Raw genomic sequence first — 56,540 nt, 5'->3', positions numbered from 1 at the left:
GCCACCCGCTTGTGATGGCCTGGAGAGCAGGGAAGACCAGATCATGGCGCTTCTCGGCGCGCTCGGCGTCGAGGAAATCGAATTCTCGCTCAATGGGAGCGGCGATTCCGGCGACACCACGCTTGAGCATGTCCGCTATGCCGATGGCCACGAAGACAACCGTATTCCGGATATCGCCATCGGCTTTCACCCTCGTGGCGAGGCCTACACGCTGGAAAATTACCTCGAAAACCTCGCATCCGATCTGCCGGAAGGCGACTGGGTCAACAATGAGGGAGGTTACGGCGAGGTCTTCATCAGGCCGACAGCCGATGAGGACGAACGGTTTGAATGTAACATGACCTTCCGCGATGAGTACGAGGACGAAGACGAGTTCGACGAAGATCTCGAAGACGCCGAAGCTGAGGAGGACGCCCGATGAACGCCGACTTGTCCGCCTCAACCTGGGAGGATCTTCACGCCCGTTCCGCCAGGGACTTGTACGCCAGCGTGCCGGCATTCGCTAAATGCGGCTCGGATCCCGCCATCGCGGCCCTGACGGTGCTGATGACCTTCGCGCAAACGGCAATCACAGCCAGGCGGCAGGAAAACAGCGTCGCCGCCCATGTCGTCATCGGCCCGAAGCCCGATGCCGATCCCGCCATCCTCGGTCTTGCCAGACACATGGAAGCGGCGATCACCGGGAGTGCATGCCGTGCCCGCAACACCACGCCCTTCGATCCTGGCGCCTGGCTCGAGCAAGCCGGATACATCGGTCTGCTTACCAGGGCGGTCAAGGCCGGGGCGAACGAGTCCGACCTCAAGGACATGGCCGGCATGATCTCCGAGGCGATTGAAAAGCTGTCATCGCGGATCAGCCACCTCACGGCCGTGCATCTCGATCGTCTCTTGCAGCGAGACCTGCCGCAGCTCGACGGACGCCCCTCTGGTACGTCCGCGACGCTGGAATGGCTGCTGGCGGTCGATCGCTCCGGCGACGCGGAACGGCCTGTCGTTCTGTTGCGTCGCTGGCAGGCCCTCGGAATCTACGCCGCGCTCTCGACTGTCCTGCGCGAAAAGCCGATAACGCGCGCCATCGACGAGGGCCAGCCGCTCAAGCCGATCCTGATGGACCGGCTCGGAGTCTCCGCGGCCGAGCTGAAAGCCCTTCGCGGCGCCCGTTCTCTTCCAGCCGCGCTCAAGTCCGCCATAGATCTGGAACACGCCGTGGTCGAACTCAAGGCCCATGGCGTGCCGCTCGCCGAATGGCCGGGTCGTGGCGAGCCGAACCAGCCCGCCGCATGGCTGCAATCGCCCTGGGCCGGTATTCATCGCAACACGATCGTCAGGATGGACTATGTCGGCAACCAACATGCACGCGATGCGATCGGAGCGCTCGCCGAGGACATTTTGCGGCCGCTTGCCGTCCATCGTGCGACAATCGCAAAGCGCGGAGACCTTGCTTACAGTTTCCTTCACTCGTTCGAATTCCCGGCCGGGTTGAGGAACAGTCGGGATCGGCGGGTATTCCTTGCCGTCCTCAACCGCGCAATCATCGGTTCACGCGGCATCAAGGCCTTTCATGAGGCGGTCGAGCTCTGGCATCGCCGCGTCGCGACAATCTCGGCGGTTCGCCACGAGCGTCGGACCGACCGGCCCGGCTGGCCGGCGATCTGCCCGCCATGGCGCTGCGAGAGAGGCATCCACGAGATCGTCCCCCTCACCTCGGCGGCCGGTCTGGTCGAGGAAGGTAACCGCCTCGACCATTGCGTAGGCGGCTACTACCAGCAATGCCGCTCCGGCGCCGTACAGATTCTGTCGCTGAGGCGCGAGGGAACGCACGCCGCGACCATCGAACTGACGCTCTCCGGTACGACAGCCGACACGCTGTCTTTCCAGGTCGGACAGTTCAAGGCGCGTCGCAACAGGCGGCCGGACGATGAGTTGCATGACGTCCTGCGGGCCTTCCTCACTGCTTTGAACAGCGGAGCCCACCCGATTTTCCGGACACAGCTTACTGCCCATCGCAAACGCATGGAGCAGGAGGGCGATTATCTCTGGAGTGCTGGTGCGCTCCCGATCGCCCATGCCCGCGAAGTGTTCCCGCTCTATCTGCCGCTGTTGCCGCGCGGCACGCCCGCCGACCTCGATGGCTGGTGCAAGCAGACCGGCCTCACTGCCGCCCTCGATCGCGCTGCGGCGCTCCTTTTACGCTCGGCCTGATCCGGCCATTCCAACCTGATCCCGACAAGGAGGACCGTACGATGCATCCGTACGACCACGCGCGCTCGTCCGCAAAAATCCATGGCGGCGTCTGGAGCGATTATTATGCCGTGCATGCCTGGTTCGACGCCACCAAGGCCGTCCAATGCCGGTTTACGCACCGGGCCCTGCGCCATCATATCGAGGGTGTGGCAGTGGCCGTCTCGATATTCGGGCCCTCCATCGCTAATCGTGACGGCGTGAAGGTCGCTACCGAGCAGCTCGGCATGCAGCACCTTGAGGAAGACTGCACATACCCGCCTGAAGCGACGGTCTGGCTTATCGATTTCGATGCGCCGGAATGGTTGCCGACCTGGTCGTCGACTTCGGGGCCGGACAGCGCCGAGCTTGCCAATGCCAGCGCCGCCCGCTTCGGAGGCGACTCGAGCGCCTATCTCGAATTGCACGCCTGGTTCATGGAGACACGGAACTGGTCCGACGGTCCGGAACACCTTCTATTCAGGCACCATGCCTTCGGCATCTTCGAAGCCGAAGCGCGGTTCGGCCCGGTAATCGCCTTGGATAATGGCAAGGCCGTGCCGACGCGCGTGGTGGCCGAGCGCCACGTACAGACAGTTCTCGGCCGCGTTCCGTCCGCTACCGATTTCCTCAGGCGCATCAAGGGCGAGCGCTGGATGCTGCAGGCGACCTCGCCGCGCAAGCTCGGGCTCGACTGATCGCCTGATCCATCGCGGCCGGCCATTTCGGTCGGCTTCCACATCATCCCCATGCAGTTGCGACGACGCGGTTCCGCCGCGCGGCGTCGTTCTGCGCTCAGGAGAAGCTACATGACCACGCATGCACCCTTCAGGAAGGTCTTCGACGGCGTCGCCACGCGCGAAGAAATGTTCCGGCTGTTCAATCACCACCGCGATCCCGATGTCGATCCCCTCTCCGGCAAACCATATGCCGGCGAATGGTTTGAGATCGAGCCGGCCCAATACCATTTCATGCTCGGGCTGCTGCCGCCGCTTTTCCAGAGATCCGGCATGTTCGGCCTGTCCGAATACAAGGCCGGCAACGTCACCAGCGTTTTTTTCGCTATCAGGATTCGTAGCCGCGAACGGTTTTTCCATGGCTTCTGCGACCTTGGCGACAAACAATCGCCTGACAAGATGCGCGCCGCCATCATCGCGCACGAAACCGGCGCAACCGACAGCATGACCCGCGAGGAAAAGCTCGAGGCGATCTGGAGTGCGACGCATCCCGACTTCAAGGGGATCGCCAGCAAATCCGATCCCGGCGACTGGCCCGCGGAGCACCATGGCAAACGCTTTGTCCTTGTCCGCGGCGGACCAGACAGGGTTCTGAAGCTGCTCGAAGAGCTGTCTGACGAAGAGATCGACATCCGCATGGCGGCGATCAGGGCGCATCGCACCAGGAGGGGAGGGCCCACCGATGCGGACCCATCGTAAGCAGACGTCGTCGACAGCCACGCAGACCTGCGAAGCGCATTCGACCTATGCGGCGGCCCTTGGTGCTCCCGATCGTTGCCGATATCGGCGCACACCGCCCGGAGCGCCAACAGTCGCCGATCTGGTAAAGCCCGGCGACACGATTTCCACCTCCTACGGCACCGGTGGTGTGGTGATCGAGGTGAAAGAATACTTTTACGCCGCACCGACGGGCGAGACGCTATCGCACTTCACCATCGTCTACGTACCACCGGACCGCGCCTCAAAATACCGCAATACCGACCGGTGCTGGATCAACGAATGCGTTGCTGTCGGCGACCGAATTTTCAAGTTGTTCGAGGCCAATGCGGACGAGGTCCTTATCGTCGACCGCGCTCGAACGGCCGAGCTTCGCCGCTCCAGGACCATCGTGATCACGTAGAACCGGTTTTCCGCAACCCGGCATCGCCGGGCTTTCGCATTCCCAGAGCCGCCCGAGCGGCCCTTCAACCAGGGAGGAACACTATGTCACGCCTGAACGATCCCGAGAACTTCCGCGGTCGCGTCAACTATGCAGCCAAGGTCATTGCCTACGGCCGCCGCCCGACGCGGGCTTTCGACAACTGCTTCGAGAACTATGACGGTGACGAAGTCGCGACCGCGATCCTGCGGCGCTCGAAAAAGAACGCCCGGCTCGCTGCCAATCTCCAGCGCTATCTCAGCCTCTCCTCCATCGAGGCCGCTGCAGAACGGCTCGCCGATATTCCCACCCGAAAGCTGCCGGAGATCGCACGGCAGACCCGCGCGCGCCGGAAGGCCGAATTCGACGCGTGGTTCGAGCAGCAAGCGGATCGATGGTCCGGATAGCGCACGCCCCACATGCCCGCACATTCTCGTCCAGCCGCCAACGGCATCATCCTCACCCGGAGCCCCGGCCTAGCGCCGGGCTCTTTGCGTTCCAGAAAGGCAAATCCATGACTTGTCTCCAGACCAAGATCACCACCTATCCCGCACTTCCGATCGTCGATATTTCGCCGCTCGAAAAGCTGATCCTGTCCAAGGTGCTCGATTGTGCGGAAATCGATGAAGGCTTGGAACTCTACACCGACACGGGGCCGATGAACCCGATCGTCGTCTCGCGGCGCGAGCTGATGGAGGCGATGGACACGCCGGATCAGGCGAACGAGAGCCTGCTGAAGAGGTTCGTCAGGGAGCGCGTTCTCTCCATTCTCCCCATGGAAAGTCCCGACCCCGAAAGCGTTGTCTTCATCGATCTCAGCGAGTTCCCCTGGCAATTTGTCGTACAGGACATCATCACTCGATCGCCGACGGCGCGGGAGCTTGTCATCATCCAGTGGATCAGCGATCCCAGCCAACGACCGGATACCTTCGGCGCCAGCGTGTCGCTAATCACCGAAAACGGCATTTTCCACGCCACGAGCGAGGATCTGCTGGCGGATTTCCGCAAGCGCGACCAGGCGCTCGCGTCTGGAACGCCGAATGGCGATGGCGCTCCCCGGCCAGATATCGACAGTGTTGTTGTTCCTCCAGACAATCCCAACGACACCGTCGATGCGCTCATGATGGCGGAACGCTTCGTCGCCGGCTTCGAAGATGACGAGGCACAGGATGGGATTCCCGACATCCTTGCCGGTCTTCGCGCAGCGATCCGTCGCGAGCGGCTTCGGCCTGTTCTGCTCGATGTCCTGAAGGAACTGCGCTCGGCCGTGATCGGTTTCAGCGACGACGCCTCCAGGCGCGCACCGCATCTGCGAGTCGGCAACGAGGCGCTGAACATGCTGAGCGCATTTCTCCTCAATGCCGAGCAGATCATTGCAAAGGTGGAGGGTCGGAACAATGGCTGATCTTTCCGGAGACCTGGTAGCGGGCCACTATGCCGCGACCGGCACAATCTATTCAGGACGCCGCAACCTGTTCTCGCTGGAGCCAGGGAACGAGCACCATATCGGTACGCTGGTCAGCGGATCACGGACCAAGCTCCAGCGTTTCGACGAAGACTGCGACAAGATCGTTCGCGTTCTCGCCATGCTCGACGCCGATGACGAAATGCTGACGGCGCTAAAAGCCCTCGAAGCCTTGCCCGTCAACAAATCCTGGTCTCTTGCCGAACTCGCGGCGCGCGACCTGGCGCGTACCGTCATCGCCAAGGTCGAACGACGCATCTTAAGGTAGGTTCCGCAATCCAGCGGCCGACGACCCTGCCACCATTCCCATAATTTCCCCGCCGCCGCTGCCTTTCGGGAGCCACGGCAGAGCTTTGCCTGATGGAGCCCGCATATGCAGAAACAGGAATCCTCCAGATCGCGCACTGCAAGCGCGCCGGGCATCCCGGGTGGCGTTCTCACCCGTCAACAGCGCCGGCTGCTCCGCACTGCATTGGGTGGCCGTCTGCTGGCCGTCTGCTATGGAGCCGGTATTGATTCCACCGCGTTGCTTCTCGCCTTGAAGCTCGCGGATTTGACGCCAGGCATCATTACCTTCGCCGATCTCGTCGCCGAGAAGCCCGAGACGATGGCGCATCTCGACCGGATGCAATCCATTCTCGCACGATGGGGCTGGCCGCCAATTACCATATGCCGAAAACGCACGCTTCCCGAAACCGGCTACGACGATCTCTACGGCAACTGCATCGCCAATGAAACGCTGCCCTCGATTGCCTTTGGAATGCGCAGCTGTTCGGTCAAGTGGAAACAAACGGTACAGGACCAAGCGATCAAGGGTTGCAAAACCGGTCCCAACGCGAGCGCATCCCATCCGATCTGGATCGAAGCGCAGCAACGCGGCGAACGTATCGTCAAATTGATCGGATATGATTGCGGCCCGGCCGACATGCGCCGATCGCGTAACCTTCCGACCATCGATAGCGATTTCGACTTCCTCTATCCGCTCCAGATGCTGGGATGGACGCGGCAGGATTGCGTCGACATCATCACCGCCGTGCTCGGCGCCGACTGCGTCCCGATCAAGTCGGCGTGTTTTTTCTGTCCCGCGAGTAAAACGTGGGAGCTGTTCTGGCTCGCCGCCCATCATCCCGATCTGCTCGAACGCGCGCTTTTCCTCGAACGCAACGCGCTGACAGGTCGGCATAGCCGCTTCGATGAAATCCAGTTCGGCGCGACATGGGAAGAACTGGTGCGCAACGCCGACCGGTTTCCGAGCACAAACACGACAGTCGGCCTGGGTCGATCGTTCTCATGGAACCAGTGGGCAAGGGCGAACGGCGTTGTCGATGAGACATTTCGCGTTCGCCGTGGCGACCCCGATCGCGCCCGTTTCCTTGCGCGCGCCGCGGAACTGCGTCAGTCGCGAAACGCCAATCTGGGGATCGGCAACCGGGCCAACAATCGTCACGATCCAGCCGGCCTGTGCCCTTGCTCCGGCGTTCCAACCTAACCGCAGAAGATTCATGCCGATCTATCGGCTTGGATCAGGCCCGTTTGACCGCGACCCGATGCTGATCGATTGGGCGACCAAGACCTTCGCCTACGCGCGCGCCGCGCCGTTATCCTGCGTGGCGCGGCAGCCCAGATTGCCCAAAAGAGGCGGCCGGTAGCTACCATCCAAAAGTTCTTTGCCGGTTCGCTTCGTCCACGTCGCTGGAGGGAGAGCGGGGCCGGGAGGAGTGCGGCCTTGCCGGGCGCAGAGCGCGCGCCGGCTGGGCGGACACTCTTGCTCGAAGGACATCTCCATGAACATCGTCACGACCCCGTCAGCCGTCGCCCGGACGGTCGCTCCCCTTGCCGCGTCGCCATCCCGCACCATCGACACCGCTCAGGCGATTTATCAGGCGGCGACCCAGATTCTTCCCTTCCTTGAACAGGGCAAGCCGATCACCACTACGGCACTGCGCACAGCCATGGCCGTCAGCTTCGGCGGCACGGACGCGCAGGGCTTCTGGGTCTGGAAGGACGCATACGAGGCGCTCGAAGCCGCGCAAATCCTATTTCTCCGCCGCTTCGGGCCCGCCATCCTCTCCCGATCGGCCTCGCCGCAGGCGGCGCTGGCGATGATGAAACGCATTGCCGACCTCGTTCCCACCCACACACGGCGCTCCGACGAGAGCCAAGCCATGCAGCAGCTATCGACACCGCTGCCGCTCGCCTTTGTCACCGCGTACGCCGCCGCGATCTCCTCTCCAGATCTGGTTCTCGAACCTTCGGCCGGCACCGGTCTGCTCGCCGTGCATGCCGAAATCGCCCGGGCGTCGCTCGTGCTCAACGAGATTGCCGCGACCCGCGCCGATCTGCTCGGCTTGCTGTTCCCGCGCAATCCCGTTTCCCGGCATGACGCAGCCCATATCGACGATCACCTCGATGCCGCCATCAAGCCGTCCGTCGCGGTGATGAACCCGCCCTTTTCGGTCGGCGCCCATGTCGAGGGTCGTGTGACCGACGCTGCATGGCGCCATCTCTCTTCCGCCTTTGCCCGCCTGCGCCCCGGAGGGCGCCTAGTCGCCATCACTGGCGCCGGCCTTTCTCCTGAAAACCCCAAATGGCGGCCCGCCTTCGAGCGGCTGCAGCAGCAGGGCAGGGTGGTCTTTACCGCGGCGATCGACGGCCGTGTCTATGCCCGTCACGGCACGACGGCCGAAACCCGCCTCACCATCATCGACAAGATCCCGGCCTCCGATCCAGCTGGATTCGTCGCGTCGCCGGGGAAGGCCCCGGATGTCGAGACACTGCTGTCCTGGATCTCGGATCTGCCGCCCCGCACGCCGGGCGGTTTTCCGGATTCGATCGGCGCCCTGTCAAACGGGATCCTGCGCAATGGCGCCATGCGGATGGCCACTTCTCGATCGGCAGCGAGATCTGCACCTGCCGCCACGTCGGCGGCCGACCCGAAAACCGTGCGCCCGGCCCGTCGGGTTGCCCGGGCAAAGCCCACCCGTCCGACCGCCGCTGCCAGCACGCCAGCCGTCCCGCTCGCCTATGAGCCGCGAGACTGGATGTTGGAAGAGGGCGGCCGGCTCACCGACACGATCTACGAGCCCTATGCGCTCCAGTCGATTCATATTCCGCACGCAAAACCGCATCCGACGCCGCTGGTCCAGTCGGCCGCCATGGCGGCGGTTGCGCCGCCGAAACCATGCTACCGTCCGCTGCTGCCCGAGGCGATCATCGACGAAGGTTTGCTGTCCGACGCCCAGATCGAAAGCGTCATCTATGCCGGCGAGGCGCATTCGGGCCATCTCGCCGGCGCCTGGACTGTCGACGAGACCTTCGATGTCGTCTCGGCCGCGCCGGAAGGTGCTGAAAACGCCGTCCGCTTCCGCCGTGGTTGGTTTTTGGGCGACGGCACCGGATGCGGAAAAGGACGACAAGTCGCCGGCATTATTCTGGACAACTGGTTGCAAGGCCGCCGCCGCGCGATCTGGATTTCCAAGTCCGACAAGCTGCTGGAAGACGCCCAGCGGGACTGGTCAGCACTCGGCCAGGAACGTCTTCTTGTCCAGCCGCTCTCGCGCTATCGGCAGGGCACGCCGATCCGCCTTGCCGAAGGCATTCTGTTCACCACCTACGCCACGCTGCGCTCGCAGGAACGCGACGGCAAGAAATCCCGCATCGCGCAGATCATGGACTGGGTAGGGAAGGATTATGACGGGGTCGTGGTGTTTGACGAAGCTCATGCCATGGCCAATGCGGCTGGCAGCAAAAGCGAACGCGGCGACGTCGCACCCTCGCACCAGGGCAGGGCGGGCCTCCGGCTTCAGCACGCACTGCCCGATGCCCGTGTCGTCTATGTCTCGGCAACCGGCGCCACTGCCGTCGAGAATCTCGCCTATGCCCAGCGCCTCGGCATCTGGGGCAGCGAGGATTTCCCCTTCGCCAACCGCGCCGAGTTTGTCGCTGCGATCGAGGACGGCGGGGTCGCGGCCATGGAAGTGCTTGCCCGCGATCTGAAGTCGCTCGGCCTCTACACCTCCCGGTCGCTCTCCTATGACGGGGTCGAATACGACCTGCTCGAGCACGCACTGACCGAAGAGCAGATCCGCATCTACAACGCCTATGCGGACGCTTTTCAGGTCATTCACAACAACCTGGCCGCCGCGCTCGAGGCGACCAACATCACCAGCGAGAGCGGCACGCTGAACCGCAACGCCAAGGCTGCGGCCCGCTCCGCTTTCGAGAGCACCAAGCAGCGTTTCTTCAGCCATTTGATTACCTCGATGATGACGCCGACCCTGATCGGCGCGATCGAGCAGGACCGCGCTGACGGCCATGCGTCAGTCGTGCAGATCGTTTCGACCGGCGAAGCGCTGATGGAACGGCGGCTGGCCGACATCCCGACCGAGGAATGGTCGGACCTCCACGTTGATGTCACGCCGAGGGAGTACGTAGGTGGGTACCTTTTATCTTCCTTCCCGACGCAGCTGTTCGAAGAATATTCGGACGCCGACGGCAACATCTATTCTCGTCCCGTTCACGACGAAGACGGCAATCCGGTCCAATGCCGCGAAGCGGCGCGCCGCCGTGACGAGATGATCGAAAAACTCGCCTCGCTGCCGCCGGTCGGCAGCGCGCTCGACCAGATTTTGCACCATTTCGGGACGGATGTCGTTGCAGAAGTGACCGGCCGCTCCCGTCGCATCGTCAAAAAGACCGGCCGCGACGACGTCGACCGGCTCGCGGTCGAGAATCGCCCGGCCTCGGCCAATCTCGCCGAGACTCAGAGCTTCATGGACGATGACAAGGCCGTATTGGTCTTTTCCGACGCCGGCGGCACCGGACGCTCCTACCACGCCGATCTCGGCGCGAAGAACCAGAGGCTGCGCAAGCACTATCTGCTGGAAGCGGGCTGGCGTGCGGACAACGCCATCCAGGGTCTCGGCCGGACGCACCGCACCAACCAGGCGCAGCCGCCCCTGTTCCGGCCGATGGCCGCCAACGTCAAGGCGGGGAAACGCTTCCTGTCGACAATCGCGCGGCGGCTCGACACGCTGGGCGCGATCACGCGCGGCCAGCGCCAGACGGGTGGGGCAGGGCTGTTCCGGTCTGAGGACAATCTCGAAAGCCCCTATGCGCGCGCGGCGCTGCGTCAATTCTACTATCTGCTGCATCAGAGCAAGATTGAAGGCTGTTCGCTTTCCACCTTCGAGGCCGTCACCGGCCTGTCGCTCACGACGGACGAAGGTGGCCTGCGTGATGAGTTGCCGCCGATCACGACCTGGCTCAACCGGCTGCTGGCGCTACGCATCGAAACCCAGAACCTTCTCTTCGAGGTGTTCGAGCAGCTGCTGGCGGCCAAGATCGAAGGCGCCATCGCCGCAGGCACCTATGACATGGGCGTGGAGACGATCACGGCGGAAAGCATCACCGTTACCGATCGGCGCACAATCTACACGCATCCGGTGTCCGGCGCGCAGTCGCATGTGCTCACTGTCGCGCGCAAGGATCGCATCCGCCCGCTCGTTCTGGCCGACGTGCTGGCCATTGCCCGCGTCGAGCCGCAATCGGTCTTTCTGGTCAACACGCGCTCGAACCGCGCGGCGATCCAGCTGCCGACGGCGAGCCTGATGCTCGACGACGGCACCGTCGAGCACCGCGTCCGCCTGCTGCGTCCGACCGACGAGCTGCGCTTCGGCCTCGACGCCCTTGCCGAAACCTTCTGGCAGCCGGCCGACCGGAAGCGGTTCTGCGAGCTGTGGCAGGCGGAAGTCGCCGCGGTGCCGGAGTTCACCACCAGCACCTTCCATATGGTCACTGGGCTATTGCTGCCGATCTGGCGGCGGCTGCCCGATCATGATTGCCAGGTCTACCGGATCCAGAGCGATGCCGGCGAACGCATCATCGGGCGTCACATCGCGCCGACGCAGGTCGCGACCATGCTGCGCAATCTCGGCATCGACAACGTGCCGACGCTCGCGCCGCAGGACGCATGGACCGGGCTGGTCGAGGGACGGATCGGCTTGCAGCTCGCGGACGGGTTGATCCTGCGTCGCGGCAGGGTCATGAACGACTACCGCGTCGAGCTGATCGGCTTCACCGAAGCGATGGTTCCTCGGCTGAAGGCGCTCGGCCTGATTTCGGAAATCATCGCCTGGAAGCTCAGGCTGTTCATACCGACCGGCGAGCAGGGCCACGCCATCCTCGCCTCGCTTATCGGGCGGCATACGCTGGTCGGCGTCACCGACCGCACGGCGGCAGCGTGAGGGGAGGCGGTCATGTCCGGCTCGACCTCCGAGCTTGCGCGCCGTCTCGGCGATCACGCCGAGGCGGTGTGCCGCGAATATCTCTCGAACGGCCGACGCGTCGGCAATTACTGGATCGTCGGCGACGTGCGCAACACAGAGGGCCGTTCCATGCATGTGCGGCTGAAGACCAATGCGAAGGGGTTCGCCGGTAAATGGGTCGACGAGGCGACGACCGAATATGGCGATCTGCTCGACGTCATCCGCGAGAGCTGCGGCCTTCTCGAGTTCCGTGATGTCGCCGATGAAGCGCGTCGCTTCCTCGCCATGCCGCGATCGCACCCGCAAAACCCCGGCGCGGAGCGCCAGCCTGCCGCGGCACGCGGCACACCCAAGACGGCGCGCCGCCTGTTCGCCATGTCGCAGACGATCGCCGGCACGCTTGCTGAGCGTTACCTTGCTGGTCGCGGCATCCTTCTTGCCGTGCGTGAGCGCGCCGTGCGTTTCCACCCCGGCTGCTACTATCGCGATCTCGTGACCGGCGAGACGCGGGCCCTGCCTGCGCTGATCGCGGCCGTGACCGACCTTGACGGGCGCATCACCGGTCTGCAACGCACCTGGTTGGATCCCGGCGGCAACGGCAAGGCGCATGTCAACGATCCGCGCCGCTCGCTCGGTCATCTGCTCGGCAACGGTATTTGGCTCGGCCTCAACCCCGGTGCTCCTGTCCCGGTCTTGGCCGCCGGCGAAGGCTTCGAGACGATGGCCTCGCTGCGCACCGTGATGCCGGCGCTGCCGGTGGCAGCCGCCACTTCGGCCAATCACCTCGCGGGCCTGATCTTCCCGCCCGGTTGTCGGCGTCTCTATATCGCCGCCGATGCGGACGCCGCCGGCCGGCACGGCATCGAGCGTCTCAGCCAGCGAGCCGGCGAGGCCGGGATCGCAACCCTCGTGCTTCGCCCGCAGCTCGGCGACTTCAACGACGATCTGCGCCATCTCGGCCCGATCCGTCTCGCGGCATCGCTCGGCGATCAGCTCGTTCCGGAAGATGCCCGTCACTTCCTTCCATCGGGATGAATGCCGCTTGCCGGCAGGCGGGCGAGCGCGGCGTCATGGGAAATCCCGCCGGCATGGCGGCAGTCCCGACGGAGAGGCCGCGCCCGCGGCCTGCCTGAGAGGCGATCCCTGCCACCCCCGGTCGCGGCCGCAACGGCTGCGCCGTCCTCCGCTTTGCTGCGGCCTTCGGTGCGGCCGCGCCGCGGGCGCGGCCGGGCGTCGCTGTCAGGCCGCGATGGGTGCGGCCACAACCGGCGGAGACAGCCATGACCTACGATCTACCTTTCGACGACGCCTACGAGCCCTACCACGCCTCCTCGCCGACCGACCGCGTCATCCTGGAACTCCAGATGTACGGCCATCGTCCACATCAGGACGAGCCCGATCCCCGGCCGTTGCCCGACGACGCGGTGATCCGGGCCGGCCTCGCCGGCATTGTCGAGACTTTCGCCGGGATGCTCGGCGACACGAGGCTTGAACCCGATCTCGACGACCTGCTCTGGTCCTTCACCAACGTCTTCCACCGCGCCGCCGAACGCGTCGCCCGCAACCTCGACCGCAACGAGGAAGCGCAGCGGTCGAGCCAGAACGAGCAGGACGGCTCGGAGGTGAAGTCCGTCGAGCTGGAACGACTGACGGCCGAGGGCATCACCTATATCGAGCGCCGCAACGTGCTGGAAATCATGCGAGACGAGGCCGCCGACCTCTACGAGGCGCAGACCGGCTCGGCCTGGCGGCCGCGGACCGGCTCCAAGGTATCCCATCAATCGATGACCGCCGCCGTGATCGACTCCCGCGACTTCCTCGCCGCACGCCGCCGCGCCGACACCGAGGTGCTGGTGCCGGCCGGCACCAAGATCGCCTTCTCCGGCGGGCTCGACTGCGACGAGCACGACAGGATCTGGGAGGCGCTCGACAAGGCCCGCGAGAAGCATCCCGACATGGTCCTGCTCCATGGCGGCAGCCCACGCGGCGCCGAGCGTATCGCCGCCTGCTGGGCCGAGAACCGAAAAGTCACGCAGATCGCCTTCAAGCCGGACTGGAATCGGCACGCCAAGGCCGCTCCGTTCCGCCGCAACGACCAGCTGCTGTCGGTCATGCCCTACGGGCTGATCGTCTTCCCCGGTTCAGGCATCACCGAGAACCTCGCCGACAAGGCCCGCCGCCTCGGCATTCCGGTATGGCGGTTTACGGAGGGTGGCGCGTGAGCGCCACTTTCCTCACCCTTGTTCCGAAACGTGCTTTCGTCGCCACATCATCGACGAACCCGACCCTTCGCGGTCGGGTTCGTCCCGCACTCGCATCCTGACAACCCACCAATTGCCGACACCACGAGGATGAGGCGTTTTCTTGCAAATCTGGAAAATCAGGATATTATGGAAGCCTACACGGAGACTTGGCCATGCGACAGTTCACGACAGGCGACCTCAACAAACAGGTTGGCGATGTCACCGACGCCGCCAGCCGCGAACCGATCGTGCTTACCAAACACCGCAAGCCCCGCTTCGTCCTCATGAGCTACGAGCACTACGAGCGGATGCGTACAGGCAAGAATCCGCGTCGCGCATACCGTGTCGCCGACATGCCGGAGGAGCACAAGGACCTCTTCGCCGCGGAAATCGACCGGTTGACGCGCGGCGAGGGCTATGACGATGAGCCGTGAGTTCCTGCCCGGCCAGGTCATCGCCTATCCGTACCTCTGGGCATGGCAGCAGGAACGCGGCGAAACAGAAGGCCGCAAGCGCCGGCCGACCTGCGTCGTGGTGGCCGTCAAAGGTGCCAATGACGGTCTGACCCATCTTGTGCTTCTGGCCATCACCACGCAGCCGCCGCAACGCGGTCGCGTTGCGCTCGACATCCCGGATATCGAGCGCCGGCGGGCCGGTCTGAGTGAGCTCAAGCGTTGCTGGATCGTCGTCGACGAATACAATTACGATGTCGCCGAGCGCTCCTGGTACATCGAACCGGGACACGACATTCTCGGCCGCTTCAGCAAGGCCTTCGTGATGAAGATCGCAACCGCCTTTGCCAAAGCGCGGCTATCGGGCCGGCGCGTCGACCGTCTGGATTGACGCTAAACCTTTCTGCTTCTCTTTGACCACCCAGTGGGCGCCCCGGCTCGTGGCCGGCCGGGCCTTGGTCGCGGCGTGCCGCCGGCTCCCGGGCCGGCCTCGCCGCCTTGGCCTGCGGTGACGATCACGCGCGCAGGAGAGGGAGGGGAGAGCTGGGCCGGGGCGGGGGGCTTTGAGAGAAAGGAAGAGCGACCATGGCGATGATATTCTTAGGCGGCTCTCGCGACATTTTCGAACTGCCCGCCCCTGTGATCGAACGGATCGGCGCGATCGTCGCGGCCGAACATGGTGTGCTGATCGGCGATGCGCCCGGAGCCGATGCCGAGATGCAAAGCCTGCTCGCCGGTTACAATTACGAGCATGTCGGCGTCTTCCATGCGGAGGCCGAACCGCGCAACAATCTCGGTGACTGGGCCGCCTATCCCGTCCCGCCGCCAGAGGGTGCACGGGGCCTTGCCGTCCACGCCGAGAAAGACCGGGAGATGGCCCGGCGCGCCGACTTCGGCCTGATGGTCTGGGACGGCGCATCGCCGGGCACCTGCCTCAACGTGCTGCGCCTTGCCGCCACCGGCAGCCCCTGTGTCGTCTACGACACCATGCGCGGCACGGTGGCGACCGTCCACAACGCTGCGGACTGGCGCGCCATGCTGCACCATGCCGGCTCTGACGTGCGCCGCAAGGTCGAAGGTCGCCTGTCAGCGGATGAGCGCCTTGCGCTGGAAGCCTGATCGCGGCGATCCGCTTTGACGAGCCTGCGCCCGGGTGGCGGAAGCCGCCCGCTCTTACCCGGCCGAAGGCCGACCCCTTGCGCCGCCGCCTCTCGCGGCTCGCCGGCAATCCGCGAGGATCCGCTGCCCCTTCGTCGCGCCACGGCCATGTCGGTTGCCGATCAAGCGGCCGATGGGTGGTGGCAGCAGCTTGGGGCGGTTCACCTCGCCCGAACGTTGGGAACCGGCATTGTCTGCCGAGCGACCGCGGAATCCGGGCGGGTGACAGTGGAAGGCGTAGTGAGCATTCTGCGGAACGATCGCGTGCGGACATGACGTTGGAGGGCAGGCCCGAAGGCGGGGTAAACACCTGATCGCGAGCGCCGCCGCGGTGTTGAGGATCTGCGATGGTGGCCGGAGGCGTCGCCTTCGCTCACATCCGGACCAATCCCGTTTCATGTCGCCTTTGTAGTGGACCGCCTGCTTTCGCGGTCAACCCCCGTTGGGGGTACGCTCGGCACGAAATTCCGGAAAATTCGATTTCGGTCTTTTGTTGGCGGGCCAGGCACTTTCCCTCCCGCAAGCGGGGCCCTTGAAAGTGCGGCCCGCCATCTGCGGCAAATAGATTTTTCCGGAATTTCCTGCCGAGTGACCGCAGCAGGACGGCCCCCTCCTGTGGCGCCATCGGGAATGGTCCCGATGCAACCGAAGGAGAAGTACCATGGCCACCACGATCGCAAACCTCACCGCCAAGGCCGACGGCTCGATGGAAGGCGTGTTCGCCACGCTCCGGGTCAACGCCCCGATCACCCTCATCCCGAACAACAACAAGTCCCGCGAGGACGCGCCCGACTACCGCATCGTCAACAAGCGCACGGGCTTCGAGATCGGAGCCGGCTGGAACCGCGTCTCCCAGCGTTCGGGGGAGGAATACCTCTCGGTCAAGCTGGAAGCCCCCGAGATCGGCGTCATCTTCGGCAACCTCGCCCCCGCCCCCGGCGGCGAAGAGAACAAGAAGGTGATCCTGTGGAACAACCCGCAGTGAACCGCCGCGAACCGGCCCCGCAAGGGGCCGGTTCTCTTTCGCTCTTAACAACCAAGAGGCTTCCATGAGCCGCTACACCATCACGGTCACGCGTGATGGCCGCTCCGGTCCGAACGTGGTCATCGGCTAAGATCCGTGGCAGCGTACTCTCTTCCTGCAAGCTTCCCCGACGAGACCGACGACAATCTCGCTTTCGCCCCACAGAGCGAGGCCGACAACCGAGTGGAACCACTGAAGCGTTTGGGACGATGATCGATGTGCCTTTGCTGGAACTGGGCGGGCCGATGAAAAAGCCGCCGACATCGTCGCAGTCGACCGAGGTATTTGCCGCTGCGTAGCTTTGGCCGTGACAGCCGCAATCGGCAGGTGCGCCTATCACGGTATGGCAGGGTCAACGCCTCGACCAGCTTCCCGCCGCGCGGCCGATAAAGGGACCGCCCGTGTGGTGCTCACGCCAGCGACCGCAACGCTGCTACGAGGTCCTCGGGTGTCATGCACTCGGCATCAGCTTCGAGCAGCTCAGCTAAATATATCGCTTTAGCCCGACGGTCGCTGGCAGACAGGACATTCGCCTCCGCAACTGCAGTCAAAGCAAGCTGCTCGTCTTTCGAAAGACGTTCCAGATGCATGACCGCCGAGCTGTCGGGTCTGCGATTTGTGTCGCAGTCGCGGGTGAAATTAACAAGATCGTGCATTTTGCGGCGATGCGCGGAAATGGCCGCACGAACGCCTCCACCCACGTCATCCGCCGAATTGGTGCAAATAGGTTCGAGCCGCATGATTGGCGCCTTTCAGTCACTGCTTCCTACGCCCCCAAAGCCCTGCCTTCTCCTGTCCTTCGCTGCTGCCGGCACACTCCGCCCATGCCAAAAAACGAAAAGTGCCAGCTTGCACTCAAAATTGCCCATGCAGATTTTGACCTTGGTGGCGCGCAACTGAGCCATCCCGCGGATGAGCGGTCTCACGGGCTCGCGAGACAGAAGCATCGCTGAGGCCTGTTTGTAGCCGCCCTAACCGGTCCCGATGATTCGATCCTCTCCTGTGCCGGCCAAAACCGTGGCGATAAAAGCGTTGATTGAGGACGAAGGCACGATAGGATACGAAAACGAGCGAAGCGAAACGAAGTCATCGACTGTAAGCAGCTGATAAAGAACGGAAAATATTTTCTTCCGCCGCCGCGAGATGGGAGCGATTTTAAAGAATTGTTCAGGCGGATGGCGGCAGCAGGTCTGGGACGCCCGCTGGGCGACGATGGTTTTCCTGTGGGTCCGTGGACGCCCGAGCGTCTCGCGGAGACGATTTCACAGATCGATTCCAACCGGATTGGAGTCGACCTGCGAACGGTGCAGCTTTGGTTCCAAGAAAACGACAAGGGGATCAGCACAACCAACATCCGTTGGCTGGCAAGGGTTTTTGGCTGCGATGATCCGGTGGCGACCGGGGAATGGCAGGTGGAGCTTAGCGCGGCCCAATCGCGGTTAACGGCGAAAAGGCGAGAACGGAAGAAAGCCGGAAGCGACGTTGCGCTGGGGCTTCCAGATATAGCTCAGCCCGTGGCCATTACTGGCGGCCCAGAATTCCAAGCAGATCTCATGCCGGATATTGGCGCGACGGAGTCGAGGCGACGCTTCAGCTTGGCGCGAAGATCGGAAGCGCTTTTTTGCCAAGGCTCTCCCTTGAACCTACCGGCTTCGGTGTTCGCGGGTATCTCCGCACTTGGGTTCCTGTCGTTTATCCTTGGCATTCATAACGTCAAATATGCCCGCCCGGACGGGATCATTAAGCAGGTTGGATTCCTCTGGGCCGCGAATTGGATATTCGTGTTCATGGTGTTTCTGCCGCTATTTTTGGCCTTCGTGGCTGAACTCGTCATCTCCTGGAAGTACGAAGAACGGCCGAGGCTTGTAAGAAGCGGCGACCTGGACGAAAGCTGGCATGCTTGGGAGCACGTCATGGACGCCTCATCCCATTCATTTTGGGCGGTTTTTTTGATTTGTTTGCTGTTCGCCGGCATTGTCCAATGGATAGGCGTGTGTCTCGTCCCGCTTATCAAAGGCGGTGGCAACTATGCGATAGATTGGGGCAAGCTGGCGATCGTGCGCCCTGAGATTATTTCGGTGCCGATGGAGGCCGTGTTCACGGGACTCGCTTACCTATATATGTGCCTGTGTTTTTATCTGTTCTTCGCAGGTCTAATTTTGCTTTATGCGATTGTCGATGACCTCTGGAAAATCGGTCAGGCGTCGAAAAATCGGCAGGAGATGGATTTCCAGCGCGATCTAAACGACGTCGGCTTCTGGGTGTTGCGGTCGGTTTTCCGGTGTGCCGTTCTGGGCGTTCTGATCGCCACGGTCATGAAGCTTCAAAGCTCTTACCTGGCATCCAATGGAAAGAATATTGTCATCTGGTTGGTCAGCGATCTGTCCTCTGTCTTGTATCAGCACGCCGATGTGGGCAGCAGATTCAGCTATAGACTGCCGACACACTACAGCAGCCTTCTCGTCGCGATCTCGACCTGCGTCGTTTTTCTATATGGCACCATCCGTTTGGACGTCGGAAGCCGGTTCCATGTCTCCCTGTGGAGGATGTCGGCGATCATGACACTGCTGGTTGCCAGCTACTTGTTGACCGATGCATTTCCAGGTTTCTCGATCCTTCTGGGTGTTGGAGTGCTGCTCGCTATCTATGGCCTGATTGATCCAGGGCTTGGCCGAGGGCGAGCGAGCGACTTTGGAAACCATCAAAATGTATCATAGGTGGCTTGATCGCTGGGATGAGCGACGGGCGCAACGCGGTGAGGAAGGTAAGAAAAAAACCGATTTCGTCCTTGATGCTGATCGCGCGTTTCTGGTCGAGAAGGACGTAAAAACGATCGACGAGTTTTGCGTCCTGGCGGACCAGGCCGTGGCTGACCCAACCTTTTTCGACGAACCGGACGGCAACGATCAGAGTTTTGAAAGACAGGGCGAATGGCTCACGTTTCCGTCGGACATTTCCACGGATGTTGCCGAGAACAATGTTGTCTGGGCAAAAATCACCGAGAGCGGGTCCTTCGATCAGGCCATGGTGATTTTTCACCACTGGAATGCATTGTCCTGGAATCGCCGGATTGCCAGCTTTTTCTCCAAGCGCCGCATCACGGTTGTCGAGATCGCCATGCCCTATCACTTCCAGCGCAGCCGTCCCGGATCCTCGCACGCCGACTACATGCTTAGCGCCAACCTCGGTCGTACGATCCAATCCGTAAGACAGGCAGTGTTGGACGGCCGAAAGCTCATTCGTTGGTTGAAGGGCAACGGGTATTGTGACATTTCGGTTCTCGGTATGAGCCTGGGTTCCTGGGTTGCCGGTTTGGTTGCCGCGCATGACCCGGCGGTGTTGAAAGCCTCGTTGTTTCTGACGGCCGGGAGCTTGGCCGACATGGTTTGGACCGGTCGCGCGACCCGAGCGATACGCGACAGCCTTGAGCCTGAGATCGGTCTTGCCGATCTCAGGCGGGCCTGGGGTCCGCTCAACCTGGAAAATTGCGTAGATCGCCTGGCGCGGCCGGATCTCGCTCTGCAGGTCGTGTTGGCTGAGAGGGACAAGGTGGTTTTGCCGGAGCTGTCGACGCGCTTCATCCAGAAGCTGAACGACGCCGGCGCTCGGCCCAACATCCTTGAAATGAATTGTGGTCACTATTCACTCGCCCTGCCGCCCTACATCTTATTGGCCGGTTTGAGCTTGAAGCGGTTTCTTTCGAGGGCTGATCGCTCGGCCCAGCCAGGATGAGCTTTCGTGAGCGGCTCAGATCGTGCCGCACACATGCGCCTGCAGGCAAAGACCGTGTCCTATTCGGTGCCGGCCGCGCCCGGCCGGAGCTTTTTTCTCCGACGTCGCCGCAGCTTCGCCTCGCCCCATTTATCTTCCAGCAGTTCAGATGCTTCGATTCCGAACTCCTTTGAAATGCGGTTCAGCATCGACAGACGAACGTCGCGGCGGCAATTCAGCACCTGAGACATATAGCTTTCGGTCACATCGATACGTTCTGCCAATTCCCTGCTCGTCAGACCGTACACATCACGAATCCGCATAAGCGCGTTGCTCAGGCGCTTGTGCAGCCGTTGGTCATCATCCCAATCTGGCGCGAGATCTGTCTTGCGCTTTTCATCATTGAGATGCGGCGGCATGTTTTATCCCTTCCCGGCCTGTCGCGTTATGACGCGGACCATCATCCGATGTAAGTCCTTTGGAAGCAAATTCCCAAGGCGCGGCGACCTCACACTGCCGCCGGCTGGTCGCCGGATACGGACGCGCCCTGCGGGCGCGGGATCGCTCTGCTCAGGCCTTTCTATCGTATCATGGGGGAAGGGGTCGCCTCGAGACCGCGCGGCCCCTCCAATTTTTCCGCCGAGCCGCGAAGGGCGGCCCGCCGGAAAAATCGGCTCCTCCGCGCGCGAGCCGCCTGCGGCGGGTCTCGACCCAACCCCTTCTCCCATGATCCGCGGCGTCGTCCTTCACACGAACTCAAGGAGAACGACGATGATGCTCGAACAACACATCGAGGAACTGCGCGCCGAGTTGCGGAATGCGGTCATCCGCAAGGATCGTCGCTGGATCGAGGCCGAACTCAAGAGGGCGCTCGCGGGACTCGACGCTCGGCTCGACGAGGTCGAACGAGAGCTGCGCGAAATCAACCACGAGGACGAGGCGCCTCCTTCATAGGAGGCGCCGCCAGCGCAGTGCTCGGGAGGCCGGCCGGATCGACCGGCCGGCCTGCCGTTGCGCCTGCTCAGTTGCCGACGTCATCCAGGACCATAACCCCGCCTCAGCTTGCTTCGCAGCAGCCTGTCGGCCGCTGCGACCGCCTGATCTTCATCGTCATAGAGGTCGAGACGTCGCCGCGCGGAGCAGCCGATGCGTCCCCAGTCGCGCACGACGGCGGACCATCCGAACAGCGTGGGCTCGACCGCCACCCTGTAATATCGTGCCATATTGCGCGCCGGGTCGACACGACGGAGCAAAGCAGGGACAATGTCTTGTTCGAGCATCCCATCTTATCCCCCGTTCCCATCCGGTACGTCCAACGACACTTATGAATCGGTCGGGCCATCATGATTCATTTCGGTGATGGCTCGTACGGGCGACGGAAGATGGGCGAGCCGCCTGCGGCGACCGGGTGCTATTCGCTTCGCTCACGGAGCCCGCAAGCGGTCTCCGCCTTCGGTGACGCCCCCTCTCGCGGTGCGCGCCGGACCGGATCGACCGGCCCGGCATGCAGGTGAGGGGCGACCCTCACACTCCCGCCGGTTGGCCGCCGAAACCTCACCTCCAGACACCCCCCCCGAGCCGCGCGCAAGGGCTGACTCCCTCCTTCGCTACGCTTCGGCCCTGCGGGTGCGCGCGGCTCGGGGGGTGGCGGCGCGCATCGAGCACGCCGCCACCCCTGGGGGGAGCGGCTAGCCGCCTCTCCCTCCAGACCCCCCACTCCTTTCGGACTGCTTCGCAGCCGGCCTTTCGGCCGGTAGAAGGACGCTGCCGCGACTTCGCCAATGCAGCCGGGCAGTTCGCTCGGCGTCAGCCTGCATGTGCGGCTGGCGCCTTCGCTCCTGCCCTGCCGGCGCGCTCACGCCTCGATGGCGCTGCAGCTTCGCAGCCCGTCGCTGCGCTCCCGGCTGCTCGCCGCGACGCTATCTCGGCGTTCGCTTCGGCCTTACAGTGGAAGACGCGAGGGCCGCTCGCCGTGAGTCGGCGTCCTTCGGACGCCCGCCGCTGACCGTTCGGCGCTGGCGCGCCGCCCGGGGTTCATCGACGACGGCGAGCGGCCCTCGCGTCTTCCACTGTAAATGGCAGGATAGGCTATCTGTATACAGATAGCCGTTGCACCCGCCGGGTGCTTCCTCGCTGCGCTCGCCATGGATGTTAATTTGCTGCTTATCGAGATCGTCTCGAAGAGCGCCGCCGTGCCGGAATCTGCGATTTCGTGATTGTGGCAATCCGCGATTACGCGATTGACACATTGCGCATAGGCGTCATTGCGACCATCCGCGTTTGTGCCGTTCCGCCAATATACGGTTCACGCAATGCGTGATTTTGCGATCGTCGGATTGCGGGGTTGCGCGGTTGCGACGTTTGCGGAATCCGCCCTTGCGCGATGGAGCCTATGCTGGCAAGAGTACGTCATGAATTGCACTATCGTATAAGTTAAGTGCTGGCGACCGCACCGTGTCGTCGTCGCCACGGTCCCAAATATACAGTGGGTTCATTGTCCGATGACCATCACACCGAAGCAGCCGGCCGTCTCCCTCGCTCTCTCCACTTTCAAGGGCGGCGCAGGTAAAACGGCATTGAGCATCAACCTCGGCGCCGAGTTCGGCAGCCAGGGCAGCAAGACCCTCATCATCGATTGCGACCTGCAGCAATCCTCCTACCGCTGGTACATGACATCAAAAGCGCGCAAACTGATCACGGATGCCGACAACCTCGAAGTAATCCCTGTTTCCCCGGAGCAGAACCTTCAAGAGCGCCTGGCGCTCGCCCCACCTGCCGATATTCACATCTACGATGTCAGCGGCTATGCGCACGACCGTGCCGTTGAAGTCTTCAAGCGCGTGCATGCGGTTGTAATCCCCGTCATCCTCGAGCCGACCAGCGCGACCCAGGCCATCAACATTTCCCGCTTGCTGAACGAGATCGCAGCCTCGCGTGGCGCGCCTGTGACGCCACATGCGGCAATTTGGAACCATGTCGATCACATAGCCCTGAGAAGCAACCGCGCCATTCCCGAAGTGACCAGGATTCTCTCAAGCAGCAACGTTCCGCTCTTTGAAACGATCATTCGCAAGACCAACCATTTCAGCGACGTCGTCGCCGGCTTTGGCACGCTCTACACCAAGCTCCGCGCCATCGACGCCAATACCAACATGACCCCATCCGCCAGAAGGCGCGCCCGAGAAAGCGTTCTCGATGCGATCGATCAAATCAAGGGTCTGAACAACGAATTCATCTCGCTTATCGGAGCATAGCCATGGCGGAGACTCCCAAGGAACGCATCGAGGTTGGCGCAAGCATCGTTCAGATCGCCAGGAATAAACCTCCGGTAGAGCCCGACGATCCAGCGGTCGCATTCGTGCCGACACCGGTGTCACTTGCCCAACTGACCTCGGCCTCGCCAGCAAATTCCGGTGCGACTAAAACCAGCCATCCCGCCGATGGGGAGCCTGAACAACAAACCCCGATGCCGACTGCGCGCTCTCGACCGAAGCCGCCTTCAAAACCCGCTGCGCCGTTTGCACGAAACAAATCGAAATCCCCCGACTATGCGCGCGTCAACCTGCAACTCCACAACGATGTGGTCACGCGCCTGTTCGTCATTGGACGATCGCGCGGCAAGCGATACACGACGTTGATCGAGGAATACATCCTCGCCGGCCTCGAGCGCGACAAGGGATGACATGGCCAGCGTTCCGGTCATGTTTCGGCTACCAGCCCAACTGTCGGATCAATTGGCAGCGCTTGCTCAGCGCGTCGAAAGCAGCCCTGGACTGATCGCACGCCTTATCGTCACGCGCGATCTCACCGAAACAGCCGCCATGCTCGAAACGCATGATGAGAAGCTTGAGCACATCTTCCTGATGATCAAGGATATCGCGCAGGTCCACCGGGATCTTATGCGCGATGAGGTCGTCGCGACCGGCCAAGACACGATCCGGGTCCTGGAAAAGCTCGACGAGATTGCGCGCGCAATCGACTCTATCCGCGACGCCGCTTTTGTGCGATCTTATACGATAGTGAAAGATTTGATCGCCGCGCACGATGAGAAAGCCACGCAGGAATCCCTCCCGCTTTAAGCGTCGCCTGCCGTTCTACCACGAGCTGATCGAGGACGATCGGCGCGGCGGCGGAGGAGGAGGCAGTGGTGGCGGTGGACGGTCCCCCCATTCTCGTCGCCCCTATAGCTCGACCAGATCACGACCTGGCCTCCATGCTGCCAGCACCGCGCTGAGCCGAGCCACCGGCCACAATGCCGTCGTCGTCAAAGTGCTGTCCTATGGCGCCGGCGCAGGTTCCGCGCGCAATGTTCTCGAATACCAGGCCAAGGAAGAGCGGGCGATCGATCAGGACGGCCGTGAAGTCATCAGCATCAAGGATGCGCTCGCGCAATGGGAACGCGATTTCACGACGCGCGAGGGTTCGAAGGACATTCTCCTCCTCGCCTATGAACTACCGACCACTGACCGCGAAACCGTCGCTAAGGCTCTGGACGATCTGGCGCGTGACGGCATCTTCCAGGACGGCGACACGCAGCGCACCTACGCCTACAGCATTGGCCCGGGCGTGAAGGATCAGACGCGGCTGAAGCTTGCCGTCGTCCTCGTCCATGAGAAATCGGACCGGGCGGACCGTACGACCGACAACCACGTTCCGGCATCGATCGAAACTGTTCGGGCAATCGATCGTCGTGTCGACACCCGCCTCGCGGAGCAGAGGATCGCGCCAATCTCCCGCTATCCCGCAGAATCTGCATCCGGCCCAAAAGGGCTCAACGCCACCCTGCACGCCATGCAGCGCCAGGACAACGCGGTCACGCTGTCGACCCATGCTCATCTGGTCGAACGCGGCAACAAAACCCCGATCTACAAGCGCACCGGCGAGCGCCGCTCGATCACGACAGCCGATCACAAGGAGCTCACGCGAGAGGGTCGTACCGTCGGCGCCCTTCTGCAAAGCCGGCAACCTCGCGACTTCATGCATTTGCTTCTTTCCGGTCCCGCCAACGTCGATCGGGACAAGTTCATTGAGGCGGCAGGCGATTTTCTCGGTACCCAGTTCCATGGACATCGCTATGCCTATGCGGTCCACAATCGTCACGAGGCGACTAAACACCCGCACGTCCATGCCATCGTCAGCCTGAAGGGCCCCGGCAGGACCCGCCTCAATCCCAACATCCGCGATTTCACGGAATGGCGCGAGCGATTTGCCGACAAGGCGCGCGACCGCGGCCTGGCCATCGATCATCAGAAGCGCCTCGATCGAGCCGGTCCGCCTCCCGTCAAACGCTGGGAGTGGGAGATGTTCCGCCGGATGGGCGCCTACACGCCGCCCAACGTCATGACCAAGGTCATGAACAAGATCCGCGACACACCGACAGCGCCCACGATGCAGGCCGGCATCGATCGCTTCAACACATCGAAGAACGCTCTCGGCCGCGTCATCGACATGCTGGACACGATCGGGAAAGACCGGCAGCAACCGAGCACGGCGCGCGAGCTCTCCAGGGATCTGTCGATCGGACTGCGGCGCGAATATCGCCGCCTCGAAGACGCCGTCTCGCACGGTGAACTGCCTTCGCACGAGAAAGGAGAAACCCACATGCTGCGCAACACACCCATCACCTCCAACCAGGCGAAGACCGCGATGGATGCGATCGCCTCCTCGGCGGCAGCCGTCGCGAAAGCGATCACCAATCCCACCGAACGCGCGATCTTCGAATCCGCAGCCAGGGTGATCGACAAGGTCGTCAAGCTTCAACTCGACTCTCGTGTCGCCAAGGACAAAGACCGCAGCGACGACAGGGCTTCAAACGCGACGGCGACCAAATCGGCCGCCGGGCGCGACGCCGTGCTCGAGAAGGGTGAGATCGACCGGACCTCTACCAATCGCAGCGTCGACGTTTCGCGTATCGCCCAGGCCAATCAGGGCAGGGCGGTGCTCAACGATCGCCAGGAGCGCGGCCGCGACCGGGCGGGGGAACGGGACGAGGAAAAACAGCCGGACCGGCAGATTCCGTCCCGCGTGGTCCTGACCCCTCCGAAGGATCGCGATCGCGGGGATCGCAGCCGGTAGTACGGGCAGGGGGCTTCCGATGATTGCCCGAACAGCCTGGCCCGACCGTCATTCCGTGGTGGATCCGATTGCGGCAATATGAGTACTGCGAGGACAGTGATTTTGAGCGCGTTGCCGGGTCTGATCCTTGGCGGTTTCGCTCTATCCGTTCTCGCCGGCGCCGGCGAAATTCAACCTGCCGCCAATCCGCAGCGACGATCAACTCGTCACCGCTTTGAGCCATACCCGCTTCCTTCGTGGAGCGATGACGATGAGTACCGCCGCCTGTTGAGCACGCTGTGCCCTACAAGATACACACTGTGCTTCCCGACAACGGCATCCAGTTCACCCCCCGGGGGCCGGCGGTTCAGCCGTGCCATTGATCAAGGAGGCGATCGCCAATGGTGAGATCTTCTGCGCCCATGTCTTTGAATACACCTGCGTCAGGAACGACATCGAACACCGCACGACAAAGGCTAGGCGTCCGTGGACCAACGGCCAGGTCGAGCGCATGAACCGGACCATCAAGGAGGCCGCCGTAAAGCACTTCTATTATGAGAGCCACGACCAGCTCCGCAGCCATCTAGCCGACTTCGTCGCAGCTTATAACTTCGCTCGCAGGCTCAAGACCCTGAAAGGCCTCACATATACGAGTTCATCTGCAAGGCGTGGGCGTCACAACCGGAACGCTTCAAACTCAATCCGCTCCAGCAAATGCCGGGACCAAACATCTAACGGTCACGTCGGGCGGCCGTCGTCATGCCGATTGCAAACAAGGCACTTCAGGTCTCATGGTCGATGGTCCATAACCATGCCAAGCCCTCCCGCTTGACAAAATCTGATTCCCGGCTAATTTACCTAAACGATTAGGTTGGCTTCGGAATGAAGCTTGGGAGGATGGTTTGGCTCGCTCGACCATGCGCGATATCAGCCGTGTCACGGGATTTTCCGTGTTCACCGTCTCGCGTGCGTTGAGCGGCGGCGACGGCGTTTCGGAGCAGAGTCGGGAGCAGATCATCAAGGCTGCGCGCGAACTCGGCTACGTCGTGAACAGGGCGGCGCAGGAACTGCGGCGCGCAAAGCGCGATACCGTCGCGATCATCACCGCGAGCACCTCGAACTCCTACTATCTCGACCTGATGGCCGGCATCCAGCGGGCGCTCGATCCTTCCGAATGGACGGTGATCGTCGGCGACGTGGCGGTCAACGGCGCTTACGATGCACGGCTGGAAGCGCGCATGATCCAGCGCCTTATCGAATCCCGCACGGCCGGGGTGATCTCGGCACTGACGCTGCAGCCGGAGCACGCGGAATTGTTGGCGAAATGGGATATCCCGGTTGTCTTCGTCGATTCCTCGCCGCCGCCCGAAGCCGCCCATTTTCCAAGCGTGACGACGAACAACCATAAAGCCAGCATGATGGTCGGGCAGCATCTGGCCGGGCACGGCTACAAGAACTGGCTGTTCCTCGTCTATCCGGCCAAATGGTCTTCCCGTTTCGGCCGCGAGAGCGGACTGCGCGATGCCGCGAGCATCGCCGGCGCCAACCTCGTCGTGCTCGAAACGGCCAACGATTCGGCATCGGCTCGCGAGACGCTGGCGCAGTATCTCGACGATCACGCGAAGCCCCCGCATGTCCTGATCGCCGGCAACAATCCCCTGCTGCTCGGTGCCATGGGCCTGTTGAAGGATCGCGGCATCCAGGTGCCAGGCGACATGGCGGTCGTTGCCTATGACGAGTTTGCCTGGTCGACGCTCACCGATCCGTCGATCACCGTGCTCAACGAAGACAGTGAGGAGATCGGGCGCCGGGCGGCGGTCATGCTGCGCGAGATCATCGACGGGCAGGAAGCCGCCGGGCGCAAGGGCCAATCGCAGAGCCCAGTCTATGTGCCTGAACATCGCCAGCAGGTGTCCGCCCGGTTGATGCTCAGGCGTTCGTGCGGCTGCTTGGAGAGCGGTCGCGAGACCGCGAAAGGGAGTTCTTTCCAGGCGGCATGAAGGAAAACAGGAACGGCTAGAAATCTAACCTCGAACCTAAACGATTAGGTGGAATGGAAGGCAGAAATCGCGGTGATCGTCGCGATCGGATTGTGTGAACGGCCCGTCACATCACGGCGGGTGATCGAAGAAGGAGGAATCCATGCAGTTCAAAACCCATATGCGGCTTGCGATAACGGCATCCGCCCTTGTTCTCGGCTCCATGTTCGCGGTCCAGCCCGCAGCTGCCGAGGACGCGAAGAAGATCGAGAAGATCGGCCTGATGGTGCAGGACATGTCGAACCCGTTCTTCTCGGCGATGACCAAGGGCGCGGAAGATGCCGCCAAGGCGATCGGCGCTACCGTCAACACCCAGGACGCGCAGCTCGACCTCGCCAACCAGAACACGCAGATCGATGCCTTCATCCAGCAGGGCGTGAATCTCATCGTCATCTCCGCCGTGGACGAGGCCGGCATCGAGCCCGCCATCCTGCGCGCCAAGGAAGCCGGCATCATCGTGATCGCGGTAGACACGCCGGCCAAGGGCGCCGACGCGGTGATCATGACCAATGCGGTGCAGGCAGGCGAGCGCTCCTGCGATTATCTCTTCAAGCAGATGGGCGGCAAGGGCGAGGTGCTTCTGGTGGACGGTACGCCGATCCAGACCATCATCGACCGCATCAACGGCTGCAAGAACGTCGCCAAGAACTATCCCGACATCAAGATCGTCGGCCAGCAGGCGTCAAAGAACGACCGTGCGTCGGGCCTCGCCGTCACCACTGACATGCTGACGGCTAATCCGGACGTCACCGGCATCTTCGGCATGAACGACCCCTCCGCACTTGGTGCGGTTTTGGCGGTCGAGCAGGCCGGCAAGGCCGAACAAATCAAGGTGACCGGCGTCGACGGCAGCCCGGAGGCGGTGGAGGAATTGAAGCGCGAGGGCTCGCCCTTCATCGGCACTGCGACCCAGAATCCGGCCGAGATGGTCCGCCAGGCAGTCAAGGTCGCGGAGGCCATGGTTGCCGGTAATCCGCCGGCGGAAAAGACCATCCTGATCGAAAGCGTGCTGGTCGACCGACAGAACGTCGGCGAGTACGCGGGCTGGTAGTCTCTATCTCCAGCCCGGCGGGAAGCGGTCTACTCCCTCCGCTTCCCGCTCCCCATTCGAGGCACGAGAACCATGTCCCAACCCCTTCTGACCCTTGAGGGAATTTCCAAGCGGTTCGGCGCGACGCTGGCGCTGAGCGGCGTGCGCTTCGACCTGCGTGCGGGAGAGGTGCACGCACTCATGGGCGAGAACGGCGCCGGCAAGTCGACGCTGATGAAGATCCTCGCCGGCAACATCGAGCGCGATGCCGGTGTCATCCGCATAGACGGGCAGGAGGTCGACATCCGCTCGCCGCGCGACGCTGCCCGTCACGGCATTGCCATCATCCATCAGGAACTGAACACGGTACCGGATATGACCGTCGCCGAAAACCTCGCCCTCGGCCGCGAGCCGAAGAAACGGTTCGGCATGCTCGACCGGACCGCGATGGAGCAACAGGCGCGCGAGAAACTGGCGCGTATCCATTCCGCGATCGACCCGCGGCGCAAGCTCGGCTCGCTCAGCGTCGGCATGCAGCAGATGGTCGAGATCGCCCGCGCGGTCGGCGAGAATGCGCGCGTGCTGGTGCTCGACGAGCCGACCGCCGCCTTGTCGCGCGCCGAAGCTCTCGAACTCTACAAGCTCATCGAGCAGATGCGGACGGCCGGTGTCGGCATGATCTACATTTCGCACCGTATGGAGGAGGTCTGGCAGCTTGCCGACCGAGTGACCGTGTTCCGCGACGGTACCTATGTCGGCACCGGGCCGCTTTCCGAAATCAGTCCGGCGGATGTGGTGCGCATGATGGTCGGGCGCACGGTCGCCGACCTCTACCATCACGAGCCGCGCGAGCCCGGACGTCCGCTGCTGACGGTTAAGGGCCTCGCCGGTCAGGCCGTGGGACCGGTCGACCTGTCGGTCCGCGCCGGCGAAGTCGTCTGCATGGCGGGACTTATCGGCTCCGGCCGCACCGAGGTCGGGCGGCTGATTTTCGGCGCAGACGTTCGCACCAGTGGCCGTGTCGAGATCGACGGGCGCGCGAGCAGCCCCGCCAATCCGACCGAGGCGATCGCCGACGGCGTCGGCATGGTGCCGGAGAACCGCAAGGAGCAGGGCCTGTTCCTCGACCACAGCGTGGAGGACAACGTCGCCATCAGTTCGCTCGACCGCTTCGTCTCCGCCGGTGTCATCCACCGGAAGCAGCGGCGCTCGGCGGTGCTCGGCGAGATGAAGCGCCTCAGACTCCGGCTCAACGCCGTCGACCTGCCGGTCAAGGCGCTGTCGGGCGGCAACCAGCAGAAGGCGGCGCTGGCGCGCTGGCTGCTGCGCGATTGCGACGTGCTGATCCTCGACGAGCCGACCCGCGGCGTCGACATCGGCGCCAAGCGTGAAATCTACGAACAGATCGACGGCCTCGCCCGTGCGGGCAAGGCGATCCTCGTCATCTCCTCCGACCTGCCGGAGGCGATCGGCATCAGCGACCGCCTGCTCGTCATGCGGCGGGGGCGCATTGTCGCCGAACTGGAGTCGGCGCGAACCTCCGAGGAAGAAGTGATGCTGCACGCGACAGGCACGGCGGTGAACGCGGCCAATACGGGAGCGCAAGCATGAACAGCGATGAAACCAATGCCCTGAAGGAGGCAAAACCGGCCCGCGAACCCTTCGACTTCGCCCGCTGGTGGGACCGTGTCGGCATCCTGATGGTGCTCGTGGTGCTTGTCCTGCTGATGGCCGCGATCGCGCCCAACTTCAACCGCGTGGACAATCTCCTGAACATCGCCCGCGCGATCTCCATCAACGCCATCCTCGCCGCCGGCATGACCGTGGTCATCTTGACGGGCGGGATCGATCTTTCGGTCGGCTCGACGATCGCCGTCTCCGGCGTGGTGGCGGTGATCGCGGCCATCGCCGGCGTGCCGGCGCCCCTGGCGGTGCTGCTCGGCATGGCAGTGGGCGGCCTGTGCGGCCTCGTCAACGGCTGGCTCACCGCTTATCTCGCGCTGGCGCCCTTCATCGTGACGCTCGGCACGATGACGTTCCTGCGCGGCCTCGCCTATACGATCACCGACGGTCAGCCGATCGTCTCTTCGGGGCTTAATTTCCGCGATCTCGGCAACGGCTATATCGGCCCCATTCCGATTCCTGTCATCGTCATGGTCGTCGTCTATGCCGTGGTCTGGTTCGTGCTGGAGCGCACACGCTACGGCCGCCATGTCTATGCGGTCGGTGGCAACGCCGAAGCCGCCCAACTCGCCGGCGTGCAGGTCAAGCGGGTCGTCACTTCCGTCTACGTGCTTGCCGGGGTCTGCGCCGGGCTTGCCGGCGTGATCTTCTCCGCCCGCGTCATCTCGGCCCAGCCGACGGCCGGCACGGGATACGAGCTCGACGCCATCGCCGCCGTCGTCCTGGGCGGCACCAGCCTTGCCGGTGGCCGCGGGCGCATCGTCGGCACGCTCATCGGCTCGATCATTCTTGGCGTGCTGAGCACCGGCCTCATCCTTCTCAACGTACAGTTCTTCACTCAGCTGCTCATCAAGGGCGTGGTCATCATCCTCGCCGTCGCCATCGACAGCCTGAAGCAACGTCCGCTGTTCCTGCGTGCCGGCGGACCCAAGCCGTAAGGCAAATCCCGATCCTCCTCCTTCCTGCCCGTGCCGACGGGCAGGGCCTTCATCGATGCCCTTTCGGAGACATGTCCATGGCCCATTCCATCCTGATCGCCGATCCGCTCGCGGGTGCCCGCGATCACGAACCCGTCGTGTTCTCGATCAAGGCGGAGCTGAGCGAGCCGCTCTGGTGGGCGCGCGACGATGCCGGCAGCCGGGTTCTGTGCCAGCGTCTCGAAGGCGATGCCGTGGCCGGCGAGACGCGCTTCGTTGCCTGCCTTTCCTTCACCGGTTCCTGCCGGTTGACGCTGGAGGAGCCTTGCGACGCGGCAACCGAGAAGCCGGCCGGCATCGCGGTGCTCGGAGGCAGGGAAGCCGATTGCTTCGCGCGCCTCGACACCGGCGCCTTCGATCTCGAATTGTGCTCGGGCACCGCCCAGGGCCTGGGCTCGTCGAAATGGGGAATCCGGCATTTCAAGGCGCTGGCCGACGGCTTCGAGCTGCTGCCGTCCGGCAACAACGCCATCGGCGGTTTCTACGGCCCGTTCTTCACGCCGGAGAACGGTCTCATCAACCCGCCCGAGCACACCACCGTGCGCATCGAGGTGATCGAGCGCGGCCCGGTCCTGCATCACTACCGCATGCACGGCGTCGTCCCCGATGGCCTGCTGGAGGAGCTGAAGGGCAAGCGCTTCGCCATCGACTGGAAATTCACCTATCGCACGCCCTGGTTCCAGCGTCGCTATGAGGTCGATCCGTTCCAGACCGTCATCAACGGCCGCTCCGTGACGGACAAGATCACCGTCGGCGACGAGTTCGAGGGCGGCAAGGGCGAACTGGTGTTCGACCGCTTCGCGGCCTTCGGCGGCACGCGCTACCGAGCCGGAGACCCCTATGCGGGCGAACTCGTTGACATGGTCGCGGACACCGTCGCCAACTCTGCGAACCAGAGCCGGAAGTTCGAGGAATTCCGCGCCCATCTGTCGGACATCGAATCCGCCCACTGGGACCTTTACTGGCGTCTGTTCTGTGCCTGGGAAGGCGTGTTGGGCGAAGCGGAGCTGCGGGAAAGGCTGGCGAAAGTGCGCGCCGCCGCCCATGTCAAGGCGGACCTCGGGGACAGGCCATGGATCCTGACGGATGGGTCGGTCGACGTCTCCGCCGTTCCCCACGAAACCATCTTTCCCGGACCCGCCGACAAGACGGTCGAATATCACACGGCCAGCGGCCGGGCGATGATCTGGTGGACCTCGAAACCCTCCGGTGCCTTCCAGATCGTCCAGCGGCGCCAATCGGGCTGGGTGAACTGGGGCAGCAACGGCGAGAACGAGTGCCCGGAACTGCCGGTCGGCGTCGACATCAAGACCGCCTACGGTCCCTTCGCCGACCGCTGGGAGCAAATCGCACTCCAACTGGAGACGCCGCCGGTGGTCGAAGTATGATTTGGCTGGCGAGCCTTCGACTTACGTGTCCGCCGTGCAACGTGCACTGAAGCAGTCAATTAGTATCGATCGGCGAGACGTCGCTGGATCCGTCGACCCGCCGCAAACATCTTGCCGCTCTGGACAAGTTTTACACTGCCGTCCAGCGCCAGCGTGACAGCGATTGTCTCGTCCGATTGATCGACGATACCGACGCTGACGCGCTTGTCCGACTACGCGCGCAAGGCGCTGACTGGGCTCGGTGTCGAAGTCAGGATCGGACAAGCGGTTTCCGAATGTACCGCCAAAGGAGTCACGATCGGGTCGGAACGCTTGCCGGCAAAGACGGTCATTTGGGCAGCAGGCGTGGCCGCATCGCCGGCGGCGCAGTGGCTTGACACGCCGGCAGATCGCGCCGGGCGTATTCTGGTGACGTCGAACCTTACCGTTCCCGGGCATCCGGATATATTCGTGATCGGCGACGCTGCGCATGTCGAGATGCCGAACGGGAAGATGGTCCCGGGCATCGCGCCGGCGGCCAAGCAGGAAGGTGCCTATGTCGCCGAAACGATCAAGGCGAGGGTGCGCGGCGGGGAAACCTCATGCCCACCCTTCCACTACAAGGATGCCGGCAGCCTCGCGACGATCGGCAAGCGCGCCGCGGTGGTCGATTTCGGCTGGATCAGGCTCACGGGCCGAGCAGCCTGGTGGCTCTGGGGCTTCGCCCACATCTACTTTCTGATCGGTCTGTGCCATCGTATGGCCGTCGCGCTGAACTGGCTATGGATCTATTTCACGGGACAGCGCAGCGCGCGGCTCATCACGCGGGAAAAGCGGCAGAGCGGCTGACGGACAAATGATGTTATATGAACAATATGGTCTCGCGAAAATCACATAGCACTTGCCGTGGATACAATGATCTCCAGGCCGTTCGTCTCCAGCTACAGGTCGGTCATGAAAAGCCCGCCGGGGAGGAGGGCCGGCGGGCTAATTAAAGAGGGCAAGCAAAGAAGTACTGCCTCTGATGTCGGCATCGAATCTGGGAGGAGGGGTTGGCCGACGATTGAAATGTAGATTCTGACGCTGAACTTGCCAAGTTGCGATTTTGCATAGCAACCTGCAAAACGATACGAACGTGACAGACGGTTGGCCACCAGGCATCGACATGCCTGGCCCGTATTGCATGAGAGTGTTAAAATCAGACAGATTTTCACTTTAAATTGGACGGAGCTTGCGTTAAGCATAGCCGCATGGTCAATTCGACATCGTCACATCATCTCATCGACCGCAAGGCTCGTCCACTGGTCGAGACTGCGCTGTCGGACACACGGGTCGTCCTTGTCGTCGGCCCGCGTCAGGCTGGCAAGACGACGCTCGCAAGGCAATTCGCCGGCCTCGACCGCCCCTATGTCACCCTTGACGACGCCGGCGCGCTGAGCGCGGCTCGTGCCGATCCGGTCGGATTCGTAAGAGGTCTCGACCGCGCCGTGATCGACGAAGTCCAAAGGGTGCCCGAACTGATTCTGGCGATCAAGGAGAGCGTCGATCGTAATGTCGAGCCGGGCCGGTTCTTGCTGACCGGTTCCGCCAATCTCTCCACCATGCCGATGGTCGCCGATTCGCTTGCCGGACGAATGGCGACGATATCGCTTCTGCCGTTCGCTCAGTCCGAAATCCGTTCCACGCCAGGGCGGTTGCTGGATCGGATGTTCGCTGGCGAGGAGCTGGTGGCGGCAGAGAATTCGCCCCTTGGCGGCGAACTGGTCGCGCTCGTCCTGCGGGGCGGCTATCCGGAAGCATTGCGCCGGACGGCGGCGTCCCGTCGGATCGCGTGGCTCGAAGATTATGTCGCCCAGATCCTGGACCGTGACGTGCGTGACATTGCCAATATCGACCAACTCGACCGGCTGCCGCGCCTGCTGCAGGTCCTGGCCGAGCATGCCGGTCAACTGGTCAACAACACAAGCTTCGGCGCGGCGCTCGGACTATCGAGCGTAACCGCGCAGAAATACGTCGCGATCCTCGAGCGGCTTTTTCTGATCAGAACATTGGCGCCGTGGTCGAGCAACCGGTTGAGCCGTTTGATCAAGACGCCGAAACTGCATTTCCTCGATAGTGGTCTTCTCGCCGCCTTGCGCGAAGACGAAGAACAGGCCTTGCGGCAGGACCGGTCCAGGTTCGGCGCGTTGCTGGAGAGCTTCGTCGTCTCGGAGCTGCTGAAACTCGCCTCATGGTCGGAGCGGCGCGTGTCGCTTTCGCACTATCGCACCAAGGATCAGGACGAGGTCGACGTCGTGATAGAGGATCGGCGCGGTCGGATCGTCGGCATCGAGGTGAAGGCCTCGGCAACTGTGCGCCCGCAGGATTTCCGGGGGTTGCGTCAGTTACAGGAGGCGGTAGGCGACCGGTTCGTGCGTGGGCTTGTGTTGCACGACCACGATCGTGTGACGCCGTTTGGCGAAAAATTGCAGGCAGCACCCTTGTCCGTCCTGTGGACGATGTAAAGTCGCGTAACCTAAATTATGGAACTTTTCGCAATAAAATCAACGACTTAGTTTATAATGCCGATTATGGCGTAGGATAATGGGTGTCCAGAAAGGCAGTAGCGGCGGCGGCCGTCGGAAACGCAGCCAATTGCTGTGGTTCTTCGTCCGGCCGCTGCGCCTGTCGGACCACCAGCACTTGATCGTCATCGAGTACCACACAGGGGCGCTCTCGAAATTTCAACCATTCCGCCTGCTTCGATTCGGCCAGAGCGCAGGCCACGTCGTAATTCTCGGCAACCCCGAGATGGGTCGAACGATCCCAGGCACCACCGTTCAGGCACCGGACCTCGATGCGGCCGTCCGACAGCGTAAGACCGTAAGGGCGGTCCCACCATTGATCGAGCTGCGCCTTGCTGCGCGCGTCATTCGGTGTTGCGTTGAATGCCTTGGGCAATTTGGGATCGAGCGGTATCCGATTTGGCATTGTGCCCTCCGATTTCGCCGAGAATGCCACATACCAAGGCAAAATCGATAGCCGAATTGGCGTGGCAGCGGATATCTACCTCCAGGTGCAAAAAGATCTCGATTGATTCCCTTATTCGAGCAACCGAACGTCGAGCTCAAAAGGTTCGATCCGCTCAATCCTGATCGCCGCCGCCGCGGGATGGCGGTGGTTGACGATCACGTTCCAGTCCGGGCTGCCGGCCACTGGCACGATCGCCGACGGCACGAACAGCAAAGCGTGTTCAAGCCGGGCCAGCCATTCGTCGCCCATCCGCTGGGTGTCGACTTCCCTACGGCGCCAGTCATCAGGCAGGTCGGACAAGGCTCGCTGCGCGCTCGGCGTTTCGTCGGGGACGTCGTAGACCACCATGGCAAGCGCCGGAAGCAATGCCGGATCCTCGACATGGACGAGCTTTTCGAGGACGCAAAGGGATGGCGACGTGGCCGTATAGGTCACCGGGCGGCCGACGGTGTTCCAGCGCCCGTCGAACAGCAAACCGTAGCCGCCATCCATAGATTCCGCGAATTTCAGGCTGGAAAGCCGCCAGAGCCGCATCAGGCGGCAGCGCCCCAGGCGATCTTGCCGAGGATGGTTTCGATGACTCGCGTGCCCGCCTCGGTCTGCGCCACCGTAAGGGGGGCCTCGCCGCCCAGTTCCGCCAGTTCCATGCGTAGCCAGCGGTTCGCCTTCTCAGGATCGTCAAAAGTCTCTTCCGCAAGTGATTGGATACGGGCGAGCCGTACGGCCCGGTCCGATTCCTCGACCGTCAAAGGCTCGTTCTTCTCCGCGCGATGCCGGCGTGTGCGCTGCGGAATGACGAAGCGCTCTATCTCCTGCTCACTGAGTCCGGCAAGAGACAGGCCCTTCAACGTCGCGAGCGGAAGCCGGCGCCGCACCATCATCGCGAGGTCCGCCTGCGACCGGATATCGGCTCCCAGCACCGCGGCGCCGCCGAGTTTGCGTGCTACATCGTCAATGAGTGCGGCCGAGGTGGTCATGTTCAATCTCCGGCAATCTGCCGACATATTTAGGGCATATTGCCGAGAATGCAAGCCGTGCTACCGATCTCGAACGTCGCTACCTGCCAACGCGCCAGACTTCCGCCTACGCTACGGCTCATAAACTCCCCTCCCCAACCGGATCCATCACCAACGCGGCATGGCCGCGAACAAGCTCTTTGGTCTCCTCAAATTCCATCCGGTCGATCGTCGCCCGCCACATAGACTCGAGGCCATCATTCAGGGCGAGTGCATCGACATCTTCGATGCCCTTGGCACTCTCGTCGAGCATGGCATGCAATGCAGCGTTCATCTTGCCAAATTGGTTGCTGACCTCTTGCCGCTTCAGAACCGGCGAGCGCACGACGTTGGCCTCGTGCCTCGTAACGTCCTGTCGCGACAATGATGGCGACCGACCGTGATGCGTGGGCGGGACGTAGCTCTCCTTCAGCAACGCACGCACATTGACCTCAAGATCATCATCGTCCGCGCGATCTCCCGGCATAAGCTCACCAGTGTCAACGTCCACAAGATCGTCCTCCCCCAAGTACGCGCGCTTCCGATCGGACTCCGACTTCTCCTCGGCCAAGCGATGCCCGTTTCTGTCCGGCCGACGCTCCCGCGCTCCTGTGCATTCCACCGAATCCTCCAACTGCGCCGGAGTTTCTCCGGGCTCTATTCCCGGCACGCGGGTCGCATCGAGATTCAGCCTGATGGTCAGCTCGTCGAGCGAGGAAAAGAAGATGTGCCGCTCGCCTCCAATGTCCTGCCACAGAAAATCGACCGGACGCGGCGTGGACGGCTTTTTCAATGCCGCGCTGGTTAGGCCGCCGGCCTTCAACGTCGCCACGCGTCGATGCACGACGCGAGCATCCGGATAGAGCATCTGACGCGTCATCACACCTTCGAAGGCTGCTGGCTCCGTCTTGAACTTCTCGTCTTCCTCGAGCGTCCAGGCCCTCGGCTGAATTTGCGGCTTGCGAACCTCCTCATATTTGTCCATCGCCCGGAATAGCCGCTCACCGCCGGAATCGAGCTTCATGATGCGCATGATCGGCATGCCTGTCACCTGGAGGATCGCCTCTTCCGGCTTCATCTGCATCAGCGCATGAACCGGCAGGAGTTCCACGCGCATCGGCATCATCGATCCTCCGCGGTCACGACGGCCATGCCGATACGAATATGAAGGCTGCGGCATCAGCTTTGTGTCGACACCTGCAATCTGGGACACAGCCAGCGCGTCCTCGACATTCTGGAAATTCATGTAGAGCTTGATCGTCGAGGTCCCCATCAGGATTTTCTGACCGGGCCTCTGGTAGAGCCGCTCGAGCTGCGCGCCGTCCTGCAGGATGAACACGAACCGCACCCCGTTCTTGCGGATCAGCGGGGCAAGCGTCAGCACCGTGTCGAGCCGGCCGCCATTGCCGAACTCGTCGAGCATCATCAGAACCTCGTGCTCGCCATTGCGCAGCGGACCGAGCCGCACCAGATTGTCGGCCATCTGCTGCACGAAGATCGAAATCAGCCGCTCATACATCTGGATGATATTCCAGTCGGCCTGCAGGTAGATGACCATCCGGCGCTTGCGGATCTCCGTTATCGGGATCGTCGTCACCGACGTCATCGCCTCGATGAGCTCGTTCTGCAGGAAGTTGAACTTCGCGCCGATCTCGGCCGCGATCCCTTCCCCGAGCTTTTCATGGCGGCCGATAAACTTTGTCAGTTGCATGCGCGTCTGGTCGGACAGATGATCGCCGTATTGCGACAGAAGCTGCGCGATCGCGGTGCGTTCATCCGACATGGAATTGAGGATACGATAGAGCTCGCTCAGCGATTTGCGCGTATCTGGACACTCGATCACAAAGCCCAGCATGGCGACCAGCAGGATCCTGGCGCTTTCCTCCCAGAAATCGTTCGAGTCCGAACGCAGCCGTTCCGGCATCAGCATCTGCGCGAGCTTCTGCAGATCGGTAATGCGCTGATGCGGGTCCTTGCTGATCACATCCAGCGGATTGAAACAGTGCGTTCCATGCTGGCCCGGCGCCATGAGGTAGACCTCGTAGCCCTTCTTCTTCATGTAGCCGGAGGTTTTCTCGTAGAGCTCTCCGCTCATGTCGAGGATGAACATCGATCCGGCGTAGGTCATCATCGTCGGCATGACGAAGCTGCGCGACTTGCCCTGCCCCGGCGAGCCGATGACCATGACATGCTGATCGCTGTCCGAACGCAGCAGCATCCCTTGTTTGTATCCGAGCACAATGCCGCTCTTCTCGCGCAATCGATAGTCGGCGGCATCCCGCAGGGTCGCCAGTCGGGAATGACCGAAGACCTGACGCTCGCGGTGTATCACCGCCCTCGCGATCGGGAATCCAATCAAAAGGCCCGCCGCGGCAAGTCCGCCCAGACCCGCGAGGACCGTCAACTTCGCCGGTGCGACGAACTGGCCGGCGGCATTGTTGCCGCCGAAGGGAGCCTGATACATGGCGGTCAACGCATTGCCGTAATAGTTCGCGACGGCGTCCAGCGTCAGGCCCTTGGTGGCGATCAGATAAAAGACCACCCCATAGACGGCCACCCCCGCCCAGCAAGCCGCGAACACCAGCCCGGAGGTCGCCAACAGGCTGAACATCGACCGAACGTGCAAGAGATAGAGGATCAGGCGCGACAGCGACCGGCCGCCCTTCAGCATCCACCAGGTCATCCAAACATAGATGAGCGGAAAGACGACTACGAGGCCAAGCAGCGACAGCCCGATCGTATTGCACGTGAACACGATGACCGCGATCTGCCTCATCGCGTCCATGTACGGCGCGCGGCTCAGATAATCGATGAATGAGGCCTGGCCGAACGACGTCGAGTACAGATCGTATATGAACACGAAAGTCGTGAGCCACATCAGCACCGCTATCGCGATGACGAGGGGAAAGGTCAGAAACGAAAATCGCTGCAGTGCCGTCAGCCGCTTCTGCCGCGGCGCCTCATCAACCGCGGCCCGCAACACTGCGGCATCGATCTCGAAGGGATCCTGTAGCAATCCGCTGTCATCGGAGAATTTGACCGGCCTGTCGTTGACGGCCCGCGGCGTCGTCTTGACCCGGTGTTCCGGCTCGGCCGCGGCATCGCTTCCCGAATGACGACGCGCGTCCTCAAGAGACCTGGCTGTGTACCTTTTCGCCATCTTCGTTGACCTCGTCCCGGAAATAGATCTCGCTCACCCCCCGGCTGGTCGTCTCATCGCCTTTTCGCAGCTGCACCACGATCGGGATGATCGAGCGGATGTATTTGAGGATGTCATCCCTCTCCATCCGAACCCCGGCATTCACGATCAGCGTCGATAAGCGGTTGAACGCCTGATGCGGCGAATTCGCGTGGATCGTGGTCATCGAACCGGGGTGGCCGGTGTTGATGGCGTTGAGGAAGTCAAAAGCTTCCGGGCCACGCAACTCGCCCATAAAAATCCGATCCGGGCGCAGGCGCAGCGCCGTCGCCAGCAAATCCGCCATCGACACCTTCGCCTCGCCCTGGTCTCCCTTGGAGACAAGGAGCGACACCACGTTTTCCTGCAGCGGCTCCAGTTCGCGCGTATCCTCCATCAGAACAAATCGCTCATGCATGGGAATTGCCGTCAGCATCGTGTTCAGAAACGTCGTCTTGCCGGACGACGTGCCGCCCGACACCAGCATGGAGCGATGCTCGGAGGCCGCGAGCTCCAGGAACTTCCGCACCTGCCTGCCACGCAGCAAGACCGACAATTCCCGATCGACCTCATCGATATCGTCGTCTCCGGTCACCCTCACATGGTCGAAGGCGCCGCGCTTCTCGTAGTCCACCAACGACAGCCGCCGGATGAACTGCTTGCGGATCGAAAACGCGTGGCCCGTGGCGGAGGTCGGGTGAAGCACGAACTGAACGCGTTCGCCGCCCGTCAGAACGGCCGACAGCAACGGGTTTTCGCGATTGATCACCTGAGCCGTCAACGCGGCCGACCGCACGGCCATGTTCTCGGCCGCATGCTCGGTGAGGGCCGGTTCCTCGATCTTCTGCATCACCAGGTTGCCGCCTTTTTCCAGCCACAGCTCCCTTGGCTTCTGGCAGGAGATTTCGACAACCTGCGGATCGTCGAGATACTTCCTGATCGGCTTCAGCGCCTCGCCGAGCCAGTGAAGATCGATATCCCTCCTGCTGGTCGTGGCATCGACCTTCTTGAGCGGCGTCACCACCTTGTCGGCTGGCGCGTGCAGCGCCTTGTCGCTGGCAGAATCCATCTTCACCTGCCTGCTCGCTTCGACCTCTTCAACCGCTCGAACTCCTCGGCGACCGGGTCGGCGTACAAATCGGAGAAATCGAGATCGCGGGTCACGAACACGTTGATGTCCGACCCCTGGTCGATATGGATCGTCGGCCTGATATCCTTGGTATTGCCGAACGCCTCCGCGGCCATCTGCTGGATGCCGGCTGCGATCGTCTGGGCTGCAATGCCGCGCGCCTGCTGTTCGGGCGTTTCGGTACTGCTCTGCGGTATCCGCGTCACCGTGCCATCCGGATTGACGATGGTGATGTCGTTGTTGCGGTCGGGATTTCCGAGCGTCGCCACATATTGCGCCGCCCCGCCGATCATAGTGAGCAGCGCCGGGGGCCCAAAGCGCTCCCAATATTTCCGATCGACCTTCCCTGTCATGCCCGATCGCCCGAGCCGGTCCGTGCCGAAGGAACCGAGCTGGACCGAAACACCGTCGCCACGGATCATGCGCGTCCAGACGACGAAAACGCGCTCCTGGCCTTGCTGAATGTCAGCCTTGTAGTCGCCGATCAGGCTCGACCCGGCGGGAATCAAGATGCGGCGACCGTCGAAAGAGTAGACGTCGTCGCGTACGATCGCCTTCGCCATGCCAGCGAGGTCCGAGTTGATCGCGGTCTCCAGCGTACCCCTGATCATGGTGCCCTGCGCGATGCAGGCGTCGGTTCGATTGTTCTTCACGGCCCGCGACACCGCGACGTCCTGGTTTCCCATCGCCGCCAGAAAGGCTCGGTTGGCATCGCCGCCCGTGCCGTCGCGGCCGGCTCCTCCCGGGGCGCCCTGCCTGGAGAAATCTTCGCCGCCGTTCAAGCCGACCATCCCCTGTTCATTGCCACCCGGCTGCACGGACGCCTGCGCCATATCCGTGCCCTGCTGGCCGCGCGACTGGTCGTATACCATTGCATTCGCCTTCACCCGCTCGAGCAACTTCTGCTGGCGTTCGAGTTCGATGCATTTTGGATTGTCGGGATTGTTCCCGTTCGAGCAATCGACCGGCTGTTCCAGCACTGGCGGCAACTCGACCTGTTCCACCGGTGGCGGCGGCGGAGGGGGTGGCGGTGCCTCCGGCACCACCACGGTGGGGATCGGCGGCGGGGGCGGCGGCGTGTTGAAGCCCGGGCTTTCCGGCGTTCTCACCGGGGCGAACGTTTCGGGTTCCGACTGGTTCGTCGCGACTTTTTCCGGCTGTGCGGAGAAGGCCAGATAGAGCACGATCCCAACGGCGAAGAGTGCGGCCAGCAGGGCCAGCGGCCGTCCGATGCCTATTCCGCGCCGCCGCACGGCGCCACCGATCGTTGCCTCGTTCTCGATGCCATGGCTGTATTGCGGATCAGACATCGGCCTACCTCATGCTCCTGTCCGTGGAACCGCTCGAATACGCCCGTCCCTTTCCCAGCGGCTTCGGTCCCACCACGCCCTCGATCGGCGGCGGCTCGTCGGCCGGCGCCGTGCGCAGATTGAACAGGCAGGTTTCCGTCTCCGTGCCGAAACGAAGCGTCCATTGGCGCGACACCGCGTCGATCACGATGTAGTCCTGCTCCCGGCGGTAGTTGACCAGCGACTCGCGCCGCTTCCTGTCGACGACGAATATCGCCGGCGTGTCGCCGGAGAATTTCATGAAGGTCTTGATCCCGTCGTCGAAGACCCACACCGGTTTCGCGCCGGGATCGCCCTTGAAACCATAGTCGTAATTCACGTGATCGCGGCGGATATTCTTGATGTTCGGATTTTTCTGCGCCTCCTGGGCTTGCTTCCACAGTTCGGCCATGCCCTTCATCCCGGCATCCTCGGAATAGGAAAATCGAAGCTTGTAGGTCTGATTCCGCTGGCTTTTGGAATCGTTGACCAGCAGCTCGAACGAATAGGTGCGTTTCGTCGTGATCACCGACATATTCGTCGCCGCATCTTTCTCCATTGGCTTCAGCGTCAGCGAGCGCCGGTCGGCCGACGTCAGAATCTGCCAGGAGACGGTGTCGCCGGCGACGACCTGCGTGATCTCTTCGTCGTTGCCGAACAGGATCACCGTGACCATGCCGTAGGTGCCGGTGACCTCGAACACCTGCTCCGAGGAATAGGGAACCGTGCGAATGCGAGGATCATAGCGTCCTGGCTGCGCCACCAATTCCGCATGCGCGAGTGCCGTGCCGAGTACGATCGCCAGCGTCGCAAGTCCCATCCTCCTCATTGCGGCAGCCCGCTTGGCATCATTTCCGGAACCCTGGTGTAGTCCGTGACCAGGAAGCCCAACGGATTGAACATCCGCACCCTCTGGCTCATTTCCAGATTGCCCTGCCGATAGCGGACCGTTACCGACCAGCGGTCGACTTTGGCCATGCCGCCCTGGCGGCGCTCTTCCGTCTCGAAGCGCACGTTCATCGTCTCGTTGTTCAGGGGATTGACGGATAAAAGGTTCACCCGGACATCGCCTTCCGCCCCGATCCTCTTGACCGGCGACTTCGGATTGCCTGGGTTCATCAGCTCTTCGTATTCCCGGAACGCCCGCCCATTCGGGTCCGACCACAACTGGATCATGTCGAAGGTGTCGGCGAGATAGCGGGGATCGTAGGTCTCTCGCTTGATCACGTAGTTGCCGATGAAGGCTGCCCTCACCGCCTGGAGTTCGGAGACCGACCTGTCTTTGTCGAGCGTCGTCACCGTCTCCATGTAGCCTGTCGCCTTGTCCACGATCAGCGGCACGACTTCGGTCGATTTCAGCGGGAACAACTGCGCCGACGACCAAACCGAGATGCCGGCGACAGCCCATCCCGCGATGGCCGCCAGGCCGAGCACGAACGCAAGCACTGAAAGGAGCGACCTTTGCCGTGCGCCCCATGTCAAATGCTGCTGATAGATCCCTTCAGGACCTGGAACTTTCCCCTCGGGCTCGCCGATTGCCGTTTTCCTCAACAATGCCACTCGAATTCATCTCCGCGCAAATCCCGGAATCGCCGCGAACCTATCCGGACCGGCCTCGCATTCGGCTGGCAAGCATCCGGCCCATGGCGCGAGTCCCTCGCCCCATGTCTCCCGCCATTGCCATCGTGCCTCGCACGGCGTTGCCCGTAATGCCTTCTGGGGTGAGGCTTGTTGCAAGATTGGCTGCTCTCGAGCCGCTGTTCTTTGCGCTCCGCAATCCCTCGCCTACGCTGCCGGCAGCAGGGAGCCCGAAAAATGCTGCTCCATACGCAAACGAAAGCGCCAATGACGGCACCCGAACGACGAACGCGGCCACCACCAGCATGTAGAGCACCAGGCCAGCCGCCACGCCGAAGGATTCCTCCTGCGTCGCCGTCGCGATCTGGATGGAATCCAGATAGGAGCGGACAAAGCCGAAGCAGAAGCCCGCGATGATGTAGGAAAAAAGCAGCGTGAAAATTCCGAACGCGATACCTTTGACCCATCCTTCAAACACAAACCTGGTCATGCCGAAAAAATTGCACAGAATGGCAATGGGTCCCACGGCAAGCATCACCGCGACCGTCATCTTTGCAAACAGCGTCACGCCGGTCAGGACCAGAAGCATGGGGATCAACCCGCCGCCAACAATGAACAGGTCGAGCAAAGCGCCGACGATCGAGCCGATCCATCCGCCGGCCTGCGCCGTCGCGATCGCCGATGCGAACTCATAGACTTTCTCGGCGACCTGATGGACCTGGTCCGCCATATTGGCGCCGCCGGCGATCCCCGCCATGCGCGAAGAGAGCGCAGCGCCAAGCTGTTCCGGCGTCTCCAGGATCAGCTTGCCGACCTCCTCATGGAACACCGACCAGGACATCACGAACGCATATGCCAGGGCGACCTTGCAGCCGGTGATGGCCATGTCCTGGAAACTGATATGGGTCCGGCCCAATGCCCCCCACAGAAAATAGATGATCAGGAACAGGGCCAGCAGGGAGGTGACCAGTCCCTTGTTTTCGGCAAATAGCCCCCAGGCCCGCTCGATCGTATCCTGGTTGATCCTGTCGAAATAGGCGAGCGCGGTTCCATAGAAGTTGGTGAGCCCGTCCCGTGGATCCATTTGGCGGCACCTCCGGTCAGAACTGGTTCACCGGCCTCATGGGGCCACATTCATCGGTCATCCGCTGGGCGATGATCCCGCCGGCATCCCTGCGGCCGGGATCTTGAGCATACGCAAGTGCGCCGACCGGATTCTCGTCAGCGGAGCACCTCGCCAAACGCTCCTTGTGGCCGGCACAGCCGGCAAGCGCGACGAGGCAGGCCAGCAGCGGGACGGAACAGAGCGGTTTCACTGCGACTGTGCTTCGAACTGTTCGAGCTGCTCCCTGACGGAGTGACCGTCTTGCTGCTGGCCGTTGCGTCTGCGGGCTGCCCCCGCGGCGAAGGTCTTCAGGAATTGCGATTGCTCGGAAAGGGCTGCCTTGTAGCGCTGCGATTCCAGTACGACGGCGCTGTTCAGGGCACCGACCGCTTCGTTGGCGGTCTGGTTCCCCTGCAACACCATCTGGGTGTTCTGCTCCAGGGCGCCTTTCATGTCCTGGGCCTTGCCAATCTCGCCGGCGGCATTGGTGAAAGCGTCCGTCCGCTCCTTCGACGCGGCGTTCATCGCATCCGTCATCGCCGTCAGGGCCGTGACCGTCTGGACTCCCTGATTGTAAGCCTGGTTGGCACCGGTGAGCTCGCCGCCGGTCACCGCGTCCTTCACCATCTTGACGAGGTTCAGGCCGTTGATCACCTGGGCTGCCATATTCTGGAACTGGCCACCGATCCCGCCGAACGACGCCTGATTCCCTTGCAGGATCGCGCCGAAATCCGGGGCCTGGCTCATCGTGAATCCGCCGCCGGTCGCCAACGACGAGAACTGGCCGGCGTCCTGCGTCCTGTCGCCGGTGATCGCCTGCAGCGTCCGCGTCGTGTTGTCCTTGATGATCGTCGTGTCCGACTGGATCTGCGACGTCAGCGCCTTGATCTTCTCGTTGGCCGCCGTATTGGCACGATCCGTCACCGGTACCTGCGCAAAGGCCGCCGTCGACAACAGGAGCGCTACCGCGCTACCAAGAATGATCTTCTTCATCGCTTCCCATCCTTCCGCTTCGTTACCGTTCTCAGCGCTCATTGGGCTCGCCGGCTGTCGACGACCGCCACCAGTCCGACCACATTGTCTTCCATCGCCGCGAATGTGGCGTTGCGGCCCTGCGCCCGCGCCTGCTCCTGCAGATATTGCAGCAGGCGCTGGATATCGGCCGTCGACGATTGTGGCGGGACCGCATAGCAACGCGTCGACCCCGTATTCACCACCGTGGACGGGCAAGCGATTTCGGCGATCTTGATCTCGCCTGAACCGTCACCGAAATTGCCGTTTTGACCGCTGCCCGATCCCCTCAGGAACGCCGACGCTTCTTTCAGTTGCCCAAGCATGGTCTGCTGCTTCAGCTGGTTCGCCTCGAGCGCCTTGCCGACGAAGGCATTCCAGGTCTCAACCCGCTGCAGCTGCGCTTCGGTGTTGCGGTCCACGGCCTCCTTGATGCCTTCGCCGCAACCTGCCGGCGCCGAGACCATTTGCGGGATCGGGGCTCCCATCGGGCGCTGGTCGCCAAATTGCCGCTTGTTGCGGTTGTAGTACTGGCTGACCATCTTCACGTAGTTCTGGGTCTCGCTGATCTGCGGTATGTTGCCGTTTTGCAGAGACTGCCGATTGGGTCCGGCGTTGTACCCGGCCGCAACCAGATCGAGCCGCCCCGGATACATGCCCATGATCTGTTTCAGATACGCCACGCCGCCACGGATGTTGTCGCGAAGATCGTAGGGATTGACGCCGAGCTTGGCGGCGGTCGCCGGCATCAACTGCATCGTGCCGAGCGCTCCGACCGCGGAGACCGCGCTTTGGCGGAAACGCGATTCCTGCTCGGCGATCGCCATGGCAAAATTCGGATCGATGCCCTGGCGCCGGGCTTCGTCCGCCACCATTTGCCGGATCTGCTCCTGGCTCGCATTGCGCGGATTGTTCGGTCCGATCTCGCCGCCCCAGCCGGCGCCGCCGCCAAAGGACGAGCAGTCCATACCGCCGGCGCCCTGCCCTGGCGCATAGCTGTTCGTCGTGTCGCCCGAGTTGCCGCGCGTCGTCTGCTGGTTCTTCCGATAGTTGTTGTACCACTGCTGTGTCGTCTGCTGGATCTTCAACCGGGCGCCGTCATCCACCGGCACCTGGGCATGCGACGACAGCATCGCACCCGCCAGCAAAGCCGCCACCATTGTTCCGCACAGCATCGGTCGCAGCATCGTCTTACCCCTTCCGATCGCAGAATTTGTCCAGCCAGTCGCGCGGGTCCTCGCCATATTCCTCGCGCAGCATTTCGACCTGGCGCACCGTGTCCTCACGGCCGGACAGCACCTTCACGAAATCCATCATGTGGCCCATGTCGACACGGGCCACGACGCTGTCGCGGGCGTGCTTGATGAGGACGAAGCGCTCTGCCGGATCGCCCTCCTTGACCCAGGCGAATTCGGCGTCCGAGAGCCCGAACGGCTTCTTGAGGCTGTCTTCGTCAGCCTTGGGGAACGGAAAGAAGATGTTCGTCGAGGTCTGCTCGATGATGGTGCGCGAGACGCTCGACCGCACCACGTCGTCCGGTGATTGCGTGCCGAAAATGATCATCCCGTTGCGCTTGCGGATGGTCTTGAAATAGTCCTTCATCGAGCGCCTGAACTCCTCGTCATCGAGAAGCTTCCAGGCTTCGTCCATCAGATTGATGACCGGCGTCTTGCCGTCGTAGATCTTGTCGAGCCGATGGAACATGTAGAGAAGCGCGGCTGTCCTCGCCTGCGGGTCTTCCAGGATCGAGGTCATGTCGAAGCCGATCATCGGCCTGGAGATGTCCAGACGGTCCTCGGCATTGTCGAACAGCCAGGCGTACGGCCCGTCATCGACCCACTTGTCGAGCCGCGCCATCAGGCCGGATTCGGTCCGCTGTGATCCGGCAAGAAGAGACCGCAGCGCCGACATGCGCCGGAACTTCTCATCGCCGGAGGACATGATCTGCTTGATCGCCAAGCGGATGATCTGCTCTTCCTGCGGGGTCAGCGACTCGCCCTCGCGGCTCGGCTTCAGCATGAAGCTGATGAGCCGATAGAGAAACACGCGGTTCTCTTCCGTGTTCTCCATCATCAAGGGATTCCAGCCGGACGGCTCGCCCGGCTCCAGCGTCATGTACGTGCCGCCTGCGGCGCGCACCATGATGTCGAGACCTCGGTCCTTGTCGAAAACCACTGCCTTCAGGTCAGGATTGACGCGATAGGCCTGATTGATCAGGAACGACATCAGCACCGTCTTGCCGGAGCCGGTGGGGCCGAACACCGTCGTGTGGCCGACATCGCCCTGATGGAAATTGAAGAAGAACGGCGTTCCCGACGTCGTCTCGAAAATCGTGATCGCCGGCCCCCAATGGTTGCCGTCGGGCTTGCCATAGGGATAGGCGTGGAACGACGACAGGCCAGCAAAATTCAATGTCGAGATCGTCGCCCGTCTGGCGATATAGGCCTGGTTGCCCGGCAACTGCGCCCAATAGCACGGTTCGCAATTCAGATCCTCGCGCACATAGCTTGCACCCAGCGCGCCGAACTCCGAACCGATCACCGCCACCGCCTCGTCCAGGGCATCCATGCTCCTGGCGATCGGCATCACCGTCAGATGATGTTCGGCAAAAGCCACGTTCTTTCGCGCCAGCTGGTCGCGCGCGAAATCAAGATCGCTCTGGATCGACGATCCACCTTCATCGGATTTGGTGAGCTGCCGATCCAGGCGGTCGATCTTGTAGCGGGCGGCCTGATCGTCAACGAATGACAACGATTGCGTGACCACCATCTCGAAGTGCTGCTTGAGCACATAGTCGAGCATTCCGGCGCCCGTCTCCGGCGGGTACTCCTTCAGCGAGATCATTGCGGCATAGCGGTCCTCGCCCCGCGTATCCCCTTCCAGATGAATCGTGCGATTGCCGAATGTGGTCCGACGGGACGGCACCATCTCGTCGATCGGCATGTTGCTCAGAAGCATCGGCCGAACCTTGCCGGCATTGAGCAGGGTGTAGAAAAACTCGCACTGTTCCGAAAACCAGACGACCCGCGCATCCGGTTCAAGGACCATGTCGTCGCTTACGTCGCGATAGATCCGCCGGCCATCCGGCATCGTCACCTCGACGCGCTTCACATCGCGCAAGACCTGTGGACCGTACGGGTCGAGGCTCTTCTCCAACGCTCGCGTCGCCTCGAGCAGCTTGTCACGCATGTGGCGCAATTGCTCCCGCGCGACAACAGAGCCGCCCACACCCAGGATGCGGCTTGGAAACGAGCCCTTCCTGAACACCGGTCGCACGACCAGAGACACATAGGTGTCGTTCACGAACATCTCGTTCTTCGAGATGCTTGCCTGATAGACCTCGTCCATGCGGGCCATGAAGGGATCGGCAAAGGTGCCGGGCAGCGACGGCCTCACCTTGTGCCGGACGACATGCGTGTACAGCGCGAAGTTGCCGAGATTCGAAATCGCCCGAAATGCCGTGTTGCGCTGCCGCTGCAGCAGATTGACGTAGTCGATATCGGCCGTTTCGAACGAAAATCCGTTGAGTCGCAGCGTCGTGACAAGACAGTCGTTCTTGAGCCGGATGATCCCGTTCTCGATCGGCGCGAAATACGGCACATGGGTCGATATCCCCTTGTCGGCGAAGATGTCCCATCCCCGACTGAGATTCGACCGCAGGGCGCTCGCTACCGTCGTCATTTGCCGTAGGTCCTGATGCGGCCGCCGATCCGCCTGCCGAGCGGATTGACGCCGCATGCACTGTGCTTTTGCAGGATGTCGAAGAACCACAGGTCGATCTTCGTGCTCACGACGTACAAGACCGAATGCTGGACGATAAAGGCGGCCGGGAACCAGAGAATGGAACCGAGCGCCAGGAACAGCATCAGCGAGGTGAAGCACTCGGCGAGAAAGAAGGTGTAGGGGATGCCCATAACAGTCGGCGGCCGTGTCATCGCCAGGATGACCGGATAGGTGTCCACGATCTCTTCGTCGTCTCTGTTTGCCATGACAGTGAAGGCGCCTACTGCGCGCCGCCGGCCAGAAAATCGACAAGTTCGGCCGCTGCGAACATGCCGGCGAGCGAGCCGCCGACCCGCAGGAGCGCGCCCCAGCTCCAGTAGCCAAACGCCGCGGCCAGAAACATGCCGATGAAGGCGATGGCGCCGATGCTGCGCCCGAACGGTCCGGTAAAGAACTGGACGATGCGGTCGGCGGCGTTCTGCAGGGCCTGCAAGTTCTGCGCTGCTGCCGGTTCGATCGCCGACATGAACAAGATTCCCGCGCTCACCGTCGCCATGGTCGAATGCACGATCACCCGCTTGCCGCGTGGTGAATTCCATCCCGTCCGGGCGGCGTCCTTCAACCCGCCGCAAAATGTCTTCACGCTGTTCATAGGCTGCCTTCCTCTCTCACCTTTACTGGCCAGTCGGGGGCCTGTACCTGCGCAGCCGCATCCGTCCCGTCGGGACCAGGGCCATTCGTTGAAAACACCAGCATCGTCGATCGTGCGGGACTGGGAGGCTTTCTGCTCTCCGCACTCCGCTGCCCGTTCGAGCGGAATCCCTGGCGCGCCCGGCCAACCGCCTGAATGTCGCCTGGCGCATATGCGTGGGTGTAGAGCCCCACCACGCGCGTGACATAGTCGGCCGTTTCGCGGATCAGCGGCAGCGATGTCCGCAGATCCACCTTCGGCTCGCCGGCGTTATAGGCCGCCGCCACAAGAATCGGATTGCCGTACTTGCCGACCAGCACTTTCAGGAACTTCGCGGCGGCGCGCACATTCTGCGCCGGATCGGTCAAATCGTGCGCGCCATACGCCGCTCCCGTTTCCGGCAGCATCTGCATGATCCCGATCGCTCCTGCGCCGCTGACCGCCGAGGCATCGAAAGCGCCGTTCTCGGCCCGGGCGATCGAAAGCATCAAATTCGGATCGACACCCTCTTCGCGCGCCGCCTGGACGATCAACCGCGCCACGTCATCAGGCATGCCGGCCAGCAGGTCTTGCCGCGCCATTGCATCGGCGTCGCCAATCTCCGGCGACCGCATCAGAGCCGCGGCATCCGCGACGCTTTCAGCTGCCAGATCGCGCGGCGGCTCAACCTGAACCTGAAGCGGCTCGGCCCGATAGGCAAAGACATTGGCACTTGCTCGAATGGCCTTCACCCGAGACGGTACCGGGACAGCTTTCGCCATTGCCCGCGATGCCGCTGTCGTTGCTCCGGCGCGGACGGAAAACGCCTCATCGCTGAGCGGCCTGTCCACGCTTGAAGGTTGAACTGCCATATCCCCGCCGAAAGCATGGACGGGCGTCATCGCACACAAAAGTGCAACGACCTTCAGGCACCGGTCACTGAAAAGCCGCGTCCCTCTCCTCGTCGATAGCCGCATTACTGACCCTGAAAATCGGACGTTAGATTACACTATCGTATAATCAATGCCGCTAAGGTCAAGTCATAAATATCACTATCGTATAAGTTATGGTCTGACTCCCTGTCGATCTTGCCGCCCCGAGGCCAACGTCAGAAGCCCTTTCGCTCCCATGGGTCGCGCTTCCACTGATAGCGAAGTTGCTCCTGGTCGCCGAGATATTTGGCCAGGTTGACTGCCGTGCCGCCTTTGATGAACACCGATCCTGCGTCAGCTCGGGTGCGATAGCCAACAATGCGGCAGAGGTAGTTCGGCAACGGCCTGTTCACGCGTTCAATCTGGTAGCAACTCGTGACCTGATACTGATAGCCGTCGCTCAAAGTCTGGAACTGACGGTTTTGCTGCTGCACTGGGCCGAGCCTGTGTCGCTGATAGGGCGACGCTGACGTTTGCACCAGCTGGCATTCGGAAAACGTCCCATACGCCTTGCATTGCGTCAGCTTCAGCCCTGTCCACGGGTATGGAACGGAGGAACTCAACGGATCTACCGGCGAGGCACATCCTGCCACAGCCATACCGAAGCTCATCACCGCCATGACCGGAATCTTCATGCAATCCTCCTGTGTGGCTCAAGCGCACATCCGTCAGGCCGGCACCCGACAACGCTGGCGGTCATTGCGGCGGAACGAGACGCCAACTCATCGACCACATCTCGACCATGATCGGCACGCATTCGCATTGCGCTTCGAATTCAAGCAGTCAGACACTTTGTCCCCCTGTGGCCATGCCCATCGACAAGATGATCGCCGTCCCCGCTTCGGAGACGAAACAATGACCGGCAAAATCTCAGACTCGCCTTCTCTCCCAACTCGGCTGGGGCGTCGTCCGGCGAAGGAGCTCCTCTCCTGCACCGTCCGTTTGAGGCTGATGGTCAGCCTGCCCTTGGAAGGGTTTCCGCGTCCGGCAGCCATCGACAATCGTCGGTCTCTCGCTTCTGCTAAATATTACTATCGTATAATTTAATTTGCTGCAATTCCAAGACTGCCGACCGGACGCAGCAGCAGCCTTCGGCTGTGCTGCGGGCTTTGGATTCCGGCCGGGAAGGGGGAGGTGGGGCGTACGGCCGCCTTCTTTCGCGTTGATTGCGCTGAGGTGCTGGGCAGGCTTGCAGTCGATCCGCCATGTCGCCCGATGACGATCCCGGCACAATCCTGCCTACCGTCGATAGGCCGCTTGATTGCGCTGGGAGATCAGAGACTGTTCAACCTTAATTCGCCACTCTTCTTCTTCGTTCTCGCGTTCAGCTTCCAAGTTCGTCTCTGGCCGGTTGCGGCGGCGAGTCGTTTCGCCGCAGATCGCGCCGATGAGCGTCAGGAATGCCAGGATTGCGACCAGTTTCACCCAGAAGTGCTGGATAAAGAAATCGTATCCCCACGAGCCGACCGCAGGCGCCCATGCCGCGCCAGCAGCTGACGACCCGATCCACAGAAGAAGCCAACAGCCGGCGGCAATCCAGGCGAAAAGCATGACAAGGCCGGCAAGCATCCAGAACGCCCGCACCGCTTTTTTGATGGCCCTGATCATTGTCATCGTCCGTTCCATTCGACCGCTCTATGCGCGGCGAAAGCAGCCCTCGGTACTCATAAAACTTGCACTATCGTATAATTTTAGTCTATAGCACTTTCTGGTCGGTTGAAAAAGGCCGAACTGGAAATGCGCATCATTGCACCGATTTCTATCGCTGTTCTGGTGGCTTCGGCCGCTTCCGCCGCTGCCCAACAGGCAACGGCGCCGAGCCCTGCGAAATTTGTCGCATACTACCAGAATGCCTACGCGAGCGGGCGTGATCTGGTCCCGGGACCGCAACAGATGCTGGACCTTGCCAGTTTGGTAACAGCCCCGAGGCTCGAGACCGTCATTCCCGAGGCGGCGTTGACCGGCAACGCTTTTGTCGATGCTCAAAACACCATCATCAAGCTGGTCGGTGCGCAGGGCTGCCAGTCTGTGCAGCAAATCCGACTGGGCGAGATGCGGGCGTCATGCACCATGCTGTCGCTGGCTGGGCTGAATGCTGCCTTGCAAACGGCAGCAGCGCCCGCGGACGGTGCGTTTCCCTGCCATTTTCTGGGAGCGAATAGCGGTCAGCCTTCGGTTCGCTTTGCCGAATGCTTCTTCATTGGCCGTGACGATCATGCCCAACCGCTGTCCGAATACCTCATTCGTCGCGGGCTGGCGTTCGCTGCCCGGGCGCCGAACGGCGCACCGCTCTTTCCTGAATACGCCGCTGCCGAAGCCGAGGCCGCCAAGGCGCATGTCGGTATTTGGTCGAATGCCGCGTTCCGTCACCCCTATGGCGAACGGTATCGGCAAAACCACACGAATTGATGCGGGTCCCGACAATCATGCTTGTTGCCATCGTCGCCGGTTCCGGCGCCTTCGCCTATGCAGCCGTCGTGCCGCCTGTTCAGTTGCCGCCGCAACCGGAGCCAATTCCTGTCCAGGTGCAGGTACCAAGCGGCGGAGATCCGGTCGCGCTCGGAGAGGTGGGCGCCAACAAATTCGTGCCCTTTCCCTCGACCGCGCAGTTTGAAACCGGCGACAGCTGGATCGCCGGCGGAAAGCGTTACCGGCTCTACGGCCTGCAGGCCTGTTTGCGTGGCACATCGATAACGATCGCATCCGGCGCAGAGCGTGACTGCGGTGAACTGAACCTGATCATGGCGCAGGCTATAATTCGTGACAGCAAACCCGTCTGCACGACGATCCGGGAACTCGACGCCAACAACCTGCTTGTCATTTGCCGAACAACGACGGGCAAGACCGGCTACGATCTCGCGACTTACATGATCGCGCAGGGATGGGGCTTTGCCGCGGTCAGCTCGAGCGGCGAACTCGCGGTTCCAGGTTACCGGCTTGTCGAGCAAGGCGCACGCGAGGCGCGGGAAGGGCTCTGGGCCTATTCCGATCTTCCGCACCCCGCCTCCATCCTCCTCGGACAGGGCAAACAGCAACCGCCGAAAAATGTAGCCGGTGAGCAATGAAATTTCTCAACGGCACCGCGATCGTCATCACGCTTGGCGCCCTATGGCCGGCAAGCGCGCAGACGTCGACAGATAGTGTGCTGCCGAAGCAAATCTACGGACGCGTGCAGGTGCTCGACGGTTCGACCATTGAATTCATCAAGCCCAGGAAGATCGTCCGTCTTGCAGGCTATCTTGCGCCTCGCCTCGATCAGATTGCCGCGACCGACAGTGTCGAATGGCCCGTTGGTCAGGTAGCTCGAGCCTGGTTGATCCTTCGAACCCTGCAACACGACGTAAATTGTGCATCCGTAACGACCGATGCGAATGGCACCATTCTCGCGCATTGCTTCGTAGAAGAAACCAATCTGGCCGCAACGGCGATCGCCGAAGGTATCGGATATGCGTTCAATTTTCCTGGGGAGCCGCAGGTTCCCGCTTACTTCGATATCGAACGTCGCGCACGAGGCCTGGGTTTTGGTATCTGGTCCGATCCGAAGCTTACCCCGCCATGGAACCTCAAGCCTGACCATGCGGCGGCTCCCGCAGCGGGGGTCGACGTCAGAAGAAACCCCGGACCCCGGCCTCCCCCTTCCTCCGCCCGCTCCAGCGTCACCAGACAATTCCCCCTGAGGTTAAGATGAGAAAGCTATTCTTCACGTTCCTGATCGCTGGCTGCGGCCTGATCACGGTTTCGCCGGCGATGTCGCAGCCTTCTCAACCCACCACCGTCGATCCGGATCAGTGCGGCGCCGATGGTATGGGGTGCACGTCCGCCGAGGTGCAGAAGTGGATGGACAAGGGCAACGAGCTCGCAAATCTCTCCAGCGCCGATCTCAGCCAGTACGCATATGCGTGCGCCAAACATCCGGACTGGAAGCACGATTGCGAGACCGACCCTGGCAAGGTTCTGCGCCGCCTCGGCATCACCGACTATCAATGACAGGCTGTCTTCCATGCACCAGAGGGTTGCTCTAAGCCTCATGGCATTTGTTTCACTGATGATAGGCGGCGTTGGCGGCTACGCCTATACGAATTGGATCCATGCCAGCAAGATCGCGGACCTCATCGGCCAAGTGAGGTGGACCCGGTTTCTGAGACAGGGGCATAAGGTGGATCGCCCGATGAAAAGGACGATCCAGCATGAAGACACGCAGACGGTTTACGGCCGAGTTCAAGGCCAAGGTTGCGCTTGAGGCGATCCGCGGCGAGCGGACGATCTCGGACCTGGCGACGAAGCATCAGCTTCACCCGAACCAGATCACGCAGTG

The 56,540-nt window shown here is 62.3% G+C and carries 56 protein-coding genes and 2 pseudogenes; 38 read left to right on the top strand and 20 right to left on the bottom strand.

Features of this window, described 5'->3' with window-relative positions:
- Positions 1-43: 43 nt before the first annotated feature.
- From ABMA46_RS14035 to ABMA46_RS13960, 16 genes are all read left to right on the top strand, one after another.
- Positions 44-421, top strand: coding sequence for a DUF6878 family protein (locus tag ABMA46_RS14035; protein WP_349000226.1), 378 nt, complete (start codon positions 44-46; stop codon positions 419-421).
- The gene (locus tag ABMA46_RS14030; protein WP_349000224.1) at positions 418-2,202 is read left to right on the top strand and encodes a PcfJ domain-containing protein; all 1,785 of its coding nucleotides are present in this window, start codon (positions 418-420) and stop codon (positions 2,200-2,202) included. The genes ABMA46_RS14035 and ABMA46_RS14030 overlap by 4 nt, the downstream gene beginning before the upstream one ends.
- Positions 2,203-2,243: 41 nt before the next feature.
- Positions 2,244-2,918, top strand: a complete 675-nt coding sequence (locus tag ABMA46_RS14025) for a DUF6915 family protein (protein ID WP_349000222.1) — start codon at positions 2,244-2,246, stop codon at positions 2,916-2,918.
- A 51-nt stretch (positions 2,919-2,969) separates the two neighbouring features.
- Complete coding sequence (locus ABMA46_RS14020) at positions 2,970-3,656, top strand: DUF1419 domain-containing protein (protein WP_425475744.1); 687 nt, start codon at positions 2,970-2,972, stop codon at positions 3,654-3,656.
- On the top strand, positions 3,640-4,077 hold the full coding sequence (locus ABMA46_RS14015; protein ID WP_349000220.1) for a hypothetical protein: 438 nt from the start codon (positions 3,640-3,642) through the stop codon (positions 4,075-4,077). The genes ABMA46_RS14020 and ABMA46_RS14015 overlap by 17 nt, the downstream gene beginning before the upstream one ends.
- An 83-nt stretch (positions 4,078-4,160) precedes the next feature.
- Entirely contained in the window at positions 4,161-4,502 is a 342-nt protein-coding gene (locus ABMA46_RS14010; RefSeq protein ID WP_349000218.1) for a hypothetical protein, read from the top strand.
- Positions 4,490-5,500: a hypothetical protein gene (locus ABMA46_RS14005; protein WP_349000216.1), complete on the top strand. Its 1,011-nt coding sequence runs from the start codon at positions 4,490-4,492 to the stop codon at positions 5,498-5,500. Before ABMA46_RS14010 ends, ABMA46_RS14005 begins: the two co-directional genes overlap by 13 nt.
- Positions 5,493-5,828 (top strand): hypothetical protein, encoded by a 336-nt coding sequence (locus tag ABMA46_RS14000; RefSeq protein ID WP_349000215.1) that lies wholly within the window; start codon positions 5,493-5,495, stop codon positions 5,826-5,828. The genes ABMA46_RS14005 and ABMA46_RS14000 overlap by 8 nt, the downstream gene beginning before the upstream one ends.
- Before the next feature lie 105 nt (positions 5,829-5,933).
- Positions 5,934-7,049 (top strand): hypothetical protein, encoded by a 1,116-nt coding sequence (locus ABMA46_RS13995; protein WP_349000213.1) that lies wholly within the window; start codon positions 5,934-5,936, stop codon positions 7,047-7,049.
- Between the two features lie 295 nt (positions 7,050-7,344).
- Positions 7,345-11,805, top strand: coding sequence for a strawberry notch-like NTP hydrolase domain-containing protein (locus ABMA46_RS13990; RefSeq protein WP_349000211.1), 4,461 nt, complete (start codon positions 7,345-7,347; stop codon positions 11,803-11,805).
- A 12-nt stretch (positions 11,806-11,817) separates the two neighbouring features.
- Positions 11,818-12,861 (top strand): DUF7146 domain-containing protein, encoded by a 1,044-nt coding sequence (locus ABMA46_RS13985; protein WP_349000210.1) that lies wholly within the window; start codon positions 11,818-11,820, stop codon positions 12,859-12,861.
- 245 nt (positions 12,862-13,106) lie between these two features.
- Positions 13,107-14,048: a DUF2493 domain-containing protein gene (locus tag ABMA46_RS13980; RefSeq protein WP_349000209.1), complete on the top strand. Its 942-nt coding sequence runs from the start codon at positions 13,107-13,109 to the stop codon at positions 14,046-14,048.
- Positions 14,049-14,242: 194 nt separating this feature from the next.
- A complete protein-coding gene (locus ABMA46_RS13975) occupies positions 14,243-14,503 on the top strand; it encodes a type II toxin-antitoxin system prevent-host-death family antitoxin (protein WP_349000207.1) in 261 nt (86 codons plus the stop codon).
- The gene (locus ABMA46_RS13970; RefSeq protein ID WP_349000419.1) at positions 14,493-14,912 is read left to right on the top strand and encodes a hypothetical protein; all 420 of its coding nucleotides are present in this window, start codon (positions 14,493-14,495) and stop codon (positions 14,910-14,912) included. The genes ABMA46_RS13975 and ABMA46_RS13970 overlap by 11 nt, the downstream gene beginning before the upstream one ends.
- A 194-nt stretch (positions 14,913-15,106) precedes the next feature.
- A complete protein-coding gene (locus ABMA46_RS13965; RefSeq protein ID WP_349000206.1) occupies positions 15,107-15,640 on the top strand; it encodes a hypothetical protein in 534 nt (177 codons plus the stop codon).
- A 700-nt stretch (positions 15,641-16,340) separates the two neighbouring features.
- On the top strand, positions 16,341-16,664 hold the full coding sequence (locus ABMA46_RS13960; RefSeq protein ID WP_292839073.1) for a DUF736 domain-containing protein: 324 nt from the start codon (positions 16,341-16,343) through the stop codon (positions 16,662-16,664).
- Between the two features lie 449 nt (positions 16,665-17,113).
- On the opposite strand, the gene ABMA46_RS13955 is transcribed toward ABMA46_RS13960, so the two are convergent.
- On the bottom strand, positions 17,114-17,443 hold the full coding sequence (locus ABMA46_RS13955) for a hypothetical protein (protein ID WP_292841656.1): 330 nt from the start codon (positions 17,441-17,443) through the stop codon (positions 17,114-17,116).
- 363 nt (positions 17,444-17,806) lie between these two features.
- Between ABMA46_RS13955 and ABMA46_RS13950 the strand changes: the two genes are divergently transcribed.
- Together ABMA46_RS13950 and ABMA46_RS13945 are read left to right on the top strand one after the other, a co-directional pair.
- The gene (locus ABMA46_RS13950; protein WP_349000417.1) at positions 17,807-19,420 is read left to right on the top strand and encodes an RcgA family putative transporter; all 1,614 of its coding nucleotides are present in this window, start codon (positions 17,807-17,809) and stop codon (positions 19,418-19,420) included.
- Complete coding sequence (locus tag ABMA46_RS13945) at positions 19,410-20,435, top strand: alpha/beta fold hydrolase (protein ID WP_349000415.1); 1,026 nt, start codon at positions 19,410-19,412, stop codon at positions 20,433-20,435. Before ABMA46_RS13950 ends, ABMA46_RS13945 begins: the two co-directional genes overlap by 11 nt.
- Before the next feature lie 59 nt (positions 20,436-20,494).
- On the opposite strand, the gene ABMA46_RS13940 is transcribed toward ABMA46_RS13945, so the two are convergent.
- A complete protein-coding gene (locus tag ABMA46_RS13940; RefSeq protein ID WP_292841659.1) occupies positions 20,495-20,833 on the bottom strand; it encodes a helix-turn-helix domain-containing protein in 339 nt (112 codons plus the stop codon).
- A gap of 352 nt (positions 20,834-21,185) precedes the next feature.
- On the opposite strand from ABMA46_RS13940, the gene ABMA46_RS13935 reads away from it, so the two are divergent.
- Positions 21,186-21,368, top strand: a complete 183-nt coding sequence (locus tag ABMA46_RS13935; RefSeq protein WP_349000205.1) for a hypothetical protein — start codon at positions 21,186-21,188, stop codon at positions 21,366-21,368.
- Between the two features lie 80 nt (positions 21,369-21,448).
- Here the strand turns inward: ABMA46_RS13935 and ABMA46_RS13930 are convergent, their stop codons facing one another.
- On the bottom strand, positions 21,449-21,637 hold the full coding sequence (locus ABMA46_RS13930; protein WP_349000203.1) for a WGR domain-containing protein: 189 nt from the start codon (positions 21,635-21,637) through the stop codon (positions 21,449-21,451).
- A gap of 558 nt (positions 21,638-22,195) precedes the next feature.
- Between ABMA46_RS13930 and ABMA46_RS13925 the strand changes: the two genes are divergently transcribed.
- The 14 genes and pseudogenes from ABMA46_RS13925 (at position 22,196) to ABMA46_RS13860 (ending at position 36,068) form a co-directional block, all read left to right on the top strand.
- Positions 22,196-22,390: a hypothetical protein gene (locus tag ABMA46_RS13925; RefSeq protein WP_292841359.1), complete on the top strand. Its 195-nt coding sequence runs from the start codon at positions 22,196-22,198 to the stop codon at positions 22,388-22,390.
- Between the two features lie 525 nt (positions 22,391-22,915).
- The gene (locus ABMA46_RS13920) at positions 22,916-23,668 is read left to right on the top strand and encodes a ParA family protein (RefSeq protein WP_292841362.1); all 753 of its coding nucleotides are present in this window, start codon (positions 22,916-22,918) and stop codon (positions 23,666-23,668) included.
- A gap of 2 nt (positions 23,669-23,670) precedes the next feature.
- Positions 23,671-24,096: a hypothetical protein gene (locus ABMA46_RS13915; RefSeq protein WP_292841364.1), complete on the top strand. Its 426-nt coding sequence runs from the start codon at positions 23,671-23,673 to the stop codon at positions 24,094-24,096.
- A gap of 1 nt (position 24,097) precedes the next feature.
- On the top strand, positions 24,098-24,493 hold the full coding sequence (locus tag ABMA46_RS13910) for a hypothetical protein (RefSeq protein ID WP_292841367.1): 396 nt from the start codon (positions 24,098-24,100) through the stop codon (positions 24,491-24,493).
- Positions 24,459-26,489, top strand: a complete 2,031-nt coding sequence (locus tag ABMA46_RS13905; RefSeq protein ID WP_349000200.1) for a relaxase/mobilization nuclease domain-containing protein — start codon at positions 24,459-24,461, stop codon at positions 26,487-26,489. The genes ABMA46_RS13910 and ABMA46_RS13905 overlap by 35 nt, the downstream gene beginning before the upstream one ends.
- Before the next feature lie 127 nt (positions 26,490-26,616).
- Positions 26,617-26,760, top strand: a complete 144-nt coding sequence (locus ABMA46_RS13900; protein ID WP_349000198.1) for a hypothetical protein — start codon at positions 26,617-26,619, stop codon at positions 26,758-26,760.
- 4 nt (positions 26,761-26,764) lie between these two features.
- Positions 26,765-27,203: pseudogene (locus ABMA46_RS13895) on the top strand (integrase core domain-containing protein); the annotation flags it as partial.
- A gap of 167 nt (positions 27,204-27,370) precedes the next feature.
- Entirely contained in the window at positions 27,371-28,468 is a 1,098-nt protein-coding gene (locus tag ABMA46_RS13890) for a LacI family DNA-binding transcriptional regulator (RefSeq protein ID WP_292841374.1), read from the top strand.
- A 142-nt stretch (positions 28,469-28,610) separates the two neighbouring features.
- Complete coding sequence (locus ABMA46_RS13885; protein ID WP_292841377.1) at positions 28,611-29,558, top strand: ABC transporter substrate-binding protein; 948 nt, start codon at positions 28,611-28,613, stop codon at positions 29,556-29,558.
- Between the two features lie 72 nt (positions 29,559-29,630).
- Positions 29,631-31,148, top strand: a complete 1,518-nt coding sequence (locus tag ABMA46_RS13880) for a sugar ABC transporter ATP-binding protein (protein WP_292841380.1) — start codon at positions 29,631-29,633, stop codon at positions 31,146-31,148.
- Positions 31,145-32,158 carry an ABC transporter permease gene (locus ABMA46_RS13875; protein WP_292841383.1) on the top strand — a complete coding sequence of 338 codons (1,014 nt, stop codon included), beginning with the start codon at positions 31,145-31,147 and terminating at the stop codon, positions 32,156-32,158. The genes ABMA46_RS13880 and ABMA46_RS13875 overlap by 4 nt, the downstream gene beginning before the upstream one ends.
- Before the next feature lie 77 nt (positions 32,159-32,235).
- Positions 32,236-33,585: a ubiquitin family protein gene (locus ABMA46_RS13870; RefSeq protein ID WP_292841386.1), complete on the top strand. Its 1,350-nt coding sequence runs from the start codon at positions 32,236-32,238 to the stop codon at positions 33,583-33,585.
- Positions 33,586-33,789: 204 nt separating this feature from the next.
- A pseudogene (locus ABMA46_RS13865) lies at positions 33,790-34,413 on the top strand (NAD(P)/FAD-dependent oxidoreductase); the annotation flags it as partial.
- Between the two features lie 401 nt (positions 34,414-34,814).
- Positions 34,815-36,068: an ATP-binding protein gene (locus tag ABMA46_RS13860; protein ID WP_292841389.1), complete on the top strand. Its 1,254-nt coding sequence runs from the start codon at positions 34,815-34,817 to the stop codon at positions 36,066-36,068.
- A gap of 64 nt (positions 36,069-36,132) precedes the next feature.
- Here the strand turns inward: ABMA46_RS13860 and ABMA46_RS13855 are convergent, their stop codons facing one another.
- The 17 genes from ABMA46_RS13855 to ABMA46_RS13775 all read right to left on the bottom strand — a co-directional run bounded on the left by ABMA46_RS13855 (position 36,133) and on the right by ABMA46_RS13775 (position 53,833).
- Positions 36,133-36,534 carry a hypothetical protein gene (locus ABMA46_RS13855; protein WP_292841392.1) on the bottom strand — a complete coding sequence of 134 codons (402 nt, stop codon included), beginning with the start codon at positions 36,532-36,534 and terminating at the stop codon, positions 36,133-36,135.
- A 111-nt stretch (positions 36,535-36,645) separates the two neighbouring features.
- Positions 36,646-37,110, bottom strand: coding sequence for an RES family NAD+ phosphorylase (locus tag ABMA46_RS13850; protein ID WP_292841395.1), 465 nt, complete (start codon positions 37,108-37,110; stop codon positions 36,646-36,648).
- The gene (parS, locus tag ABMA46_RS13845) at positions 37,110-37,553 is read right to left on the bottom strand and encodes a type II RES/Xre toxin-antitoxin system antitoxin (protein ID WP_292841398.1); all 444 of its coding nucleotides are present in this window, start codon (positions 37,551-37,553) and stop codon (positions 37,110-37,112) included. Before parS ends, ABMA46_RS13850 begins: the two co-directional genes overlap by 1 nt.
- A gap of 118 nt (positions 37,554-37,671) precedes the next feature.
- Positions 37,672-40,731, bottom strand: a complete 3,060-nt coding sequence (locus ABMA46_RS13840) for a type IV secretory system conjugative DNA transfer family protein (protein WP_349000195.1) — start codon at positions 40,729-40,731, stop codon at positions 37,672-37,674.
- Complete coding sequence (gene virB11 / locus ABMA46_RS13835) at positions 40,700-41,770, bottom strand: P-type DNA transfer ATPase VirB11 (RefSeq protein ID WP_349000194.1); 1,071 nt, start codon at positions 41,768-41,770, stop codon at positions 40,700-40,702. Before virB11 ends, ABMA46_RS13840 begins: the two co-directional genes overlap by 32 nt.
- 50 nt (positions 41,771-41,820) lie before the next feature.
- A complete protein-coding gene (gene virB10, locus ABMA46_RS13830; protein ID WP_349000193.1) occupies positions 41,821-43,188 on the bottom strand; it encodes a type IV secretion system protein VirB10 in 1,368 nt (455 codons plus the stop codon).
- A 4-nt stretch (positions 43,189-43,192) separates the two neighbouring features.
- Positions 43,193-44,026 (bottom strand): TrbG/VirB9 family P-type conjugative transfer protein, encoded by an 834-nt coding sequence (locus tag ABMA46_RS13825; RefSeq protein ID WP_349000192.1) that lies wholly within the window; start codon positions 44,024-44,026, stop codon positions 43,193-43,195.
- A gap of 5 nt (positions 44,027-44,031) precedes the next feature.
- Positions 44,032-44,652: a VirB8 family type IV secretion system protein gene (locus ABMA46_RS13820; protein ID WP_349000191.1), complete on the bottom strand. Its 621-nt coding sequence runs from the start codon at positions 44,650-44,652 to the stop codon at positions 44,032-44,034.
- 154 nt (positions 44,653-44,806) lie between these two features.
- Complete coding sequence (locus tag ABMA46_RS13815; RefSeq protein ID WP_349000190.1) at positions 44,807-45,868, bottom strand: TrbL/VirB6 family protein; 1,062 nt, start codon at positions 45,866-45,868, stop codon at positions 44,807-44,809.
- 228 nt (positions 45,869-46,096) lie between these two features.
- Complete coding sequence (locus tag ABMA46_RS13810) at positions 46,097-46,924, bottom strand: conjugal transfer protein (RefSeq protein WP_349000189.1); 828 nt, start codon at positions 46,922-46,924, stop codon at positions 46,097-46,099.
- The gene (locus ABMA46_RS13805; RefSeq protein WP_349000187.1) at positions 46,921-48,087 is read right to left on the bottom strand and encodes a lytic transglycosylase domain-containing protein; all 1,167 of its coding nucleotides are present in this window, start codon (positions 48,085-48,087) and stop codon (positions 46,921-46,923) included. The genes ABMA46_RS13810 and ABMA46_RS13805 overlap by 4 nt, the downstream gene beginning before the upstream one ends.
- Positions 48,088-48,091: 4 nt before the next feature.
- Positions 48,092-50,581 carry a VirB4 family type IV secretion/conjugal transfer ATPase gene (locus tag ABMA46_RS13800; protein WP_349000185.1) on the bottom strand — a complete coding sequence of 830 codons (2,490 nt, stop codon included), beginning with the start codon at positions 50,579-50,581 and terminating at the stop codon, positions 48,092-48,094.
- Positions 50,578-50,889, bottom strand: a complete 312-nt coding sequence (locus ABMA46_RS13795; RefSeq protein WP_349000184.1) for a VirB3 family type IV secretion system protein — start codon at positions 50,887-50,889, stop codon at positions 50,578-50,580. The genes ABMA46_RS13800 and ABMA46_RS13795 overlap by 4 nt, the downstream gene beginning before the upstream one ends.
- A 14-nt stretch (positions 50,890-50,903) precedes the next feature.
- A complete protein-coding gene (locus tag ABMA46_RS13790; protein WP_349000182.1) occupies positions 50,904-51,275 on the bottom strand; it encodes a TrbC/VirB2 family protein in 372 nt (123 codons plus the stop codon).
- Positions 51,272-52,075: a lytic transglycosylase domain-containing protein gene (locus tag ABMA46_RS13785; protein ID WP_349000181.1), complete on the bottom strand. Its 804-nt coding sequence runs from the start codon at positions 52,073-52,075 to the stop codon at positions 51,272-51,274. The genes ABMA46_RS13790 and ABMA46_RS13785 overlap by 4 nt, the downstream gene beginning before the upstream one ends.
- 326 nt (positions 52,076-52,401) lie before the next feature.
- Entirely contained in the window at positions 52,402-52,860 is a 459-nt protein-coding gene (locus ABMA46_RS13780) for a hypothetical protein (RefSeq protein ID WP_349000179.1), read from the bottom strand.
- Positions 52,861-53,464: 604 nt separating this feature from the next.
- Complete coding sequence (locus ABMA46_RS13775) at positions 53,465-53,833, bottom strand: hypothetical protein (protein ID WP_349000177.1); 369 nt, start codon at positions 53,831-53,833, stop codon at positions 53,465-53,467.
- Between the two features lie 108 nt (positions 53,834-53,941).
- On the opposite strand from ABMA46_RS13775, the gene ABMA46_RS13770 reads away from it, so the two are divergent.
- The 5 genes from ABMA46_RS13770 to ABMA46_RS13750 form a co-directional block, all read left to right on the top strand.
- Positions 53,942-54,634 (top strand): nuclease, encoded by a 693-nt coding sequence (locus ABMA46_RS13770; protein WP_349000175.1) that lies wholly within the window; start codon positions 53,942-53,944, stop codon positions 54,632-54,634.
- A gap of 17 nt (positions 54,635-54,651) precedes the next feature.
- Positions 54,652-55,290 (top strand): thermonuclease family protein, encoded by a 639-nt coding sequence (locus ABMA46_RS13765; RefSeq protein WP_349000173.1) that lies wholly within the window; start codon positions 54,652-54,654, stop codon positions 55,288-55,290.
- A complete protein-coding gene (locus ABMA46_RS13760) occupies positions 55,287-55,913 on the top strand; it encodes a thermonuclease family protein (RefSeq protein ID WP_349000172.1) in 627 nt (208 codons plus the stop codon). The genes ABMA46_RS13765 and ABMA46_RS13760 overlap by 4 nt, the downstream gene beginning before the upstream one ends.
- The gene (locus ABMA46_RS13755; RefSeq protein WP_349000170.1) at positions 55,910-56,212 is read left to right on the top strand and encodes a hypothetical protein; all 303 of its coding nucleotides are present in this window, start codon (positions 55,910-55,912) and stop codon (positions 56,210-56,212) included. The genes ABMA46_RS13760 and ABMA46_RS13755 overlap by 4 nt, the downstream gene beginning before the upstream one ends.
- 200 nt (positions 56,213-56,412) lie before the next feature.
- On the top strand, positions 56,413-56,540 hold a 128-nt coding region (locus ABMA46_RS13750), incomplete at its 3' end, for a transposase (RefSeq protein WP_349000414.1).

This window comes from Mesorhizobium hunchu (assembly GCF_040081975.1).
In the GTDB taxonomy this organism is placed as follows: Bacteria; Pseudomonadota; Alphaproteobacteria; order Rhizobiales; family Rhizobiaceae; genus Mesorhizobium; species Mesorhizobium hunchu.
Note: the sequence above shows the minus strand (reverse complement) of the source record. Positions and strands in the feature narration are given on the sequence as shown.

Bases quoted from the DNA above. Each gene is read 5' to 3' on its own strand.
- ABMA46_RS14035 (WP_349000226.1), top strand. From the start codon at position 44: ATGGCGCTTCTCGGCGCGCTCGGCGTCGAGGAAATCGAATTCTCGCTC.
- ABMA46_RS14030 (WP_349000224.1), top strand. From the start codon at position 418: ATGAACGCCGACTTGTCCGCCTCAACCTGGGAGGATCTTCACGCCCGT.
- ABMA46_RS14025 (WP_349000222.1), top strand. From the start codon at position 2,244: ATGCATCCGTACGACCACGCGCGCTCGTCCGCAAAAATCCATGGCGGC.
- ABMA46_RS14020 (WP_425475744.1), top strand. From the start codon at position 2,970: ATGCAGTTGCGACGACGCGGTTCCGCCGCGCGGCGTCGTTCTGCGCTC.
- ABMA46_RS14015 (WP_349000220.1), top strand. From the start codon at position 3,640: ATGCGGACCCATCGTAAGCAGACGTCGTCGACAGCCACGCAGACCTGC.
- ABMA46_RS14010 (WP_349000218.1), top strand. From the start codon at position 4,161: ATGTCACGCCTGAACGATCCCGAGAACTTCCGCGGTCGCGTCAACTAT.
- ABMA46_RS14005 (WP_349000216.1), top strand. From the start codon at position 4,490: ATGGTCCGGATAGCGCACGCCCCACATGCCCGCACATTCTCGTCCAGC.
- ABMA46_RS14000 (WP_349000215.1), top strand. From the start codon at position 5,493: ATGGCTGATCTTTCCGGAGACCTGGTAGCGGGCCACTATGCCGCGACC.
- ABMA46_RS13995 (WP_349000213.1), top strand. From the start codon at position 5,934: ATGCAGAAACAGGAATCCTCCAGATCGCGCACTGCAAGCGCGCCGGGC.
- ABMA46_RS13990 (WP_349000211.1), top strand. From the start codon at position 7,345: ATGAACATCGTCACGACCCCGTCAGCCGTCGCCCGGACGGTCGCTCCC.
- ABMA46_RS13985 (WP_349000210.1), top strand. From the start codon at position 11,818: ATGTCCGGCTCGACCTCCGAGCTTGCGCGCCGTCTCGGCGATCACGCC.
- ABMA46_RS13980 (WP_349000209.1), top strand. From the start codon at position 13,107: ATGACCTACGATCTACCTTTCGACGACGCCTACGAGCCCTACCACGCC.
- ABMA46_RS13975 (WP_349000207.1), top strand. From the start codon at position 14,243: ATGCGACAGTTCACGACAGGCGACCTCAACAAACAGGTTGGCGATGTC.
- ABMA46_RS13970 (WP_349000419.1), top strand. From the start codon at position 14,493: ATGAGCCGTGAGTTCCTGCCCGGCCAGGTCATCGCCTATCCGTACCTC.
- ABMA46_RS13965 (WP_349000206.1), top strand. From the start codon at position 15,107: ATGGCGATGATATTCTTAGGCGGCTCTCGCGACATTTTCGAACTGCCC.
- ABMA46_RS13960 (WP_292839073.1), top strand. From the start codon at position 16,341: ATGGCCACCACGATCGCAAACCTCACCGCCAAGGCCGACGGCTCGATG.
- ABMA46_RS13955 (WP_292841656.1), bottom strand. From the start codon at position 17,443: ATGCGGCTCGAACCTATTTGCACCAATTCGGCGGATGACGTGGGTGGA.
- ABMA46_RS13945 (WP_349000415.1), top strand. From the start codon at position 19,410: ATGTATCATAGGTGGCTTGATCGCTGGGATGAGCGACGGGCGCAACGC.
- ABMA46_RS13940 (WP_292841659.1), bottom strand. From the start codon at position 20,833: ATGCCGCCGCATCTCAATGATGAAAAGCGCAAGACAGATCTCGCGCCA.
- ABMA46_RS13935 (WP_349000205.1), top strand. From the start codon at position 21,186: ATGATGCTCGAACAACACATCGAGGAACTGCGCGCCGAGTTGCGGAAT.
- ABMA46_RS13930 (WP_349000203.1), bottom strand. From the start codon at position 21,637: ATGGCACGATATTACAGGGTGGCGGTCGAGCCCACGCTGTTCGGATGG.
- ABMA46_RS13925 (WP_292841359.1), top strand. From the start codon at position 22,196: ATGCAGCCGGGCAGTTCGCTCGGCGTCAGCCTGCATGTGCGGCTGGCG.
- ABMA46_RS13920 (WP_292841362.1), top strand. From the start codon at position 22,916: ATGACCATCACACCGAAGCAGCCGGCCGTCTCCCTCGCTCTCTCCACT.
- ABMA46_RS13915 (WP_292841364.1), top strand. From the start codon at position 23,671: ATGGCGGAGACTCCCAAGGAACGCATCGAGGTTGGCGCAAGCATCGTT.
- ABMA46_RS13910 (WP_292841367.1), top strand. From the start codon at position 24,098: ATGGCCAGCGTTCCGGTCATGTTTCGGCTACCAGCCCAACTGTCGGAT.
- ABMA46_RS13905 (WP_349000200.1), top strand. From the start codon at position 24,459: ATGAGAAAGCCACGCAGGAATCCCTCCCGCTTTAAGCGTCGCCTGCCG.
- ABMA46_RS13885 (WP_292841377.1), top strand. From the start codon at position 28,611: ATGCAGTTCAAAACCCATATGCGGCTTGCGATAACGGCATCCGCCCTT.
- ABMA46_RS13880 (WP_292841380.1), top strand. From the start codon at position 29,631: ATGTCCCAACCCCTTCTGACCCTTGAGGGAATTTCCAAGCGGTTCGGC.
- ABMA46_RS13875 (WP_292841383.1), top strand. From the start codon at position 31,145: ATGAACAGCGATGAAACCAATGCCCTGAAGGAGGCAAAACCGGCCCGC.
- ABMA46_RS13870 (WP_292841386.1), top strand. From the start codon at position 32,236: ATGGCCCATTCCATCCTGATCGCCGATCCGCTCGCGGGTGCCCGCGAT.
- ABMA46_RS13860 (WP_292841389.1), top strand. From the start codon at position 34,815: ATGGTCAATTCGACATCGTCACATCATCTCATCGACCGCAAGGCTCGT.
- ABMA46_RS13855 (WP_292841392.1), bottom strand. From the start codon at position 36,534: ATGCCAAATCGGATACCGCTCGATCCCAAATTGCCCAAGGCATTCAAC.
- ABMA46_RS13850 (WP_292841395.1), bottom strand. From the start codon at position 37,110: ATGCGGCTCTGGCGGCTTTCCAGCCTGAAATTCGCGGAATCTATGGAT.
- parS (WP_292841398.1), bottom strand. From the start codon at position 37,553: ATGACCACCTCGGCCGCACTCATTGACGATGTAGCACGCAAACTCGGC.
- ABMA46_RS13840 (WP_349000195.1), bottom strand. From the start codon at position 40,731: ATGGCGAAAAGGTACACAGCCAGGTCTCTTGAGGACGCGCGTCGTCAT.
- virB10 (WP_349000193.1), bottom strand. From the start codon at position 43,188: ATGTCTGATCCGCAATACAGCCATGGCATCGAGAACGAGGCAACGATC.
- ABMA46_RS13825 (WP_349000192.1), bottom strand. From the start codon at position 44,026: ATGGGACTTGCGACGCTGGCGATCGTACTCGGCACGGCACTCGCGCAT.
- ABMA46_RS13815 (WP_349000190.1), bottom strand. From the start codon at position 45,868: ATGGATCCACGGGACGGGCTCACCAACTTCTATGGAACCGCGCTCGCC.
- ABMA46_RS13810 (WP_349000189.1), bottom strand. From the start codon at position 46,924: ATGAGCGCTGAGAACGGTAACGAAGCGGAAGGATGGGAAGCGATGAAG.
- ABMA46_RS13805 (WP_349000187.1), bottom strand. From the start codon at position 48,087: ATGCTGCGACCGATGCTGTGCGGAACAATGGTGGCGGCTTTGCTGGCG.
- ABMA46_RS13800 (WP_349000185.1), bottom strand. From the start codon at position 50,581: ATGACGACGGTAGCGAGCGCCCTGCGGTCGAATCTCAGTCGGGGATGG.
- ABMA46_RS13795 (WP_349000184.1), bottom strand. From the start codon at position 50,889: ATGGCAAACAGAGACGACGAAGAGATCGTGGACACCTATCCGGTCATC.
- ABMA46_RS13790 (WP_349000182.1), bottom strand. From the start codon at position 51,275: ATGAACAGCGTGAAGACATTTTGCGGCGGGTTGAAGGACGCCGCCCGG.
- ABMA46_RS13785 (WP_349000181.1), bottom strand. From the start codon at position 52,075: ATGGCGAAAGCTGTCCCGGTACCGTCTCGGGTGAAGGCCATTCGAGCA.
- ABMA46_RS13780 (WP_349000179.1), bottom strand. From the start codon at position 52,860: ATGAAGATTCCGGTCATGGCGGTGATGAGCTTCGGTATGGCTGTGGCA.
- ABMA46_RS13775 (WP_349000177.1), bottom strand. From the start codon at position 53,833: ATGATCAGGGCCATCAAAAAAGCGGTGCGGGCGTTCTGGATGCTTGCC.
- ABMA46_RS13765 (WP_349000173.1), top strand. From the start codon at position 54,652: ATGCTTGTTGCCATCGTCGCCGGTTCCGGCGCCTTCGCCTATGCAGCC.
- ABMA46_RS13760 (WP_349000172.1), top strand. From the start codon at position 55,287: ATGAAATTTCTCAACGGCACCGCGATCGTCATCACGCTTGGCGCCCTA.
- ABMA46_RS13755 (WP_349000170.1), top strand. From the start codon at position 55,910: ATGAGAAAGCTATTCTTCACGTTCCTGATCGCTGGCTGCGGCCTGATC.